The following is a 56,140-nucleotide window of genomic DNA, read 5'->3' as shown; positions in this document are numbered from 1 at the left end:
GTTCTTCAACGGCAAGTTCACGGGCAAGGGATCGGTGCAGGTGACCACCAGCGCGCCGAGCGTCAACGTGTCGTGCAACTTCAATTCCGGCTCCACCTCGAACTCGCTGTCGCTCGACGGGAGCTGCCGCGGCCTCGTCGTGTTCTCCCGCCAGATCGCCGCCCGGCTGAAGGTCGACGGCTCGCGATATTCCGGCACCTATATCGGTTCGCGCACCGGTCCGGCCGGGTTGAGCGGCAGCCGTCGCGGCAATGCCATCAACCTCACCATCCGCTGGGCCAAGGAGGTGAATGGCGACCGCAAGGCGCAACTCACGGTCCAAAAGATCGGAAGCAGGGGAATGCGTCTGACAGTGACGGACTTCGATCCGGCCAAGAAGCGCAACGTGGTCACCAGCCGGATCGATCTCAATCGCGTCTAGGGGCGGGAAACTAGATCCGTTCCCATGGGTGGCGGATCTCGGGTTCTTCCTCCTCGCCGGGACGGGTCGGCCTGCCGCGATGGCCCTTGCCGAAGGTGTAGCCCGTTTCCACCGCCTTGCGGCCGAACTTGTCGCGCAGCGTATCCACCGCGCCTTCCGCCAGGGCCCGTTTGCGGGCCTGCACGTCGACCAGGTCGGGCGGATCGGCCTTGCCGTCGTCGGAGAGATCGCTCACGCCTATGCCGAGCAGACGGTATTTCGTTCCGTCCGCTTCCTTGCGCAGCAGTTCAAGGCCGGTCTGGAAAATGCGGTCGGCGAGCCGGGTGGGGTCGCCGAGCTGGCGATTGCGAGTGCGGATCCTGAAATCCTGAGATTTCAGTTTCAGCACCACCGTTCGGCCGGCGATGCCCGCCTTCTTCAACCGCGCCGAAACCTTTTCCGACAGAGCCCGCAGGATGGGCACGAGATCGTCCAGGCCGGCGAGATCGGTGTCGAAGGTCGTTTCCGCCGACACGCTCTTGGTGTCGCGCTCGGGATCGACGCGGCGGTCGTCCTGGCCGCGCGACAGGCGATAGAGCCGGTCGCCCATGACGCCGTAGCGGCGCATCAGTTCGGCGCGCTCCATCTTCTGCAGTTGCGCGATCATGCGGATGCCGTCGCGTTCCAGAGCGGCCGCGAAGGCGTTCCCGACGCCCCAGATCAATGTCACCGGCTGCTCCGCCAGGAAGCCGACGGCCTCCTGTTCGCCGATCACCGAAAATCCGCGCGGCTTGCGGAAGTCGGACGCCACCTTGGCCAGGAACTTGCAATAGGAAAGCCCGGCCGAAACGCTGATGCCGATTTCCTTTTCGATGGACTGCGCGAAACGGGCCAGCACGAGCGCCGGGGGCAAGCCATGCAGCTTCTCGGTGCCGGCGAGGTCGAGGAACGCCTCGTCGATGGAAAGCGGCTCGACCAAGGGGGTGAGCCCCTGCATCATGGAGCGGACCTGCCGCCCGACCTGGACATATTTTTCCATATCCGGCTTGATCACCACCGCCTCCGGACAGGCGGCGAGCGCCTTGAACATCGGCATGGCCGAACGCACGCCATGGATGCGGGCGATGTAGCAGGCCGTGGAGACGACGCCGCGCTTGCCGCCGCCGACGATCACCGGCTTGTCCTTCAGCGCCGGATTGTCGCGCTTTTCGATCGCCGCATAGAAAGCGTCGCAATCGATATGGGCAATGTGCAGCCGGTAAAGCTCGGGATGCTGGACCAGCCGCGGACTGCCGCACCGCTCGCAACGCCGCCCCAAGCCGCCTTGACGGGTCAGGCAGTCCCGGCAGAAACCGTGTTCGGGATCGTTGACAGCTAGGCCCATGGATGCGAACATAAAGAGAACAAGCGCAATGGTACGTCAGGAAGGTTGCCGCGGCAAGGCAGCCGCCCGGGGAGGACATCGATATGAACATCCTGCCGGTGACTGCCGATCTATGGGATGATTTCGAGGATCTTTTCGGCAAGCAGGGCGCTTGCTACGGCTGCTGGTGCACGCATTTCCGACTGCCGCCGGCGGTGCGCCGCGAGAACGACCGCGAGCGCAACAAGGACCACATCCGCAGCAGGATCGAGACGGGGCCGCCGCCGGGCCTGCTGGCATTCGAGGACGGCAAGGCCGTCGGGTGGATGCAGGTGGGGCCGCGCGCCGACGTGCCCGAATGGAACAATCAGGGCAGGGGGTCCGCACCTCTCGATACAGCGGATGCCGCCGATCCGGCTGTCTGGGCGGTTTCGTGCTTCTTCATCCGCAGCAAGGCGCGCGGCAAGGGATTGACGCACCGTCTCCTGGCGGCGGGAATCGATTTTGCCCGCTCGAGCGGCGCCCGCCTGCTGGAAGCCTGTCCCATGGACCTGTCGCGCGATTCGCGCTCGATCGGCCTTTTCGTCGGCTCGTCGCGCGTTTTCGAGAGGGCGGGGTTCGAGCGAATGATCGAACGCAAGGCCGGCAGGCCGCTGATGCGGCTTGTGCTTTGAGGCGGCCTGCGTCCGTCCGCCGTCTCTTTGACATCCGATCGCTCCCGATTGGCCGTGCGCCGGCCGGGCGTTGGCGCATATCGAGGTGGACAACCTGCCGACATCGCGTTGCGATTGCCGTTCCGATTTCCTAGGAGACACGCACCGCGCTCGGTGCCGGTAATGATGGGGCAAATCGGAGATATTCAATGAGTCGCTTGTTGTCGGCAGTCCTGCTCATGTCGCTTGCCTCTCCGGCCCTTGCCCAGACTGTGGACGAGAAGGGAGCGGCGGAACTCAGCGGAAATTTCGCCCGCTACATCGGCAAGCAGGCCATCGAGCGCAAACTGGTCGCCGTCGTCGCGAAGGGCGACGCCTACGACGTGACCATCGACGTCCAGGCGCTTCTCGGGCTGCTGCCCGAGCAGAAGCTCCTCAAGTCCGATTTCCCGCCCTTCACGGTCAAGGTGAAGCCGCGCGCCGACGGCAACTGGGACGTTTCCGGGGCTTTTCCGTCCCGCGGCGCCTTCGAGGTCAAGGACGAGAACGCCTCGCGGAGCACGCAGTTCGCGATCAAGGACGGCAAGTTCGAAGGCGTCTACGATGCCGGTCTTGCCAGCTTCCTCAGCGCGGCAAGTTCGCTGGCGGGCGCGAGCATGACGACGCGCGACAAGATGCAGGAAGCCGAGATGACCACCGGCGCGGCCACGGCCACGATGAATTCGACCGCAGCGCAGGGCGGCGGCGTCGATTTCAGCGTGAGCCAAAAGATCGCCGACTTCGTGGAAGCTTTGAAGGTGGACGAACCCGAAAGCGGTTTCAAGTTTCCGCTGACTGTCAGGTCGCCCGAACTTGCCGTCGAAGCGAGCGGCAGGGGCCTGCGGTCGAAAGCCTTGCTGGACCTTCTGGCGTTCGGGGTTGCCAATGGCGAGGACGCGCAGGTGAAGGCCAACCAGGCCGAACTGAAAGCGCTGCTGCTCGCCGCCTTGCCCCTGTGGGAGCACCTCGACGGCTCCTACGGTTTCAAGGATCTCGGCGTGGAAAGCCCGTTGGGAACGTTCACGGCGTCGCAGTTTGGCGTGACGGTCGCCGCCGACGGCATCAGCAAGAACGGTGCGATCAACTATACCATCGAGGCAAGGGGGCTGAACGTGCCTGAAGTCCTCGTGCCGGCCTGGAGCAAGCCGCTGGTGCCGACCGAGGTGACGCTCAGCTTCGGTGGCGCCAATATCGATCTCGACAGCATGGCCCGCAAGACCATCGACACGCTGGATCTTGATAAGGAGCCGCCCTTGCCGGAAGGATTCGGCGAGACGCTGGTTGCGGACTTCCTGGCCGAGACGCCGAAACTGGTGATCAGGCACAGCACCATAAAGAGCAGCGACGCGGAAGTCGCCTTTGAGGGCGAGGTCACTTTCCCGGGCGAAAAGCCGGAAATCAACACCACCATCGACATTGCCGGCTACGACAAGATCGTCGAGACCTTGCAGGCCGCCTCGAAGACGATGCCCGAAATGGCGCAATATGTTCCGGCCGCGCTTGCAGTGAAGGGCTTTGCCAAGTCCCTGCCGGACGGCCGCCTGGAATGGGCGGTCAACGGCAAGCCGGACGGCTCGGTCACAGTCAATGGCGTGATGGTGAAGGGTGTCGACCCCGAGCCCGGCGACGGCACCGTTACCGACGAGGACGAAAGCAACGACGAAGACGGGGCCGAGGCCACTCCGCAATAAGGGTAGGGCGGCGTGGCTTGCCGCCGGTAAACTTTCGCGTCTCGGCTACAGGCTCAGCGCTTCGGCGATGCGCGGCGTGGCCTCCTTCCAATCCCAAACGACGTGGAGGTCGTCCGGCAGGGGCGGCAGGAATTCGCGCAACGAATTGTCGGCCATGAGGTGGAAAAGGTGGGCGTCCGCCACCGACTGGCGTACCGAGACGTGGTTCGGCGGCTGGTCGTCCACGAAAGCCACCGGCCTGTTCTTTGCGCCGCGCAGCTTCGCGACCGCCGGTCCCTTGGCCATCTCGGTGGTCAGCAGCGGGTAATGCAGGCCAAGGGCGTCGAGATGCGCCCTGCGGGTGGCGCGGTGGCGGTGGGGCATGGCGGTGAGCATGACGATCTCGGCGTCGCCGCCGAGCCGTTCGAGGGCCTCGGCCGCGCCGTCGGTGATGCCTTGCCATTCCGCCTGCCGATGGAAGAACTCGTCGAGCAGGTTCCATACCTCCGCCTGGTCCACCAGCCTGCCCGTGCCGCGTTCGACGACGTTTCCGGTAAGGCGGAAGGAGACCATAGTGAGATCGAAGCCGCGCTGGTCCAGGAAGCGCGGAAACGGGCGGATGAATTCCAGCAGCACGTCGTCCACGTCGAGCACCAGCAACGGACGGTCGTCCGCGGCAAGCTCCTCGATCTGGCGTGCGGTCTCGGGGTCGTCGCTCATGTGGAACGCTCGTGGTTGTCGTTGCCGTGGGGCAGGGCGCGCAGCGCCTTGCCGACTGCCTCCGGCGGGGTTCCGGTTTCCTGCGAGAAGCGCATGAGGGTCGGCTCATGCGCGAGGATGAATTGCAGCACCCCTGCCAGGAAACCCGGCTCGGCGGCCGCCTGCCGGACCGATGCCGCTTCGATGCCGGTGATTGCGAGGAAGCGGCCGAGCAGTTCGGGGTCGGAGGCTATGAAGCCCAGCGCACCGATCGCCACGGCCTCGGCCTCCCCGCGCATTGACGCTGGATTTGCCATCGCTACCTTCTTGGCTGCGGAACGAGGTTGAGTCGCGTTCCGAAGTAACGGCAAGAGCGGCTTGCGGCAAGCCGCTGGTTTCCCCGGAAACGGAATCCGGCGAAACGTGAGACTTTCAAGCGGCCGGTTTCCGTTTCGTCAATTATCTTGGCGTAGCGTGACAACGGGTTTGGGTGTGCTCTCGTGAGGGCGCAGGCGGCCGCTTCCGCAGGGAAAACGCCGCTGGGACGGGATTCGATGTCGAAGAAGGTCATGATCGTCGAGGACAACGAGCTCAATATGAAGCTCTTCCGCGATCTCATCGAGGCAAGCGGTTACGAGACGGTACGCACCCGCAACGGGCTGGAGGCGCTGGATCTGGCGCGCGCGCACAAGCCCGATCTCATTTTGATGGACATACAGTTGCCCGAGGTTTCGGGCCTCGAAGTGACGAAATGGCTGAAGGAGGATGACGATCTGCATGTCATCCCGGTCATCGCCGTCACCGCCTTCGCCATGAAGGGCGATGAGGAGCGCATCCGGCAAGGAGGCTGCGAGGCCTATATTTCCAAGCCGATCTCGGTGCCCCGTTTCATCGAAACCATCAAATCCTATCTGGGCGACGCCTGAGGTGCGCCCTGTGCAGAGCCGGAGCCGCATGAGATGACCGCCCGAATTCTCGTCGTCGATGATGTTCCGGCCAATGTGAAGCTGCTCGAGGTCCGGCTGCTGGCCGAATATTTCGAGGTGCTGACCGCGACCAACGGGCCGGATGCCATCGAGACCTGCGAGAACGGCAAGGTGGACGTGGTTCTGCTCGACGTGATGATGCCGGACATGGACGGATTCGAGGTGTGCCGGCGGCTGAAGCGCGATCCGGCCACGTCGCATATCCCGGTGGTGATGATCACCGCGCTCGACCAGGTTTCCGATCGCGTGCGCGGGCTGGAGGCCGGCGCGGACGACTTCCTGACCAAGCCGGTCAACGATCTCCAGCTCATGACGCGGGTCAAGAGCCTGGTGCGGCTGAAGATGCTGACCGACGAGTTGCGCCTGCGTGCCTCCACCACGCGCAACATCGGCATAGAGGAGCTTTTGAGCCGCACTTTTGCCGGCGAGGACGCCCAGCCGAAAGTGCTTCTGATCGACGAGCGGAAGCCTTCGTCCGACCGTGTCCGCAAGATGCTCGGCGCCGTCGCCGATCTGGACGTGGTCGCCGACCCGCATGCCGGCTTCTTCCAGGCGGCGGAGCTCGCCTACGAATGCGTGCTGGTGTCGACGGGCTTCTCGGATTTCGATCCGCTGCGGCTGTGCTCGCAACTGCGCTCGCTCGATCGCACCCGCTTCCTGCCGATCATCCTGCTGGCGGAGCAGAACGAGGAAGAGCGCATCATCCGGGGCCTGGAGCTCGGCATCAACGACTATCTCATCCGCCCGGTCGATCAGCAGGAGCTGGTGGCGCGGCTGCGCACCCAGGTGCGGCGCAAGCGCTACAACGACCGCTTGCGCGCCAGCGTGACGCAAACCATCGAAATGGCGGTGACGGACGGCCTGACGGGCCTGCACAACCGCCGCTACCTGGACAGCCATCTGCAAACCTTGTTCGAGCGCGCGGTGGCGCGGCGGCGGCCGCTGTCGGTGATGATCACCGATCTCGACCGCTTCAAGTCCATCAACGACAGCCATGGCCATGACGGCGGCGACGACGTGCTGCGCGAATTCGCCCGGCGCCTGCGCAAGAACGTGCGCGGCATCGACCTGGCCTGCCGCTATGGCGGGGAGGAGTTCGTGGTGGTCATGCCGGATACCGACGGCGAGGTGGCCGAGATGGTGGCCGAGCGCATCCGCGCCCAGATTGCCGGCGTGCCGTTCGCGGTGGGCACCGAAGGCAAGACGGTCGAGGTGACGATCAGCGTCGGCGTTTCCTCGCTGCTCAAGGGACTGGACAGTTCGGAAGCCTTGATGAAGCGGGCCGATCTGGCGCTCTACGAAGCCAAGAACGGCGGCCGCAACCGGGTCGTCGCCAAAGCCGCCTGAAGCATTTGCCGGCCTTTCGGGCGCCAGCTGCGGTTCGCAAGGGATTTACCTTAATCCAAGCGATTCGCGAGCCTTGGTTAAGAAACTGTTGATTTCCATAAGCTCTTGCGCAAATGTGAAATCATGCTTGTTGGACGACCGGACGAGGAAGCAACACCGGCGATCCTGTAAATACCCCATGATGCTCAGGTCCGCCGCATCTCCTGGGTCCGTGGGGTCGGCCGGCCGGCGCTGGCACTTAGTGGCCTCCTCGTACCGCTGCCAGAATGCCGACCGGCCCCCATTGCGCCTTCCATCAACGTGGTATCCCGTCAGCGTATTTGCCGATTGGCAGCATCGCCCTTTCCGGGCCATGATCGGGGCTTATGCAAACGTTCGTCTCGGTGCCGCTGCTCGGGACGGGAGAAAATGGGTGTATTGATTGCGATAGTCGCACTGTTGCTGGCGCTGTGCGCGCTTGCCATGCTTTTCCTGCGGGCCGATCCGCGCCGGCTTGCCGCGCGGTTGGGACGGCCGGCGGCGAAATCGCGAGGCCGCCGCTCGATGGTGCGCACCGCTGCTCTCGAAATGGAGCTCGATCACGACACCGGCAGGCTGGAAGGGCTGGTGCTGGCCGGCCGCGCCGAAGGCAAGATGCTGGGAGCGATGAAGCCGACGGAGCTCGGCCTGCTCTATCAGGAATTGCGCGGCGATCCAGAAACGCGGCAGTTGCTAGAGGCGTATCTTGACAGCCGACTTCCCGTCTGGCGCCGTGACGCTGAGCCGGATGACGGCGAAGGGCTGCGTGTTGCGCCACGTGCGGGCGCCATGACTAAGGAGGAGGCCTACAAGATCCTTGGTCTTGAAACGGGTGCCTCGCCTGCGGATATCCGCCAGGCGCACCGCCGCCTGATGCAGTGCCTGAACCCCGATGTCGGACGCGCGTCCTTCCTGGCGGCGAGGATCGACGAAGCCAAGGACGTTCTGCTCTCCACTCACGACTGATCTCCTTCGACGCGATACTTTACCCGGGAGGTGATTGCGTTCACTGCTGCACGGCGTAGCACTGGATCTTCTTTTTCTTCAGCGCATCGCAAGCCCGCCAGGCGGCAGTCTTGGAACCGAAGCCGCCGAAGCGCGCGCGATAGTAGGTCACGCTTCCTTTCTGGTACGACGAGGTGAAGCCGGTGGCGCTGGCGAGGGCCGCGCGGGCCTGCTCAACCGTCTGGTCAAGGATTGCCTGCGCACCCGCCTGTGTCGGCGCGGACGCAACCTGCACCACCCAGCCGCTCGGCGTATCCGATGACGAAACCGACGCGGTAGCGACCGGATCGACTTTCGGCTGTTCCGCATAAGCAGCCATGGCCGGAGCCTCGGGCTGCGGCGCAGCCTGAGGCGTCGGTGCGGGCGCAGGCGTCATCGCGGCGACCTTGACGGCCGGCCTTGCCGCCGGAACGACGGGCATGGAATCTTCGGCGGAAGCGACTTCTTCATCCTCTGCGGGGCGGCCGTCCGGCGTAGGCACGTCGGTCTTGGGCAGAAGCGTCTTCGACAGGGCAACCGCGGCAGAACCGTTGTCGGCACGACCGACCAGGGGACCGTTGCCGCGCGTGGACGCCTGCGGCAGGTAGGCGTCGATCAGCTTGGCCATCTGGTTGTCGCGGCTGGCGCCCGAGGTGCCCCCCATGACAACGGCGACGAGGCGGCGGTTGCCGTCGGCAACTGACGAGACCAGATTGAAGCCTGACATGCGGGTATAACCGGTCTTGATGCCGTCCACGCCCTTGATGCGGCCGAGCAGCCGGTTATGGCCGTTGATGCGGGTGCGGCCGAACATGAACGAGCGGGTCGAGAAATATCCGTAATATTGCGGAAAGTGCTCCCGCAGCGCGATGCCGAGGACCGCCATGTCGTGCGCGGTGGTGAACTGGCCGGGGTCGGGCAGGCCGTTGGCGTTGCGGAACACGGTGCCCGACATGCCCAGCGAGCGCGCCTTGGCCGTCATCAGCCGGGCGAAATTGCTCTCGGTGCCGCCCAGCAATTCGGCCAGCGCGGTCGAGGAATCGTTGGCCGACTTGGTCACCATGGACAGGATCGCCGTCTCGACGGTTACGGCAGAGCCGGCGCGGACGCCAAGCTTGGTGGGCGCCTGGGCGGCCGCGTGGGCGGAAAAGACGACCGGCGTGGTCTTGTTGATCCTGCCCTTGGTCATCGCCTCGAAGGTCAGGTACAGCGTCATCATCTTGGTCAGGGATGCCGGGTAACGGCGTCCATTGGCGTCTTTCGAATAGAGGACCTTGCCCGTCCTGGCGTCGATCACGATCGCGGCGTATTGCGCCGCCATGGAAGCCGACACGTCCGCTACGGCGAAGGTGACCGCCAGAGCCACTATCATCGCCGCCTTGAAGAAAGAGCCGGATTTGGAAACGATGCCCGACAACGCCTGACGCACTGTTTGTGTCCTTTGGATTTTTCGCCGCATTTAGTGGGGGTGGCAAAGGTCCGATCCCCGACTTTCAGTCCAAGCTAGCGGTGCAGCGTTACCAATCCGTTTATGGTAACCGCCGCGTTCACCATTTTCTTTCGGCTTGAGACAATCTTTATGAAAATGCGGCCTGCCGGGCGGCGAGGAAGAAGATTGACTTCTTGTGCATCGCAACATAAATTTCTGGCATCGCACAATGCAGCGGTTCCAACGTCGAAAGGACGCGCAGATGACCCAGACCTACGAAGATTTCAGCAAGTACGGTAAGGAATTCGCCGACAGCGGCCTCAAGAGCTTCGCCTCGCTTTCCAAGGGCGCGCAGGCCATCGCGGCCGAAGCGGCCGACTACGCCAAGAAGAGCTTCGAGAACGGCAGCACCTTCTTCGAGAAGCTGGCGACCGCCAAATCGTTCGACAGCGCCGTCGAAATCCAGACGGACTATGTGAAGCAATCCTACGAGGCTTTCGTGGCCGAGGCCACCAAGATCAGCGATCTTTATGCCGAGCTCGCCCGCGACGCCTACAAGCCTTTCGAGACGATCATCGCCAGGCAGTAGACCTTTTCGGTCCTGCCGCGACTCGGCATCGCTGAGTCGACGAACAACCCGGCCCGCGCAAGCGGCCGGGTTTTTTCATGCGGTATGCGCATATGTGACCAAAAGCCTGTGCCCCTGCTCAAAATCGCGGAACATTGTCCGACTAGCCATATTGTCAGGCAGGTAGAAGGGCTTAAAATCCCAAATCGAAAACCTACATGTCGGTTCGCAGGGGATTAGACCCAGAGGCAGGACTTCAGTGACGATCAGCCTAACAGCCACGAAGCAAGTGGCGCGAATGCAAAACGGCAACGGCGGCAACGGCACCGGCCGAGGCACCGCCGTCATCACGCGAACCAAGACCAAGACCAAAAGGCCCAGCCTCTACCGGGTTCTGATCCTCAACGACGACTACACTCCGATGGAGTTCGTGGTCCACGTGCTCGAACGGTTCTTCCAGAAGGACCGCGAAGCGGCCACGCGCATCATGCTTCACGTTCACAATCACGGCGTGGGGGAATGCGGGGTCTATACATACGAGGTGGCCGAGACCAAAGTGTCCCAGGTCATGGATTTCGCCCGACAGAACCAGCATCCGCTGCAATGCGTGATGGAAAAGAAGTGAGGTAAGATGCCGGCTTTCTCCCAAGGCCTCGAAAAGGCTCTTCACCAGGCATTGACGCTCGCAAACGAGCGTCATCATGAATACGCAACCCTCGAACACCTCTTGCTCGCCCTGATCGACGACAACGAGGCCGCGGCGGTCATGCGGGCCTGCAACGTCGATCTCGACGAGTTGCGCCAGACCGTCCTCAACTACATCGATACCGAACTCGACAATCTCGTCACCGGATATGACGAGGATTCCAAGCCCACTGCCGGTTTCCAGCGCGTCATTCAGCGCGCCGTCATCCATGTGCAGTCTTCCGGCCGCGAGGAGGTGTCGGGTGCCAACGTGCTCGTGGCGATCTTCGCCGAGCGCGAGAGCCACGCCGCCTATTTCCTGCAGGAACAGCAGATGACGCGCTACGACGCCGTCAACTACATCTCCCACGGCATCGCCAAGCGTCCGGGTTCTTCCGAGAGCCGCGCGCCGCGCGGCGCCGAGGAGGAGCAGGGCGGCGCGGCCGGGGATTCCCAGGAAGACGGCGGCAAGAAGAAGCAGCAGGACGCGCTGACCGCCTACTGCGTGAACCTCAATGCAAAGGCGCGGGCCGGCAAGATCGACCCGCTGATCGGGCGCGAGCCCGAAATCAACCGCACCATCCAGGTGCTGTGCCGCCGCTCCAAGAACAATCCGCTTTATGTGGGCGATCCCGGCGTCGGCAAGACGGCGATCGCCGAGGGCCTCGCCAAGCGCATCGTCGAAGGCGACGTGCCGGAAGTGCTCGAAGACGCAACCATCTTCGCGCTCGACATGGGCACGCTGCTCGCCGGCACCCGTTATCGCGGCGATTTCGAGGAGCGACTGAAGCAGGTCGTCAAGGAACTCGAAGAGTATCCCGGCGCCGTGCTGTTCATAGACGAGATCCATACGGTGATCGGAGCGGGGGCCACGTCCGGCGGGGCCATGGACGCCTCGAACCTGCTGAAGCCGGCGCTTTCCTCCGGCGCTATCCGCTGCATCGGGTCCACGACGTACAAGGAGTTCCGGCAGTTCTTCGAAAAGGATCGCGCGCTGGTGCGGCGCTTCCAGAAGATCGACGTCAACGAGCCGACGGTCGAGGATGCCATCGAGATCATGAAGGGCCTGAAGCCCTATTTCGAGGACTTCCACAAGGTCAAGTACACCAACGACGCCATCAAGGGCGCGGTGGAGCTTTCGGCCCGCTACATCAGCGATCGCAAGCTGCCCGACAAGGCCATCGACGTGATCGACGAGACCGGCGCCTCGCAGATGCTCCTGCCCGAGCAGAAGCGCAAGAAGACGATCGGCATCAAGGAGATCGAGGCGACCATCGCCACCATGGCCCGCATCCCGCCGAAGACCGTCTCGGCCGACGACGAGAAGGTGCTTGCCGGTCTCGACGTGGAGCTGAAGCGTGTCGTCTACGGCCAGGACACGGCGATCTCCGCGCTGGCATCGGCCATAAAGCTGGCACGTGCGGGCCTGCGCGAACCGGAAAAGCCGATCGGCTGCTACCTGTTTTCCGGCCCGACCGGCGTCGGCAAGACCGAAGTCGCAAAGCAGCTCGCCGCCTCGCTCGGCGTGGAGCTGCTGCGCTTCGACATGTCGGAATATATGGAGCGCCACACCGTCTCACGGCTGATCGGCGCGCCTCCCGGCTATGTCGGCTTCGACCAGGGCGGCCTGCTGACCGACGGCGTCGACCAGCACCCGCACTGCGTGCTGCTGCTCGACGAGGTGGAGAAGGCGCATCCGGATCTGTTCAACATCCTGTTGCAGGTGATGGACCACGGCAAGCTGACGGACCACAACGGCAAGCAGATCGACTTCCGCAACGTGATCCTGATCATGACCACCAATGCGGGCGCATCCGACATGCAGCGCGCGGCGATCGGCTTTGGCTCGACCAAGCGCGAAGGCGACGACGTGGAGGCGATCAATCGCCTGTTCACGCCGGAGTTCCGTAATCGTCTCGATGCCATCATCCCGTTCGGCTCGCTGCCGGTGCCGGTGGTGCATCAGGTGGTGCAGAAGTTCGTCATGCAGCTGGAGGCGCAGCTCGCCGATCGCGGCGTGACCTTCGATCTCGCGCCCGAGGCGATCGCCTGGCTGGCCGAGAAGGGTTACGACGAGCGCATGGGCGCACGCCCGCTCGGACGCGTCATCCAGGAGCACATCAAGAAGCCGCTGGCGGACGAAGTGCTGTTCGGCAAGCTCAGGAAGGGCGGCACCGTCCGCATCACCGTCGAGAAGAAGGAGACCGGCGAAACCGGCCTGAAGCTGGAATCGCTGGCCGACGAGGGGCTGGTGAAGCCGCGGAAAGAACCGGAGGAGCGGCAGCCGAAGCCTCGCAAGGCGCAGAAGAAGCCGGCGGCCAAGAAGGCCGCGGCGCAGAAGCCCGCTTCAAGGCCGAAGGACGGAGGCGGCAAGCGCAGCCTCGTGCCGCAACTGCCGCGCAAGGGCTGAACTTTGCCAGGTAACGCATAGGAAAAGGCCCCGCATCGGGGCCTTTTCTGCATCGAGACGCTGGTCAGACGGACGATAGGGCGGACGGTGTCGCGCGGTTGAGAATACGGCCGACGCCAGCCCAGATCGCTACGGCGATGAGGCCACCGCCATAGGCATCCAGGCCATAGTGCCAGCCGAGCACGACGGAACCGACGGTGATTGTCGCCGCGAACAGCCAGGCCATAACGCCGACGAGCCACGATCGGCGGGAAGCATAAATGGCGATCAGCACGGACGTTCCGACGTGGAGGGACGGAAAAGCGGATATGCCGAGGTTGCCGTTGCGGAGTCCTTTGTACCCGCTCCACAGCATGTCCTGCGTGGAGAGCGCCCAGATCGGATAGGATTGGTTCGCATGCGCCAGCGCTTCCATCAGCGGCTGGTAGCGGTCGCCGAGGTTAAGGCGCTGGAAATAGCACGGTCCGGCGGATGAAAAGAGCATGGCGACGAAGAATCCGCCGATCAGCCAGAGCGAAAGCAGGCTGAGCAGGTACTGATGGCGCAGCTTTGTATCCTTGACCGTAATCGAGGCGGCGAAGGTCGTGCCGAGCAGGACGATGAACCACAGATTATAGACGATGTTCAGGGCATAGACGGCGGCAGGGCGTTCGATGAACCACCAGAGCCACTCGTATGGTGCCCGACCGAAATGCAGGGCCAGACCCCAATCGGCCAGTGTGGCGTCCCACGAGAACGGCGCGAAATACGTGATCGCGCCTTTCAGGACGGAGAAGCCTGCTGCAAACGCGACGAAGGCGCCGATTCCGTTGACGGCGTTTGCCCACCGCTCGGCATTCATGAAGAATTCGCCGATGCGTCTTGCGAAATGTCGAAGCGGCGAGCGCGCGCGCTCGACCAGTCCGAGCCACAGGAGATAGATGACGGCTGCGGCGCAACCGCCGATCCAGAAAGCAGACGTGATGTAGAAGCCGAACTCGCCGACGATGCCTATGTCAGGCCTGTTTCCCGTCAATGCGCCGACGCCGGCCGCCAGGGCGAGTGTTCCAAACGCCAACGCGTGGATATAGCGATGGCGCCAGGCGGCCGACTTGAATGCGAGGCCGACATTGCGTGTCCGCCCGCCCAACCACGTCGCAGAGTAGAGTTCAAACGCCTGAACCATGCCGCCTTCTTGCCGTGAGCCGGCGGCATTGTTAGGTGGAACCGTTTTCGATTTCGCTAATGCCTCGCCATTTCAGCGAGGATTGTTGCAACTCCGAAGCGCACATACGGGATAAGTGCTTTATTGCTGATGCAACGCTGCCCGGATCTTCTCGGCGTTGACGGCGAGCACCTCCGGCTTTTCCATCTGGCCGCTATGCGGCTTCAGCGGCACGCCGTCGAAGCGGGGGATGACATGGACATGCAGATGATAGACGGTCTGGCCAGAAGCCGGTTCGTTGAACTGGATGACGGTCACGCCGTCGGCGTTGAAAGCCTTTTTCACGGCATTCGCCACCTTCTGCACGGCGGCAAAGAGCGGTCCGAGCGTTGCCTGGTCGGCGTCCAGCAGGTTGCGGGAAGGGGTCCTGGGCACCACCAGCACGTGTCCGGTTCCCTGCGGCATGACATCCATGAACGCGATCACCGCATCGTCCTCGTAGACCCGTTGCGACGGCAATTCGTCACGCAGGATCTTCGCAAAGATGTTGGTACTGTCGTAGGCCATGATCTGTCTCTCGCCGCTTTGATGCCGGTATTCTATGCGTCCCGGCATATTTGTCCGGCACGCCATTCCAAATCAATGGGTGGTCAAATCAACGGACGGGGAAAGCCGCGATGTTGCGCAACTATATCTACCTGATCGTCGCCATCATGTTCGAAGTGATGGCGACCACCGCGCTGAAGCAGACAGAAGGCTTCAGCCGCCTCGTTCCGTCGCTTGTGACGATGTCGGGCTATGCACTGGCCTTCTATTTCCTGTCGCTGGTGCTGCGCACCATGCCTGTGGGCGTCGTGTATGCGCTCTGGTGCGGCGCCGGAATCATCTTCATCACCGCCATAGGCTGGATCTGGTTCCGCCAGGCGCTTGATCTGCCGGCACTGGCGGGCATGGGGCTCATCCTGGCAGGGGTCGCGGTCATCAACCTGTTTTCCAAGACCCTGGTGCATTGACGCGGCCTATTCGAGGCCGGCAATTTCGCCTTTGCGAAACGGGGTATGCTCTTCCAGATAGGTGCCCATCTGCGCCACTTCGCGCCGCTCGCGCAGCAGGTAGTCCGCTACCGCCCGCCGCAGGCCCGGATGGGCGATGTAGTGCGCGGAATGCATGGTGACCGGCCGATAGCCGCGGGCGAGCTTGTGCTCGCCCTGCGCGCCGGCCTCCACCACCTTCAGCTTGCGTGCGATCGCGAAGTCGATCGCCTGATGATAGCAGACCTCGAAATGCAGGAAGGGGTGGTCCTCGATGCAGCCCCAGTTGCGGCCGTAGAGCGCGTCGGAGCCGATGAAGTTGATGGCTCCGGCGATGTAGCGGCCGTCGCGCCTGGCCATTACCAGCAGGATATCGTCCGCCATGCGTTCGCCGACCAGCGAAAAGAAGCGGCGGTTGAGATAGGGCCGACCCCATTTGCGGCCGCCCGTATCCATGTAGAAGGCGAAAAAATCGTCCCAGACCCGTTCGGTCAGGTCGCTGCCGGTCAGCCAATCCACGGCAATGCCGCCGGCCAGAGCCTCGCGCCGCTCCTTCTTCAGCGCCTTGCGCTTGCGTGACGCCAGCGTGGCGAGGAAGTCGTCATAGGTCGAAAAGCCCTCGTTTAAGAAATGGAACTGCTGGTCGGTACGGTGCAGGTAGCCGGCCGCCTCCAGCGTCTCCACGTCGCCATGGGGCGCAAAGGTCACATGAGCGGAGGAAATCCCGAGCTTGTCGGTCACCACTTTGAGGCCGGCCGCCAGTCCGGCCTTGACGGATGCCTCGTCCTCGCCGCGAGCGACCAGCAGGCGCGGACCAGTGACCGGGGTGAAAGGCACCGCGCATTGCAGCTTGGGATAGTAGTTTCCGCCGGCCCGCTCCAGCGCATCGGCCCAGCCATGGTCGAAGACGTATTCGCCCTGGCTGTGCGATTTGGCGTAACAGGGAATGGCGCCCACAAGCCTGCCGTCGGAGGTTTCGAGGCGGATGTGATTTCCCTGCCAGCCGGTGCGCGGCACGGCACAGCCTGCGTCTTCCAGGGAAGTCAGAAAAGCGTAGGAAAGGAACGGGTTGTAGCCGGATCCGGAACCTTTGCTCGTACCGGTCAGTCCGTTCCATTCGGCCTCGGTGAAGGCTCCGACGCCGGCCGCGATGCGCACGGAGAAATCCGTATGCTGTGCTTGCGTGCTGCCTTCGCCCTGATCCATGCGTCCTTACTTAAGCGCCATATGGCCCCGCACAAGTGCCGCGGTCAGGCGATCGCCGCCGGCCGGGCGAGATCGGGCTCGAAGCCCTCGAACGTCATCTGGTCGGCGTAACGGAAGGTCAGGTCAACCGCCGGCTGGTCGCGCACCGTCCAGGTGATGACCGGCATGGCGAGCTTCTCGCGCACGAAGCCGATGAAGCGGTTCGGCAGGTCGCCGGCCGCGTAGGAAACGAAGGTGATATCGTAGGCCAACATGGCGAAATGGGCCTCGATGTCCCGATTGCTCGTGCCATAGGCGGTTAGCCCGCCCGGTATCCCCGGCGCCAGGCTCGGGAACTGGCGGATCAGCCAATGATCGAAGGACATGATTGCGGCCTTGCCGTCATAGCGCCTCAGCCGCTCGGCGACGGCGGCCACCAGTCCCTCGTCGCGGCCCGGCGTGCCTTTCAACTCGATGACCAGCGGCACGCGTCCGTTCACGAGCGCCAGCAACTCGTCCAGCGTCGGCGCATGGTCGGCCGTGCCGCCGATGCGAAGCGCGGCCATTTCGGCGACGGTGCGCTGCCAGACGAAGCCGTCTTCCCCGGCCAGCCTCTTCAGGTCATGGTCGTGGAAGACGACCGGAACCCCGTCCGAGGTCAAATGGACATCGCATTCGATGGCGTAGCCCCGATCGGCCGCGCGTGCGAAAGCCGACAAGGTGTTTTCCCAGCAAGCCTTGTTGAGGTCGTGCAGGCCGCGATGGGCGACCGGCTGCGCGGTCAGCCAGGATAGATCAGCCATGATCCGCTCACTCGACCTCGATGACGGCGTCGATCTCGACGGCCGCGTTGAGCGGCAGCGCAGCCATGCCGACCGCCGCGCGGGCATGCCTGCCGCGCTCGCCCAGCGCCTCGGCGAGGAGATCGGACGCGCCGTTGGCGACCAGATGCTGCTCGTTGAAATCCGGCGCCGACGCAACGAACACGTTGATCTTCACGATGCGCCGTATCTTCTCGAGGTCACCCAGCGCCGCCTTCGCCTGCGCCAGTATGTTGATGGCGCAAAGCTTCGCGGCCTCCTTGCCGGCCGCGGTATCGACATCGCGGCCGAGCAGGCCCGCGACCGCCAGCTTGCCGTCCTTTAACGGCAACTGGCCGGACGGAAAAAGCAGATTGCCGCTTCTGACAAAGGGAACGTAGTTCGCGGCCGGCGCCGCCGCGACGGGCAAGGTGATGCCGAGATTGCTCAACCGGTTTTCGATTGTTTCGCTCATGGTAATTCCCTATTGCTTGAGGCGGCGCGTCGGCCCGGCCGAAATTGCTATTTTTGCCTCGCTTCCGCCACGACTTTTTTTAAGGTTGCCCATCTTTCCACGCAGCCGGCTGGCGGTTGCTACGTTCGGAGTTCATTCATGCGGGCAGTGCGCCTTCTTTTCAACGCCGCGCTGCTGGCGGTCGTTCCGATGGCGCAGGCCTTCGCCGTGCCGATGCTGCAGCCGCATCGGGCGGTCTACGACCTTTCGCTCGACAAGGCGTCGGACCGTTCCGGCATCACCGGCATCAGCGGCCGTATGGTCTATGAATTCAACGGCTCGCCCTGCGACGGCTATACGGTCAAGTTCCGTTTCGTCACGCAGATCAGCACCAGCGAGAACAGCCGCCTGACCGACCAGCAGACCTCCACCTTCGAGGATGCCCAGGGCAAGACGTTTTCGTTCGTGACCAAATCCTTCGTCGACCAGAACCTCGACAAGGAGGTCAAGGGCATGGCCACGCGTGAGCCGCAGGGCCTCAAGGTGGACCTGGAGAAGCCCAAGAAGAGCACGCTCGAACTGGCAGCCACCCAGTTTCCGACCCAGCACCTGGTCGAACTGATCGACAAGGCCAAGAAAGGCGACACCTTCTACGAGACCAACCTGTTCGACGGTTCGGAGGATGCCGACAAGGTCATGAGCACGACCGTGATCGTCGGCAAGCCTGCCGCCGTGGCAAAGGACGATCCGGAGCTGCCGGTCCTGGCCCGTCTCGGCAAGGACAAATACTGGCCGGTCGACATCGCCTATTTCGACCCCACCGACAAGAGCACCGGGGAAGAGGTGCCGCAATACCGGATTTCGTTCAAGCTGAACGAGAACGGGCTGACCCGCGACCTGGTCATGGACTATGGCGATTTCTCGATGACCGGCAAGCTGGTCAATCTCGCCCTGTTCGACCAGCCGTCGAAGAAGACCTGCAACCAGTAGGCGGGTGCCCGTCGCGCGATGGCGGTTTATGTCGATGCGGCGATCTGGAAGCATGAGGGGCTCTTATGGTGCCACATGCTCGCCGACGACGTGGCGGAACTGCACCGTTTCGCCACGACACGTCTCGGCATCAAGCTGTCCTCCTACCAGGGCCCGCCCAAGACATCGGCGCCGCACTACGACATCACCGGCCTGGAACGCGACCGCGCCGTGCGGCTGGGCGCTGTCGAGTGCAGCCGCGAGGAAATCGTCGCGGTGTTTCGGCGGGTGAAGGTGCCGAACGGGAAGGTGCACCGGCGGGGCTGATTTTTGCGCCGGCGGAGTTACGCTTGCATTTCCGCCTCATCCTCTTTATATGCCGCCGCATTCCACACACGGGCTTGGGTGTCCGGCCGGGAGAAATCCGGCGGAGACCTCCGGTGGCGGTGCAAGGCGAACCTTCCGAAAAGCTCTGGCTTTCGACCCGGTTTTCCCGAAGCCGTCAAACGTCCGTGGAGGCCAACCGGAAAGGAACTTGAGAATGGCTCTGCCTGATTTCAGCATGCGCCAGCTTTTGGAAGCTGGTGTTCACTTCGGCCACCAGACCCATCGCTGGAACCCGAAGATGGCGCCTTACATCTATGGCGCCCGCAACAATGTCCATATCATCGACCTGTCGCAGACGGTGCCGCTGCTGCACCAGGCGCTGAAGCAGATCTCCGACGTCGTTTCCCGCGGCGGCCGCGTGCTGTTCGTCGGCACGAAGCGCCAGGCATCCGACATCGTCGCCGACGCGGCCCAGCGTTCGGCCCAGTACTACGTCAACTCGCGTTGGCTCGGCGGCATGCTGACCAACTGGAAGACGATCTCCAATTCGATCCAGCGCCTGCGCAAGCTCGACGAACTTCTGGCCGGCGAGGCCCAGGGCTTCACCAAGAAGGAGCGCCTGAACCTCGAGCGTGAGCGCGAGAAGCTGGACAAGGCCCTCGGCGGCATCAAGGACATGGGCTCGACGCCTGACCTGATGTTCGTGATCGACACCAACAAGGAAGCGATCGCCATCCTCGAGGCCAAGCGTCTCGGCATTCCGGTCGTCGCCATCGTCGATTCCAACTGCGATCCGGACAAGGTCGATTTCCCGATCCCGGGCAATGACGACGCCGCGCGCGCCATCCAGCTCTACTGCGATCTGGTTGCGAAGGCCGCCATCGACGGCATCGCGCGCCAGCAGGGTGCGCTGGGCGTGGATATCGGCGCTTCGGCCGAGGCTCCGGTCGAGCCGGCGCTCAACGAGGCTTCCGCCAGCGAAGAAGCCGCGGGCGAGCAGCCGCAGGCCTGACGAGAAGGCCGCATGGAGCGGCCTTCATTCGCATGAAATCCCGGCGCGGTAGAGCGCCGTATCGCGGCGCATCGTCGGGTTCGATGATGCGCCTGCGCCGTTAAAAGACAAAGAGGCGACTTATGAGCATTTCAGCAGCACAGGTCAAAGAACTGCGCGACCTGACCGGCGCGGGCATGATGGACTGCAAGGCGGCCCTTGCGGAGACCAATGGCGACATGGAGGCGGCTGTCGACTGGCTGCGCAAGAAGGGCATCGCCAAGGCCGACAAGAAGGCCGGCCGCACCGCGGCCGAGGGGCTGATCGGCGTCGAGCCGGGGCTGCGCGAAGCAGCGGTGGTCGAGGTCAATTCCGAGACCGACTTCGTTGCCCGCAACGCGGCCTTCCAGGAAATCGTGACCGACGTCGCCAAGGTGGCGCTGGCGTTCGGCGACACCGAGGCCGTGGCCAACGCCAAATATCCGGGCTCGGACAAGACCGTGACCGAAACGATCAAGGACGCCGTGGGCACCATCGGCGAGAACCTCGGTTTCCGCCGTTCGGCCAAGCTCACCGTTCCCCAGGGCGCCGTGGCGACCTACATCCACAACTCCGTCGCCGACAATCTCGGCAAGCTCGGCGTGCTGGTGGCCATCGAGACGGCGGGAGACGCCCACAAGGCAAGCGCGTTCGCCCGGCAGGTCGCGATGCATGTCGCGGCGACCAACCCGCTGGCGCTGGACGTCGATGCCGTCGACCCGGCTGCCGTCGAGCGCGAGAAGGCCATCTTCGCGGACCAGGCGCGCCAGTCCGGCAAGCCCGAGAACATCATCGAGAAGATGGTCGAGGGTCGCATGCGCAAGTTCTACGAGGAAGTTGTGCTCATGAAGCAGGCCTTCGTCATCAATCCCGACGTGACCGTCGAGAAGGCGCTGCAGGAGGCCGAGAAGGAAATCGGCGCGCCGGCCAAGATCACCGCCTATCTGCGCTTCGCGCTGGGCGAGGGCATCGAGAAGGAAGAAAGCGATTTCGCCGCGGAAGTCGCGGCCGCCGTGAAAAAGTAACGGCGCTTCAAAAGCTTCCCGACATTTACGACTGGATTATGCAAGGGCGCCGCGTGACATCGCGGTGCCCTTCGTGTATCGGGACCGGGAAAATCAAGAAAATGCGTCGGGGTGACCCGGGCCGATATCTGGCCGGATCGTCCCGCGCTGCGGTTTCGAGGACCATATGAGCGGCAAACCCCTGTACCGGCGTGTCTTGCTGAAAGCGTCGGGCGAGGCGCTGATGGGCGATCAGCATTTCGGCATCGACGTGTCGGTGGTCGACCGCATCGCCGCCGACATAGCCGAGGCGAGGGCGCTCGGCGTCGAAGTGGGCGTCGTCATCGGCGGCGGCAACATTTTTCGCGGCGTGGCCGTGGCCTCCAAGGGCGGAGACCGCGTCACCGGCGACCACATGGGCATGCTCGCCACCGTGATCAATTCGCTCGCCTTGCGCACCTCGCTCGGCAAGATCGGCGTCGACGCCGTCGTGCTGTCCGCCATCGCCATGCCGGAACTGTGCGAGAGCTTCTCGCAGCGCCAGGCCACCGCCTATATAAACGAGGGCAAGGTGGTGATCTTCGCCGGAGGCACCGGCAACCCGTTCTTCACCACCGATTCGGCCGCGGCGCTGCGTGCTGCGGAGATCGGCGCGGATGCGCTGTTCAAGGGCACGCAGGTGGACGGCGTCTATTCGGCCGACCCCAAGAAGGACCCGACGGCGACGCGCTTCGAGCGCATTACCCATGACGAAGTCATAAAGCGCGGCCTGAGCATCATGGATACGGCTGCGATTGCGCTTGCGCGGGAAAACAACATTCCGATAATCGTCTATTCCATCCACGAGAAAGGCGGGTTCGGAGACATATTGAAGGGTGGCGGCCACTACACGGTCGTCACGGACGATTGATCCGCAGGGTTTTCCCTGATGCACAGTGCCTGCCGCGGGCAGGGACGGGAGATGGCAATGAGCAGCAATTACGACGATCTCAAGCGACGCATGGACGGGGCGATTGCAGCCTTCAGACACGACCTGGCGTCGCTGCGCACCGGGCGCGCTTCGAGCAACCTTCTCGACGCCATCCACGTGCAGGCCTACGGCTCCGCCATGCCGATCAACCAGGTGGCGACGATTTCCGTGCCGGAACCCCGCATGATCTCGGTTTCGGTGTGGGACAAGTCCATGGTCGGCGCGGTCGACCGCGCCATCCGCGAGGCGAATCTGGGCTTCAATCCGATCATGGACGGCACCAATCTGCGCATCCCGCTGCCGGAACTGAACGAGCAGCGCCGCAAGGAACTGGTCAAGATTTCCCATACCTATGCCGAAAATGCCCGGGTCGCGGCGCGCCATGTGCGACGGGACGGGATGGACTTCCTTAAGAAGGCCGAAAAGGACGGCGATATCAGCGAGGACGATCAGCGCAAGGAGTCTGACCGCGTCCAGAAGCTGACAGACGAGACGATCGCCACCATCGACAGCCTGCTTTCCGAAAAGGAAGCCGAAATCATGCAGGTTTAAGGACCGCAAAGTCGGCCCGAAAGCGAGACCATGACAACCCCGGGGGCAATGCCCGCGCATGTCGCGATCATCATGGACGGTAACGGGCGCTGGGCCAAGGCGCGCGGCCTGCCGCGCGTGGCCGGGCATCGCGCCGGGGTGGAAGCGTTGCGCGGGACGGTGCGCGCGGCGCCCGATTTCGGAATCTCCTATCTGACCGTCTATGCCTTCTCGTCCGAGAACTGGTCGCGCCCGAAATCCGAAGTCAGCGACCTGATGGGGCTTCTGAAGATATTCATCCGTCGCGACCTCGCGGAACTGCATCGCAACGGCGTGCGCGTGAGGGTGATCGGCGACCGGGAGGGACTTCAGCCCGACATCAAGGGACTGCTGGACGAGGCCGAATCGCTGACGGCGCAAAACGACGTCCTGACGCTGGTCATCGCCTTCAACTATGGCGGTCGTGACGAGATCGCCAGGGCCGCGCGCAAGCTGGCCGAGGCAGCCGTCGACGGCAGGATCGACGTGCGCTCGATCGACGCGGCGGTCTTTGCAGCAAGCCTTGATACGAACGGCATTCCCGATCCCGAACTGGTCATCCGCACCAGCGGGGAACTGCGCCTGTCGAACTTCCTGCCCTGGCAGACCGCCTATAGCGAACTGACTTTCCTGCCCTGCTACTGGCCCGATTTCACGCGCGATCATCTCGCCGAGGCGCTTCGAGACTTCGCCGGCCGCGAGCGGCGCTTCGGGGGCCTTGCCCCGCAAGACATCGCCCTGTGAGCGGCATGAGCAATTTGCAACTCCGTATCCTTTCGGCGCTGGTGCTGGCAGCGGTCGTGCTCGCCCTGGCTTTCGTCGGCGGCTGGCCGTTCCGGCTGCTGTCGGCGCTGATCTCGGCCGCGATATTCTTCGAATGGACGCGGATGACCCGGCCGCATGCCGGGTTCGGCGCCTTTGATCTTTTGACAGACCTGTCGATGGCGATCTTCGTCATCGCGCTCGCGGCAGGGCTTTCGGCGCGGATTTTGCTGATCCTGCTCGCCGTGCTTGTGGCGCTGTGTGCCGTTGCCGCCATTACGCGCGGCGCCGGGCGCTGGGCGGCTTCCGGCATCGCCTACGCTGGACTTTCCGGCTTTTCGCTGGCTTTCCTGCGCGACGGCGACCGTTCCGGCCTGTTGGCGATCCTGTTCCTGTTCGCCGTTGTCTGGGCGACCGACATCCTCGCCTATTTCGTCGGCCGGGCCGTCGGCGGGCCGAGACTGGCGCCTTCCATCTCGCCCGGCAAGACCCGGAGCGGCGCGCTGGGCGGTGCGGTCGGAGGCCTGCTGGCGGGGCTCGCCGTGGTTGTCGCAACCGGTGCCGGCGACGTCGTGCTGCTCGGTTTCGTGGCCCTGTTGCTGTCCGTGGTCGCGCAGGCTGGAGATCTGTTCGAATCCTGGGTCAAGCGGCGCCACGGATGCAAAGATTCCAGCGCCCTGATTCCGGGTCACGGAGGCGTGATGGACCGGGTGGATGGACTTGTCGCCGCGGCGTTGGCCCTATACGTCATCGGCAGTATCACCGCTTCCGTCGAGACGCCCGCCCAAGGGTTGTTTCCGGGCTGAGCGCCGGCTGGGCGGATTGCCGATCTTGCGGCCAATCAGAATGAGGACGTGAGTTGAGCGAAATCCTGAGTGCGGCATTCAGCACCGAAGGCTTCATCCTCGGCACGCTCGTGCCCTTTCTCTTCGTGTTGACCGTGGTCGTCTTCGTCCACGAAATGGGCCACTATCTGGTCGGGCGCCTGTGCGGCATCGGCGTGCAGGCGTTCTCGATCGGCTTCGGACCCGAACTGATCGGCTTCAACGACCGGCGCGGCACGCGCTGGAAGCTCTGCGCCGTTCCGCTCGGCGGTTACGTCAAGTTCGTCGGCGACATGAATGCCACCTCGGCCCAGCCGGGGGCCGACGAACTGGAGACGCTGAGCGAGGAGGAGCGCAAGGTCGCCTTCCACACGCAGCCGGTGTGGAAACGGGCCGCAACGGTGTTCGCCGGCCCGCTCTTCAATTTCCTGCTGACGGTGCTCGTCTTCGCAGTGCTGTTTGCCGCCTACGGCCGCTACGTCGCCGAGCCGATGGTGGCGCAGGTCACGGCAGGCAGCCCGGCGCAGCAGGCCGGCATCCAGCCCGGCGACCGATTCGTCAGCGTGGACGGCGCGAAGGTCGAGACTTTCGCCGATGTACAGCGGCTGGTTTCGGGACGGGCAGGCGACACGATCACCTTCGTCATGCTGCGCGACGGCAAGGACGTCACGGTGAAGGCCGCCCCCCGCTTGATGGAGCAGGAGGACGCGCTCGGCAACAAGGTCAAGGTGGCGGTCATCGGCGTCGTCAACAACCAGGAACTGGGTCAGCCGCGGCACATCACCTACAGCCCGGCGGAAGCGGTGGTCGCCGCCGTCCGGGAAACCGGACAGATCATCGAGCGGACCGGGCAATTCCTGAAGCGTTTCGCCGTCGGCCGCGAGGACAAATGCCAGCTCGGCGGGCCCGTCAAGATCGCGGGCATGGCCGGGCAGGCGGCCAAGATGGGCTTCGAATGGCTCGTGCAGCTGGTTGCGCTGCTGTCGGTCGGAATCGGCTTCCTGAACCTGCTGCCGATTCCGCCGCTGGACGGCGGGCATCTTGCCTTCTATGCCATCGAGGCGGTGATCAGGCGTCCCGTTTCGGAACGGACGATGGAAGCCATCTACAGGACAGGTTTGTTCCTCGTCCTCTGCTTCATGGGGTTCGTGTTCTGGAACGATCTGTTTGGATGCTGAAATCATGAAGAAATTTGGCCCGAGGCCGCTCCCGTCAATGCGCCGTTTACCATGACGGGGGATATGCGTGACGCGAAAGCCACGCTGGATGGGGAAGTAAATTCAAATTAACCAGAAGCCTTGCGTGTAAGGAAAATCCGGTTAATACGGTACGGGAAAAATACCGATAAGTCCGGTTTTCTCGCCGTGGGGACTTCGAGAAAAGGTAACATAGCCCTATGAAGGCAGCATCCAAGTTTCTGAGCGCCGCGTCCGCGGCGGCCCTGTCCGCCGCGCTTGTCGTGCCTGGCGCGCTCGCTGTACAGTTTGTTGCCGTCTCGTCCGCAGAGGCCGCAGTCGTCCGCAGGATCGAAGTGCGCGGCAACCAGCGCGTCGATGCGGACACGATCCGCAACTATATCCAGATCAAGCCCGGCAAGTCGTTCTCCAGTGCGGATATCGATTCCGCCGTGAAGGCGTTGTTCGGCACCGGCATGTTCTCCGACGTGCAGATCAACCAGGTGGGCTCCGCGCTCGTCGTCTCGGTGTCGGAGTACAAGGTCGTCAATCAGGTCCTGTTCCAGGGCAACAAGAAGATCAAGGACGCGCAGCTGTCGATGACGGTGCAGCTGAAGCCGCGCAGTTCCTTCTCGCAGGCGGCCGTCGATGCCGACGTCGAGGCGATCAAGGCCGCCTATCGCCATATCGGCCGCGACGACGCGCAGGTGACGGCCCAGACCATGGATCTGGGCGAGAACCGCGTGAATGTCGTCTACAACATCAACGAAGGCGAGCGCACCAAGATCGCGGCGATCAATTTCGTCGGCAATCACGCCTATTCGAGCCGCAGGCTCGCCGACGTGATCAGCACCAAGCGCTCCAATTTCCTGTCCTTCATCCTGCGCGACGACGTCTATGACGAGGACAAGCTGCGCGCGGACGAGGAGCAGCTCCGGCGCTTCTATTACAATCACGGCTATGCGGACTTCCAGGTCGTGTCGGCCGTCGGCGAACTCGACAACGCCACCAACCAGTACACCATAACCATCACGGTGAACGAAGGTGATCGCTACAAGTTCGGCGATATCAACGTCGACAGCTCGATCCCTGAGATCGACAGCAAGGCGCTCATGTCGGTCGTCGAGACGCAGAAGGGCGACACCTACAACGCCAAGGACGTCGAGGATTCGATCATCGCGCTGACCGAGCGGGTGGCGGGCCAGGGTTATGCCTTCGCCCAGGTGACCCCGCGCGGCGACCGCAATTTCGAAAACCACACGATCAACGTCACCTATACGATCGACCAGGGCGCCAAGGCCTATGTCGAGCGCATCGAGATCCGCGGCAACACGCGCACGCGCGACTATGTCATTCGCCGCGAGTTCGACGTCAGCGAAGGCGACGCATTCAACCAGGTTCTGATCCAGCGCGCCAAGAAGCGCCTGGAGGCCCTTGATTATTTTGAGAAGGTCGATATTTCGACCGCTCCGGGCTCCGAGCCGGACCAGGTTGTCCTGGTGGTCGATGTGGTCGAGAAGTCGACCGGCGAGTTCTCGATCGGTGCCGGTTATTCGACCGGCGGCGAGACGCCCGGCCCGACGATCTCGGGCTCGATCACGGAGCGCAACTTCCTCGGTCGCGGCCAGTTCATCCGGCTTTCGGCGGGCGGCGGCAAGCGTTCGCGCGACTTCGGCCTGTCCTTCACCGAGCCCTATTTCCTCGGCCAGCGCATCGCCGCGGGCTTCGACATCTACCGGTCGTCGCGCCAATACAAGAACGGCTACGACTCGGTGGTCACCGGGGGCACCGTGCGGTTCGGCTTGCCGATCACGCAGAACGTCACCACGCAGCTCGCGTACAACCTGTCTCAGGAAAAGTATGAGTTCGACGACAGCTGCCTTGACGTGAACGGTAATTACGATCCTGCAAAGTGCAGCATTTCGGCGCCCGTTCGGAACGCCATCACTGCTAATCCCGATTGGATAAAGTCGTCGGTCAGCGGCAACGTCATCTACAACACGATCGACGACGTGAAGAACCCGCACTATGGCATCTACGCCAATGCGGGCGTCGAGGTGGCTGGCCTCGGTGGGGATGCCAAGTGGGTGAAGTATACGGCGCGCGCTTCCGTCTATAACACGCTCTGGGAAGAGGGTGATGTCGTCGGGGTGCTGTCGGGTGGCGCGGGCTACATGCAGAGCTACGGCAGCAACGGTCTGCGCCTGTTCGACATGTTCCAGAGCAACGATCGCATGATCCGTGGCTTCGACTACAACGGCATTGGTCCGGCGGCTCCTGCCGGCAATGGCCAGTTCGACCATCTCGGCGGTACGACCTATTTCAATGCCTCCGCCGAGGCGCAGTTCCCGCTTCCGCTCGTTCCGGAAAGCATCGGACTGCGCGGCGCGGTCTTTGCCGATGCGGCAACGCTCTATGGCAATTCAATTCCCGACGCTGTCAATACCGGGATGAATTGGCGTGCGTCGGTCGGCGTCGGCCTGATGTGGGCCTCGCCTTTCGGCCCGCTGCGCATCGACTACGCGAAGCCGGTCAAGAAGGAAGCGACCGACGACGTTCAGGAATTTAATTTCGGCATATCGACCCGCTTCTGATTTGTGGGTATAGCGTCGCTTCCGGGCAGCAATGCCCGGAAGGTGCTATTCAACCCGGCAGGATATTGCTCTGGAATGACCGATCCGGTGTTCTTTGTGCCTTCACGCCGGTATACGGTGGCTGAAGTCGCGAACCTTACCGGTTCGGGCTTGACCAATCCCGCCTATGCCGACGCCATCATCGAAACCATCGCTTCGGCCGGCGACGGCGGCAAGCATGCGCTCGTCTTCGTCGATGGCAAGCGCAACGCGCCTCTGATGTCCACGCTCAAGGCGACGGCTGTTCTGTGCAACGCCGAGATCGCCGACATGGCGCCGGCGGGCATCGCGGTGCTCGTCCACCAGCGCCCGCAGCAGGCCTTCGCCATGATCGGCCGGCTCCTGTTCCCGGCGGCGGCGACCCCGGCGCCCATGACCTCCGAAACGGGTGTTTCGGAGCGTGCCGTGGTCGATCCCTCGGCGCAGATCGAGGCCGGAGCCATCATCGAGGCCGGTGCGGTGGTGGGGCCGGGCGTCGCCATAGGCAGCGGCACGGTCGTAGCGCCAAACGCTGTTGTCGGCCGCGACTGCCAGATCGGCCGCGACAGCTACATCGGACCCGGCGCCAGCCTGCAATATGCGCTGGTGGGCAACCGGGTGGTCATCCACGGCGGCGCACGGATCGGCCAGGACGGCTTCGGGTTCGTTCCCGGCGCCAAGGGGCCGGAACGCATGCCCCAGATCGGCCGGGTCGTCATACAGGACGACGTGGAGATTGGCTCCAACACCACGGTGGATCGCGGCGCCATGGCCGATACGGTCATCGGCGAAAGCACCAAGATCGACAATCTGGTGCAGATCGCGCACAACGTCCGCATCGGCCGCGGCTGCATCATCGCCGGCCATTGCGGCCTTTCCGGTTCGGTCACGCTGGGCGATTTCGTCATGCTGGGCGGCCGCGTCGGGATCGCAGACCACATCACCGTCGGAGACCGGGCGCAGGTGGCGGCTTCGTCCGGCCTGATGTACGACATACCGGCCGGCGAGCGCTGGGCAGGCCTTCCTGCGCAACCGATGCGAGACTTTTTCCGCGAGCTTTCGGCGATCCGAGCCTTCACCAAGCATGGAAGAGGTGACAAGCATGGCTGACGTGGCCGGGACCACGCTCGAGGCGGTCGACATCATGGGGCTGATGAAGCTCCTGCCGCATCGCTATCCCTTCCTGATGATCGACCGCATCATCGACATCGACGGCGACAACTCCGCCATCGGCGTGAAGAACGTCACGATCAACGAGCCGCATTTTCTCGGACATTTCCCGGACCAGCCGGTGATGCCAGGCGTACTCATCGTCGAAGCCATGGCGCAGACGGCGGGAGCCATCTGCATCCGCGCCGCGGGTGCGTCGAAACCTTCGCTGGTGTATTTTCTGACCATCGACGGCGCGAAGTTCCGCAAGCCGGTGGTTCCCGGCGACCAGCTGATGATCCATGTGCGCAAGCTCAGGAAGCGCGGCAACCTGCTCAAATTCGCCTGCGAAGGACTGGTGGACGGCCAGAAGGTGGCGGAGGCTGAGATCCAGGCCATGATGGTAGAAAACGATTGATTTCCAGGTATTCATGACGCGCGAAACCGCCATACACCCTTCGTCCGTGATCGAGCCCGGCGCCCAACTCGGCGCCGGCGTGCGTATCGGCCCGTTCTGCCATGTGGGCGCCGATGCGGTCCTCGGCGATGGCGTCGAGCTCATCAGCCATGTGGCGGTGCGCGGCGCCACCACCATCGGCGCCGGCACCCAGGTCTATCCGATGGCGACCTTGGGTGCGCCACCCCAGAACACCCGTCACAAGGGTGGCCGCACGACGCTGACCATCGGTGCCAACTGCATGATCCGCGAGGGCGTTACCATGCATGTCGGCACCGACACCAGCCGGGGCGCGACGGAAGTGGGCGACAATGGCAATTTCCTTGCCTATGCGCATATCGCGCACGACTGCGTGGTCGGAAAGAACGCCACCTTCGCCAATGGCGCGACATTGGGCGGTCATTGCGAGGTCGGCGACAACGTCAACATCGGTGGGCTGACGGCCGTGCACCAGTTCGTGCGCGTCGGCGACAACGCTTTTCTGGCCGGCTGCTCGGCTATCGTGGGCGACGTCATCCCCTTCGCGGTGGCGTCCGGAAACAGGGCCAAGCTGCGCGGCCTGAACATCATCGGCCTGAAGCGCTCCGGCTTGCCGCGTGCAGAAATCTATCTGCTTCGCCGCGCCTACCGCACCATATTCGATCGCTCGCGCACGGTTGCCGAGAACGTCGAACTGGCTCGCGTCGAATTCTCCGGCTCAGCGGCTGCCATGAAGATCATCGACTTCATCTCGAGCCGCGGCAAACGGCAATATACCGTGCCGCCGCTGAAGGGCGGCGCCGTTGACGATGGCGATGACGAAGACTGAGGACGCACGGCGTCTTCCGCTTCCCGCAGGTGCCCGGGTGGGCATTGTCGCCGGCGGCGGGAATCTTCCCATCGAAGTGGCAAACGCCCTGGCCGGGCAGGGCCGGCCGCCTTTCGTGCTTATCGTGGAGGGCGAGGCGGATCCGGCAGCGGGGCTCGACCGGCATGAACATGTCGTTATGCCGCTGGAACAGATCGGTTCGCTGGTCGGAATTTTGCGGCGCCACGGAGTCACCCATGTGGTGCTGGCCGGCGAGATCAGGCGACGGCCGCGACTGGGGGCAATGCGCATCAGTGCCGGGTTGCTCGCCATTGTTCCACACGTGGTTTCGGCCTTGGCGCGGGGCGACGACGGCCTCTTGAAGATCGTGGTCCGCGCTTTCGAGGCGCGCGGGTTCAAGGTGCTCGGGGCACACGAAATCGTTCCCGAACTGCTGGCGAGCGAGGGCCTGTGGACCCGTGCCGCTCCCGGCAAGGCCGACTGGCGCGACATCGAGGCCGCGCGCAAGGCTGCGCAGGCCATCGGAGCACTCGACATCGGCCAGGGTGCGGTGGCTATCGGCGGCCGTACGATCGCGCTGGAGGGCATCGAGGGCACCGACGGCATGCTGGCGCGGGTGAAGGATCTGCGCGGCCACGGCCGACTTGGGGGGAAAACCGGCGGCGTTCTGGTCAAGTGCTTCAAGCCCGGGCAGGAAATGCGCGCGGACATGCCGGCCATAGGACTGCAGACAATTGAAAACGCGCACGCCGCCGGGCTAGCCGGCGTGGCGGTCGAAGCAGGTTGTTCGCTGGTGATGGATGGCCCGGAAATGATCGCGCTCGCCAATCGTTACGGCCTGTTCGCGCTCGGCCTGCCTGCGAAGGCGATGGAATGAGCGAGGGGCGGCCGCTGAAGATCGCCGTCGTCGCGGGCGAAGAATCCGGCGATCTGCTGGGCGCCGATCTGATCGCCGCGCTAAAGCGCATGACCGGCCGGAATGTGCGCCTCGTCGGCCTGGGCGGCCGGCACCTGGAGGCCCTTGGCCTCGCCAGCCTGTTCAATGCCAGCGAGATCGCCCTGACCGGCGTGAGCGCGGTGTTGCGGGATCTGCCGAGGCTGATGCGCCGGATAGGGCAGACGGCCTCGATGGTCGTGGCCGAGAAGCCCGATTGCCTGATCACCATCGACAGCCCGGATTTCTCGCTTCGCGTGGCCGGGAAGGTTCGCGCGGCTGATCCGACGATTCCCATCGTCCATTATGTCTGCCCGAGCGTGTGGGCGTGGCGGCCGGGCAGGGCGGCGGCGATGCGCCCTTATGTCGACCGCATCCTCTGCATCCTTCCGTTCGAGGTGAAGGAACTGGAGCGACTTGCCGGGCCTCCGGGAACATATGTCGGCCATCGCCTGCGCCACGACGGGAACATCGAGGCCGCGGCCGCCATGCAGGCGGCACCGCGCGACCTGGCGGACGACCGGATCAAGACGTTGCTGCTCCTGCCGGGCTCTAGGGGCGGTGAAGTGCGCCGGCTGATCGAGCCTTTCGGGCGGACCGTCTCCATCTTGCGGGCCAGAGGCCACCGGCTTCGGCTGATCCTGCCCACGGTTCCGCACGTCGCGGATTTCGTGCGCGGAGCCGCGAAGAACTGGGACGAGGCGCCGGAGATATTCACCGATCCGGCAGACAAATGGCGTGCTTTCGGGGAAGCCGACGCGGCGCTGATCGCCTCGGGCACCGTATCCCTGGAACTTGCATTGGCCGGCGTGCCGATGATCGCGACCTACAAGCTCGATCCGGTCGTCCAGACCGCACAGCGCCTCATCACGGTCTGGTCGGCCCTGTTGCCGAACATCATCGCGGATCGTGCCATCGTTCCGGAATTCTACAACGGCTATGTGCGGCCGGAAAATCTCGCCCGGCAGCTGGAGGCGCTGTTTTCGGACAGCGGCATGCGCGCCTGGCAAAAGGCGGGTTTTGCCGAAGTGCGCCGCCGCATGGAAACGGACCGGCCGGCCGGGGACATCGCGGCCGAAGCCGTGCTTTCCCTCCTCAAATGAAAAAGCGCCCGTAAAGGGCGCTTTTCAAAAGCTTTCTTTGCGCTCAACGCTTGGCGATCGGCACGTAGTCGCGTTCGGTCGCGCCGGTATAGAGCTGGCGCGGACGGCCGATCTTCTGGCGCGGATCCTCGATCATTTCCTTCCACTGCGCGATCCAGCCGACAGTGCGGGCGACCGCGAACAGCACCGTGAACATGGTGGTGGGGAAGCCGAGCGCCTTCAGCGTGATGCCGGAATAGAAGTCGATGTTCGGATAGAGCTTCTTCTCGATGAAATAGTCGTCGGTCAGAGCGATCTTTTCCAGTTCCATCGCCACGTCGAGCAGCGGGTCGTCCTTGATGCCGAGTTCGCCGAGGACCTCGTGCGTGGTCTTCTGCATGATCTTGGCGCGGGGATCGTAGTTCTTGTAGACGCGGTGGCCGAAGCCCATCAGCCGGAACGGGTCGTTCTTGTCCTTCGCGCGCGCGATGAATTCCGGGATGTGGTCGACATGGCCGATCTCCGACAGCATGGTCAGTGCCGCCTCGTTGGCGCCGCCATGCGCCGGGCCCCACAGGCAGGCGATGCCGGCGGCGATGCAGGCGAACGGGTTGGCCCCGGAAGAACCGGCAAGACGCACGGTCGAGGTGGAGGCATTCTGCTCGTGGTCCGCGTGCAGGATGAAGATGCGCTCCATCGCCCGCGCCAGCACCGGGTTGACCTTGTATTCCTCGCACGGCACCGCGAAACACATGTGCAGGAAGTTGGCGGCGAAGCCGAGATCGTTCTTCGGATAAACGAAGGGCTGGCCGATGTAATATTTATAGGCCATCGCGGCGATGGTCGGCATCTTGGCGATGAGCCGCATCGAGGCCACCATGCGCTGGTACGGATCCGAGATATCCGTCGAGTCGTGGTAAAAGGCCGAAAGGGCGCCGACCACGCCGCACATCACCGCCATCGGGTGCGCGTCGCGGCGGAATCCGGTGAAGAAGCGCGACATCTGCTCGTGCACCATGGTGTGGCGCTGGATGCGGCGGTCGAAATCGTCCTTCTGCGCCTTGGTCGGCAGTTCGCCATAGAGCAGCAGGTAGCAGACTTCGAGGAAATCGCCGTGTTCGGCCAACTGGTCGATCGGATATCCGCGATGCAGCAGGATACCCTTGTCGCCGTCGATGAAGGTGATCTGCGATTCGCAGCTTGCGGTGGAAGTGAAGCCGGGATCGTAGGTGAAGACGTCGGCGGTGCTATAGAGCGAACTGATGTCTACGACGTCGGGACCAAGAGTGCCACTTCGCACCTTGTACTCGTGAGTTTTGCCGCCCAATTCCAGTTTCGCAGTCTGTTCGGTCATCGCAAACTCCTTGTCGTTTCTTCTTGCCCGCCAGGCAAATCAATCCTGCTACGCAAATGCCGGAGATTTTTCGGAATTCAGCAACACTTCCCAACGGGAGGCTTGGCTCGATTGGTCCAATGCCAATGTTGCACCGCAAAAAACCCTCTTTCAATGCCAATCTTGTTGGTCCAGCTTTCCTAATCGATTTGGTCTTCGATACGGGCGAGGCTTTCTTTGCGGCCCAAGACGGCCAATACGTCGAACACGCCGGGCGACGTGCTGCGGCCCGTCAATGCCGCGCGCAGCGGCTGCGCGACCTTGCCCAGCTTCAGCCCGGTATTCTCGGCGTAAACCCGAACCGCTGCTTCCGTGCTGGCCGCAGACCATTCCTCAAGCGCCTTGAACGGCGCAAGAATGCCCTTGAGAACCGCCCTGGCGTCGGCATCGAGAATGGCCGTGGCCTTTTCGTCGAGATGGAGCGGCCGTTCCGCAACGATGAAGGTCGCACTGTCGGCAAGTTCGACAAGGGTCTTGGCTCGCTCCTTCAAGCCGGGCATGGCCTGCAGAAGCTGCGCCCTGGTGCGCTCGTCAAGCCTGGCCGCCAGCGGCTCCGCTCCGGGCAGATAGGGCAGCGTCTGCAGCAGGATCTTCAAGAGCGCGGAATCGTCCATGCTGCGCATATGGATGCCGTTCAGCGCCTCCAGCTTCTGGAAATCGAAGCGGGCAGCGCCCTTGTTGACATCGACGATGTCGAACCAGGCGATCATGTCGGCGATGGACATCACCTCGTCGTCGCCATGGCTCCAGCCGAGCCGGGCGAGATAGTTCAGCAGCGCTTGCGGCAGATAGCCCATCGCGCGATAGGCCTCGACGCCCAAGGCGCCATGGCGCTTGGAAAGCTTGGCGCCGTCCGCGCCGTGGATCAGCGGGATGTGCGCCATCTGCGGCACCTGCCAACCCATGGCGTCGTAGATCACGGTCTGGCGGGCCGCATTGGTGAGGTGGTCGTCGCCCCTGATGATGTGGGTGACCCCCATGTCATGATCGTCGACGACGACCGCATGCATATAGGTGGGGTTGCCGTCGGAACGCAGGATGATGAAATCGTCCAGGTCCTTGTTGGGGAACCGCACCTCACCCTGCACCAGATCACGCACCACCGTCTCGCCATCGGAAGGGGCCTTGATGCGGATGGCGCCCGGAACGCCTTTCGGGGCTTCGGAAGGCGCGCGGTCTCGCCAATGGCCGTCATAGCGCGGCGGGCGGCCCTCGGCGCGCGCCTTTTCGCGCATGGCCTCCAACTCGGCCGGGGTCTCGTAGGCGTAGTAGGCCTTTCCGAGGCGCACAAGCTCCTCCGCAACCTCGCGGTGGCGCTGCGCGCGCTCGAACTGGGAAACCGGCTCGCCGTCCCAGGTCAGCCCCAGCCAGGACAGGCCGTCGAGAATCGCGGCCGTCGCCGCCTCGGTCGAGCGCTCGCGGTCCGTGTCCTCGATGCGCAGAAGCATCGTGCCGCCGGTGTGCTTGGCATAGAGCCAGTTGAACAGCGCCGTGCGCGCGCCGCCGATATGCAGGAAGCCGGTGGGCGAGGGGGCAAAACGGGTGACGACCTTGTCGGACATGGGACTTCCGTGGGCGGGCCCTGGAACGCGGGCGATGCAGGCTTTCGTGGTTCGCGCGTTCATGTAGCATAGGAGGTCAGGGGCGCAAGGGGCAGGTCGTGGCTGGATGGGGCCGGGACACGAGCGAGGGCAAAAACGCGACGGTCGGCGTCAGCGAGCGCGATCTCTTTATCGATAAACAGTCGATTTCACCGACGATTTTTCTGCCGCCCAGACATCCGCCCGAGACGACGGCAGAAGATGGAGGCACTCCTTCCATTCCCGACCGGGCACATGGGCGCCGGTCCGGCTCTTGGCGCCGGCTCGGATTCCTGTCCGGGCTCCGGCTCTCCATCGAGACCCTTGCCGGGCGGGCGGCCGAGGCCGCCGTGCTGGAACTCGACCGTGGGGCGGCTTTTCTGCTCGTTCCCGTGTTTCTGGGGGTCGGCGTAGCCTGGTATTTCTCGCTCTCGCAGGAGCCCGGCTTCCTGCAGCCCATCGCGACATCGCTCGTATTGGCGGCGATCGTTTTCGCCACGCGCGCCCGGCCGCGCACAAGGCTCCTGGCGATGGCTGGGCTGATGTGCGCTCTGGGGTTTCTCGCCGCCAAGTTCGAGACCTGGCGGGCCGGCACCGCAATGCTGGGGTCCGAAGTTTCGACCCGCATAACCGGCCAGGTCGTCTCGATCGACCAGATGGCAAACGGGCGCATACGCCTGACCCTCGACGTGGCCGAAACGGCCCGGCCAAAGCTGCGCTACCGGCCCGAACGCGTGCGGCTTACCGCGCGCAAGGTGCCCGAAGGATTGAAGGCCGGGGCGGTCGTTGCCGGCTATGCGCGCCTGCTGCCTCCAACCGGTCCCGTGCGGCCCGGCGGCTATGATTTCTCCTTCCAGAGTTATTTCGAAGGCATCGGCGCCACGGGATTTTTTCTTACCGATCCCAAGCTGGTCTCGGCCTCGCCCGTGGCGGCGGCGAGCCTCTCGCTGTCCATAGAGAACGCGCGCGATGCCATTGCCGACCGGATTCGGCGCAGCATTGGCGGTCCGGAGGGTGAGATCGCGGCGGCGCTGATCGTAGGCGTGCGCGCCGGCATCCCCGAGGAGATCAACGAGGCGATGCGGCGCACGGGCATCTACCACATCATCTCGATCTCCGGTCTGCATATGGCGCTCGTGGCCGGCACCATCATGGGGTTGCTGCGCGGCGCGTTCGCATTGTTTCCGGATTTTTCCGCACGGCATCCGGTCAAGAAATATGCCGCCGCCACTGCCTTGCTGTGCACCGCGGCCTATCTGCTGATTTCCGGCCTCGTGGTCGCCGCCGAGCGCAGCTTCATCATGTTGGCGGTCATGCTGTGCGCGGTTCTCTTCGACCGGGCCGCCCTTACCATGCGCAATCTTGCCATATCCGCGCTGGTCGTGATCGCGTTCTCGCCGCATGAAGTGGTCGGCCCCAGCTTCCAGATGTCGTTTGCGGCAACCGCCGCGCTGGTAGGCGCTTTTGCCGGCTGGACGGATTATAGGGCACGGAAGGGCCGATCGGCTCATATGCCGGTGACCGATCGCTCCCTTCCAGCCGCGGCAGTCGGCTGGCTGGGAAAAGGACTGGTGGCCGCTTCGGCGACCACCATCGTCGCCGGTCTCGCCACGACGCTTTATGCCGCCTGGCATTTTCAACGGATTTCGCCGCTCAGCCTGTTTGCCAACCTGGCCGTCATGCCGGTCGTATCGCTGGCCGTCATGCCGTTCGCGGTGTTCAGCGCGCTGGCGATGCCCTTCGGCGCGGACTGGCCCTTCCTCTATGTGATGGGGAAGGGGCTGACGGCCATGATCGCCATCTCGAACTGGCTGTCGGAGCATTCGCCGGTCGACGGAATAGGGCTGATCTCCTTGCAATCCGTCCTGCTGGTTACGGTCGCGCTGGTGATCGCCACCATGGCGACGACATGGTGGCGGCTGGCCGCCTTGCCTTTCGCGATCGCCGGTATCCTGACGTTGCGCGCGGTAGAGGTTCCGGATGTGCTGGTGGCCGAAGACGCGCGCCTCGTCGCGGTGCCGATCGGAGGCTCCGAGCTTGCAGTCAACCGGCCACGTCCCAGCGCCTTCGCGATGGATAATTGGCGCCGCGCCATGGATGCCGAAAACCTGGTTCTGCCGGAACGGTTGAAGGGCCCGGACCTGCGGTATACAGGCATCGATGCCAGTGAACTGCCGCCCGGCAGCCCGTTCCTGTGCGGCGCTGGACTGTGCGTGGCGCGCCATCCGAACGGAGCGATCGTCGCGCATGCGTCGACCCTTACCGCGGCGCGGTCCGCATGCGGCTTTGCGGCGCTCATCGTCATCGAGGACGCGACGGCAGCCGATCCCTGCAACGACCCGCTGATCGCCGTCGTCACGAAGCGGGATCTGGCCCGTTCCGGCAGCGCCGCTGTCCGCTTCAATCCGGCTTCGGCAACCGCGCAAGCGGAAATCCGCTTCGCCATCGAAGACGACTACCGTCCCTGGCATGTCCAGCGCCGGTTCTCCCGCGATGCAAGGGGATTGCCGCCATACCAACCGAAATCCGGAAAGCAGCGGTCGCCCAAGTCTTCTTCGCCGACGCCGTCGGCCTCACCACCGTCCGACGACGAAGCCAACGAGCCACAGGCGCGCTATCAATAGCGCCGGATCAGCCCGACGAGTCGCCCCTGCACCTTGACGCGATCCGGCCCGAAGATGCGCGTCTCGTAAGCGGGATTGGCCGCTTCCAGCGCGATCGAGGCGCCTTTCCGGCGGAAGCGCTTCAATGTCGCTTCCTCCTCGTCAATCAGCGCCACGACGATTTCGCCGGGGCTGGCGGTGTTGGCGTTGCGGATGATGACCGTATCGCCGTCGAAGATGCCGGCCTCGATCATGGAATCGCCCTTGACCATGAGGGCGTAGTGCTCGCCGCCGCTGATCATGTCCGGCGGCACCGAGATCGAGTGCGTCTTGTGCTGGATCGCGTCGATCGGGACACCGGCTGCGATACGGCCCATCACGGGCACGGAAATGGCGGGCGCGGCGTCGTCGTCATTGCTCGCAGCCGGGGCGCGGGGCGTTTCCTTGACCGGCCGGCCCAAACTGCCCTGGATGACGCTGGGCGAGAACTTTCGCGCCGCATTGAGGCCGGGAGCGATCGAGTCGGGCAGGCGCAGCACTTCCAGAGCCCGCGCCCGATTGGGGAGGCGGCGGATGAACCCGCGCTCCTCCAGCGCCGTGATCAGCCGGTGAATGCCGGATTTGGAAGCAAGATCAAGCGCCTCCTTCATCTCGTCGAAGGAGGGGGGGATGCCGCTTTCCTTCAACCGCTCGTGGATGAAAAGGAGAAGCTCATGTTGCTTGCGCGTCAGCATTGTTGCCCCCGAGGGATCGGAATCAGAAAAACAAACCCGGAACAAACACTATCTGTTCCAGTTGTGTTCCGCAACCGTTTAAAGTTCTGTGAACGCGTTGACGATTTGTTCAGCGCAGCATCAGCACGGTGCAGGTGTCGCCAACCTGCGCGGCTGGCGCGAATGGTGCCCGCACGATCAGCCCATCGGCATCCGCCAGCGTCTTGAGCATGGACGAATCCTGCACGCCAAAGGGTGTCGCAACCGTCCGCCCGGCGTCTTCCTTCAGCACCACCGCACGAACGTAATCCTCGCGCCGGTCGTTGGCAGGCATGGCGATGCCGAGCGTGGCTTCACGCATCACCTGCTGGAATGGCCGTCCGCCGAGGCCAGCGAGCAGGGGCTTCAGGAAAAGCTGCGAACAGACGATGCTCGCTACCGGATTTCCCGGCAAGCCGATGCAGCGGACGCCTTGCAGCCTGCCGAACATCAGCGGCTTGCCCGGGCGCATGGCGATGCGCCAGAAATCGAGCTTCATGCCCTCGGAGGTCAGCACGTCGTTGACCAGATCGTGGTCGCCGACCGAAGCACCGCCCAAAGTGACCAGCACGTCTGCCCTGGCGGCGACGGCTTTCCTGATGAGCGCCGCGATGGCTTCCCGGTTGTCGGAGGCGATGCCGAGATCGAGAACGTCTGCGCCCACCGAGCGCGCCGCCGCGACTACGCCGAAAGCGTTCGACGCGATGATCTTGCCCGGACCGAGATCGCTGCCGGGCGGCAAGAGCTCGTCGCCAGTCGCGATGATCGCGACCAGCGGCCTGCGCACCACGTCGAGGCGCGGATGGTTGGCCGAAGCGGCAAGGGACAGCGCCGCTGCATCGAGGATGCGGCCTTTCTTCAACAATATCTCGCCTTCGGAGAAGTCGAGGCCGGTAAACCGGATATGACGACCCGGTGCAGAGCCTTCCAGCACCTGGATCAGGCCTTCTCCGAGGTCGCGGACATTCTCCTGGATGACGATGGCGTCCGCGCCGGCGGGCAATGGCGCCCCGGTGAAGATGCGAACCGCTTCGCCGCTGCCGACATGGCCTTGAAAAGGGTGGCCCGCGGCGGCAGTGCCGACAACGGCGAGCCGGGCCGGCACGGTGGCGACATCGTCCGCGCGCAACGCATAGCCGTCCATGGCGGAGGCGTCGAAGGGAGGCTGGGTGCGCAGAGCGGCCAGCGGGCCGGCCAGCACGCGCTCAAAGGCTTCGGAGAGCGCGACGCTTTCAGCCGGAAGCGGTTCGACGCCATCCAGCAGCCTCGCCAGCGCCTCGGAAACCGGAACCAGCGCCATCAATCGCCTGCCTTGTAGTCGCCCGATTTACCGCCGGTCTTTTCGACCAGCCGGATGCCGGAAATCGACATGGCCCGATCCACGGCCTTCGCCATGTCGTAGATGGTCAGGCAGGCTACGGAAGCGGCCGTCAAAGCCTCCATCTCCACACCCGTCTTGCCGGTTACGCGTGCGAGGGCCGTGACCTTGAGGCCCGGGAGGGCATGTTCCGGCTCGATGTCGACCGAAACCTTGGTCAGAAGCAGGGGGTGACAGAGCGGGATCAGCTCATGCGTTTTCTTGGCGGCCATGATGCCGGCGATGCGGGCCGTGCCCAGCACATCGCCTTTCTTGGCGTTGCCCTCGAGGATCGTCCGCAGTGTTTCGGGACGCATCGAGACGAAGCCTTCAGCCACGGCGGTGCGGACGGTTTCGGCCTTCTCCCCCACATCGACCATATGCGCCTCGCCCGATGCGCCGATATGGGTGAGGGATGTGCCGGAAGACATGATCAGGCGCTCTCCGCCGCCGCATCCAGCCCCAGCAGGCGCCGCGTGGCGGCAGCGACGTCGTCCTGCCGCATCAGGCTTTCGCCGACGAGGAAGGTGCCTATGCCGTATTTGTCAAGACGCTGGCAGTCGTCATGGGTGAAGATGCCGCTTTCGCCGACAAGCAGCCTGTCAGCCGGGATCATTGGCGCCAGACGTTCGGATGTTTCGAGGCTGGTTTCGAAGCTGCGTAGGTTGCGATTGTTGATGCCGATCAGGCGGGAGCCAAGCTTCAGCGCCCGCTCGGTCTCCGCCTCGTCATGCACTTCGATGAGAGCATCCATGCCAAGCGCGAAGGCGGTTTCCTCGAGCTCCCTGGCCAAGGCATCGTCAACGCTCGCCATGATGATGAGAATGGCGTCGGCCCCCCAGGTGCGGGCCTCGTAGACCTGATAGGGATCGAACAGGAAGTCCTTGCGCAAGGCGGGCAACGTCACCGCATTGCGCGCCGCGACGAGGAATTCAGGCGCGCCCTGGAACGACGGCGCATCGGTCAGAACCGAAAGACAGGCCGCGCCGCCCTGCTGGTAGGCTTTCGCCAAGACAGGCGGGTCGAAATCGGTGCGGATAAGGCCCTTGGACGGGCTTGCCTTCTTGATTTCGGCGATCAGCGCGAACTGGCCGGCGGCGCGCTTCGTCTCCAAGGCCCGCAGGAAGCCGCGCGGCTTGTCTGCGTCCCTTGCCCGCGCCTGGAGGTCGGAGAGCGGCATGCGAGCCTTGGCAGCGGCGATCTCGTCGCGCTTATAGGCTTCGATCTTTTTCAGGATGTCGGTCATGACGCTATCTGTTCGAGACCGTTACAAGGGTTTCGAGCACCTTGCGCGCCGCACCTCCGTCTATGGCTTGCGCTGCGCTCGCCATGCCGTCCTCGATGCGCTGGGCCTTGCCCGCCACAACCAGGCCCGCGCCGGCGTTCATCAGAACCGTATCGCGATAGGCGCCGGGCGCTCCGTCAAGCAAGTCGCGCAAGGCCTTGGCGTTATACTCGGAATCGGCGCCGCGCAGTTCCTCGCGCGTGCGGCGTTTCAAGCCTACGGCCTCCGGCGTCAGCGTGAAGGTGCGAACCTCGCCGCCGACCAGTTCGGCCACGTGCGTCTCGCCGGTGGTGGTGATTTCGTCATAACCGTCGCCGTGGACGATCCATGCGTGTTCGGTCCCCAGCGCCTGGAGCGTTTCGGCCACCGGGACCACCCACTCGGGCGAAAAGACGCCGACCAGCTGGCGGCCGACACCTGCGGGATTGGTGAGGGGCCCGAGCAGGTTGAAGATCGTGCGGGTTCCCAGTTCCACGCGGATTGGGCCGACATGCTTCATCGCCGGATGGTGGGACGGCGCGAACATGAAGCCGATGCCGGCTTCCTTGATGCAGCGGCCGATCGCCTCCGGCGGAAGCTCGATGTTGACGCCGAGCCGGGTCAGGACATCGGCCGTGCCGGTTTGCGAGGACAGGCCGCGATTGCCGTGCTTGGCGACCGGCACGCCACAGGCCGCGATGACGAAGGCCGAGGCGGTGGAGATGTTGAAGCTGTGCGAACCGTCCCCGCCTGTGCCGACAATGTCGATGGCGCCGGAGGGAGCCTCGACGCGCAGCATCTTGGAGCGCATGGTGGCGACCGCGCCCGAAATCTCGCCCACGGTCTCGCCGCGCACGCGCAGAGCCATCAGGAAGCCGCCGATCTGGCCGGGCGTGGCGTCGCCCGACATGATGATGTCGAAGGCCTCGCGCGCCTCTTCGAAGGACAGCGGGGTGCCCGCCGCCGCCTTGGCGATGTAGGTCTTCAGCGCGCTCATTGGTTCATCGCCTGGGCGAGGGCCGTCTGGTCCACACGCACGTCGTACTGCGACTGCAACTTGGCGACGAGCTCATCCAGCAGGTCGTCGGAGATACCCGAGGCAAAGGACTTCTGCAGGTCCGGCGCCACCGAGCCCGCATCGGCGCCCGCCGGTTCGATGACCTGCGCGACCTTGAACAGGATCTTGGCCTCGCCGGTGGGCGCAGAGACCAGGCCGACGCCGGCTTCGGGGACCTCGAACATGGCTGCCGCGCCTTCCTTGCCGAAATCGACGTCGTCAGCCTCGCGTTTCAGGCCGCGCTTGGTCTGCTTCTCCAGCTTCAGTTCGGCGGCGACGGTATCCAGCGTGGCTCCGTCCTTGACGCGCTTTTCAAGCTCGTTGGCCTTGGCGAGAAGCCGCTTTTCGGTCTCCTCCTTCGTCCAGTCGGCGACCACCTTCTGCCGTACTTCGTCGAGTTTACGGTCGTGCGCGGGCGTGACGCCGTTGACCTCATAGAACACATAGCCGTTGTCGGGCGTATTCAGGCCGTCGTTTTCGATGCCTGTCTCTGCGTCGAAGACAGAGCGGATCAGGACGGCGGAATCGGGCAGGCCCGCTACGACCGTGCCGTCCGGCTTCTGCCCGGTACGGTCGATGGCATCGATGGTCACGACCTTGAGCTTAAGCTTGTCGGCGGCTTCCTGCATCGTCGAGCCGCCTGCGCGGGCGTCCTCGTAGGAATCGTGGACATCGAGAAGCACGCGGTTGGCCTCGGAGAGGGCGAGGTCCTTGCGGATCTGGTCCGAAACCTCGGCAAGCGGCTTGACGACCTGCGGGTTGATCGCGGTGACGCGCAGAAGAACCGGGCCGAACGTGCCCTGCACCACCGGGCTGACCTCGTTCACATTGAGCGAGAAGGCGGCATCGGCCACCGCCTTGTCGGCGATCTTGTCCTTGGCGAGCGTGCCAAGCTGCGTATCGGCCTCGGTCTTGCCCTCGGCGGTGATCAGCTTGTCGAAGGTGGCGCCGGCCTTCAGCGAATCGAAGGCGGCCTTTGCCGCTTCGGGGGATTTGAACACGAGCTGCTCGATGGCGCGCGTCTCGGGCGTGGTATAGCGCGACGTGTTCTTCTCGTAGTCTTCCTTGACCTGCGTTTCGCTTATGGCGCTGGGATCCGAGATATCCTGCGGCTCCAGCCGGACGTAGGAGAACTTGCGGTATTCAGGGGCCGCGTAGCGCTTCTTGTTGGCTTCGAAATAGGCCGAGAGCACGCTGTCGGACGGCGCGTCGATCGGCTCGACGAGAGATTTCGGCAATATGAGATAGTCGATGGTGCGATCCTCGCCGCGATAGAGCGCGACCGCCTTGAGGAAGGTGTCTGGCGCCTTGAGGCCGTCCGAAACGGCCTCGACGATCTGCTGTCGCACCGCCACCTGCGCGCGATTCTTGAGATAGTCTTCCGGCCGCATCCCGACCTGGCGCAGGACATAGTCAAACATGCGCCTGTCGAACTGGCCATCGGCACCCTTGAAGGCCGGGTCCTCGCGCGTCAGCTCCGCAAGGCGCTCCTTGGAGAGGCCGAGACCGAGCTTGCGCGCCTGCTCGTCCAGCACCGCGCCCGAAACCAGTCCGGCCAGAACCTGATTCTGGACACCGAAGGCCTTTGCCTGCTCGCTCGTCAGCCGTTGTCCGAACTGCTGCGACAGCGCATTCATCTGACGGTCGTAGGCCAACCGGTATTCGGTGACCGAAACCGAGGTGCCGCCGGCGGTCAGAACGGAATGGTGGCCGGCGATCGTTCCCATCAGCCGGCCGGAAATTCCCCACACGGCGAAGCTTATCACCAGGAGGAAGAGCAGCGCCTTCGCCACCCAGGTTCCAGCCGCGTTTCTTAAGGTACCGAGCATAGTCACGTCCGTTTTGCCTGAAGCAAGGGCAATAGCCTCCTTCAAAGCCAGTGTCGATTGCTTTGTGGGCCGATTTTGGTAGTGAAGCCAGTGTTCGCAACGGTCAATCCGCCACGTTGGAGGTCGATACGCATGACACCGGGAATTCGCCCGCTCGTCGCAGGCAACTGGAAAATGAACGGCACCAGTGCCTCGCTCAACGAACTGAGATCGATCGGCAACGGCTTCATGAGCGGGCTCGACGCGGAAACCGATGCGCTCGTGTGCGTGCCGGCGACATTGCTCACGCGTGCGGCGGAAATCCTTTCACGCACACCGGTGCGGGCAGGGGGCGAGGATTGCCACGCCGATGAAAGCGGCGCCCATACGGGCGATATCTCGGCCGAAATGCTCAAGGACGCCGGCGCGAGCTACGTCATCGTCGGGCACTCGGAGCGGCGCACAGACCATTGCGAGGACGACGCCGCCGTCCAGGCCAAGGCATTGGCCGCGTGGCGGGCCGGGCTGACGGCGATCGTCTGCGTCGGAGAGACGAAGGCGGAACGCGAAGCCGGGGCCACGCTGGACGTATTGTCACGGCAGATCGCGGGCTCGGTGCCCTCCAGCGCGACGGCAGCCAATACGGTCGTGGCATATGAACCGGTCTGGGCGATCGGCACGGGGCTTACGCCGACCGCGGCAGACGTAGCGGAAGCGCATCGCCATATACGCGAACGGTTGACGGAGAAGCTCGGCGGCGACGCGGGCGCCAGGATGCGCCTTCTGTACGGCGGTTCGGTCAAGCCCTCCAATGCCGTCGAGCTCCTGTCGGTCGACAATGTCGACGGCGCTCTGGTGGGGGGCGCCAGCCTCAAGGCTGCCGATTTCCTGGGGATTGCGGAGGCCTATCGCTCGATCTGAGGCGATGATCCTTTTGCAAATCGGCGCGTGCTTCCCATATTCGGGGCGCGGGCTTGGAAATGCCGCCAAAGCATTGTATTGAGCCGCCTCCGAATGACCGGCGCCGGCACGGCCGCGCCAGCCTTTGCCAGGATAGATAATGGAAACCGTACTCATCGTCGTGCATCTCATGGTCGTGCTTGCGCTGGTCGGCGTCGTGTTGATGCAGCGCTCGGAAGGCGGCGGCCTCGGCATCGGCGGCGGTTCCGGCTTCATGACGGCGCGAGGCGCCGCGAACGCGCTGACGCGGGCGACCGCAATTCTGGCGGCGGCGTTCTTTGCGACATCCCTGGTGCTGTCCATCGTCGCGCGCTACGGCGAGAAGCCGATCGATATCCTCGACCGGGCGCCGGCCAGCGGACAGACGACGACGGGCAAGGGCGTGCTCGACCAGCTTCCCGGCACCGTCAATCCCGCCACCGGCAACAAGGCTCCCGCGGGCGGTGGCGAGACCCCGGCGCCTGCCGCGCCGGCCTCGGGCGCAAATGCGCCGGCCGAGCAAGCGCCGCAGCCCGCCGGTCAGGCGACCCAGCCGGCCGGTCAGGCGACTCAGCCCGCGCAGCCTCAGGTTCCGAACCAGTAAGCGGGGACACGCGTCCCGCGACTGTTGTCGTTTGAACACAGTCGCGGCAAATGGTGCGTGGAAGGCGGGTTTCAAAGCCGCTCGGCGAAGCGAGTTGCTTGAGGCTTTCGGGCTCAATCGATTATAGCTGGCCTACGACATCCGGGCGCTTGAACAAGGCGCCTGGCCATGCCGTGGGCAACACGCATTCTGATCGGAATTTCGCCATGCAGCTTCGTAGCTTCATCCTGGCCGGCCTTTGCGCCGCGCTATCCCTTGGTGCGCCCGCTTATGCGGCCATGCCGGTTACCCAGACACCTGAAGGTGCGGGAACAAACGTCGTTCAGGTGGCGGCCAAGAGCCCTGCCGTTGAGCTGAGGCAGCTCAAGCGCAAGAAGAAACCGACTTCCGAGGATCTCGCCCGCATCAAGGAATTGGAGAAACAGGTCGAAGCGGAGCGCGCGGCGGCTTACGCCAAGATGATCGAGGCCAAGAAGGCGGCGATGCGCGAGGCGGCCAAGGCGCGCGCGCAGGCCGAGCGCGAGGCGTTCCTCGCCAAGCGCAACCGCAAACCTGCTCCCGAGGCGGTGCAGGAGAAAACCGTCGTTTCCGCCCGCAAGCCCGCCGTCCCGGTGAAGCCGGTCGAGCAGGAAGAAGCCATACCGGCCGAGGCGATGAACGTCGCGCTGACCGGCAACAATGGCGAGCTACGCTCCGGAACCGTCGAAAGCAGGACGTCGGGGGGCGGCCTGTTCGGGGGCCTGTTCGGCGGCACGAGCACGTCCTCGATCGCCTATCTGCCGGAAACCCGCGCGCTCGATTCGGCGCTGCGCAAGAAGGACGAGAAGCGGCCCTTCAAGGTGAAGCCGGAATTCGTGCCGCAGGACGTGCCGTTCTCGGGCTACGAACCCGGCACCATCGTCATCAACACCCAGGAGCGCCGGCTCTACCTGGTGGAGACGCCCTTCACCGCCCGCCGTTATGCGATCGCCGTCGGCAAGGAGGGATTGCAGTTCAAGGGCGAGACCACCGTGGGCGACAAGCAGGAATGGCCGCGCTGGATCCCGACCAAGGAGATGCAGGAGCGCGAGCCGAAGCATTACGGCCGGTACAAGGACGGCATGCCCGGCGGCGGCGAGAATCCGCTTGGCGCGCGCGCCATCTATCTTTATCAGGGCAAGAAGGACACGCATCTGCGTATCCACGGCACAATCGCGCCCCAGACGATCGGAACCAGCGCCTCCAACGGCTGCTTCCGCATGATCAACGAGCACGTGATGGATCTCTACAATCGCGTCTCGCCGGGGACCAAGGTCGTCATTCTCTGACGCACCGAAGATTACTGGCGGAAGGGCCGGCTCGGACCGGCCCTTTTGTTTTGTCCGTTCCGGACACATCACCTTGCCTGGAAAAACCCTCGCGGCGGTTTTTCCGCTGGCGGAATCAGTCAGGCCGCGTTATGCGATAGTTCCCATGGCGCGATATGTATTCATCACCGGCGGCGTGGTCTCTTCACTTGGAAAAGGCATTGCCGCAGCGGCCCTCGGGGCCCTGTTGCAGGCGCGCGGCTACCGCGCGCGCATCAAGAAGCTGGACCCCTATCTGAACGTCGATCCCGGCACCATGTCGCCTTATCAACACGGCGAGGTGTTCGTAACCGACGATGGCGCGGAGACCGACCTCGATCTCGGCCATTACGAGCGCTTCACCGGGCGCTCCGCCAACCGCCACGACAACATCACCACCGGCCGCATCTACAAGAACATCATCGAGAAGGAACGGCGGGGCGACTATCTCGGCGCTACCGTGCAGGTGATCCCGCACGTGACCGACGAGATCAAGAATTTCGTCCTCGACGGCAATGACGACTACGATTTCGTGCTGTGCGAGATCGGCGGCACGGTCGGCGACATCGAGGCGATGCCGTTCCTCGAGGCGATCCGCCAGCTCGGCAACGACCTGCCGCGCAACAACGCCGTCTACGTCCACCTGACGCTGATGCCCTATATCCCCGCGGCCGGGGAACTGAAGACCAAGCCGACCCAGCACTCGGTGAAGGAACTGCGTTCGATCGGCATCGCGCCCGACATCCTGCTGGTGCGGGCCGACCGCGCCATCCCGAAGGAAGAGCGGCGCAAGCTGTCGCTGTTCTGCAATGTGCGTGAAAGCGCGGTGATCCAGGCGCTGGACGTCGGCCATATCTACGACGTGCCGATGGCCTATCACAAGGAAGGGCTGGATTCGGAAGTGCTGGCCGCCTTCGGCATCGATCCGGCGCCGAAGCCGCGCATGGAACCGTGGCAGGGGGTTTCGCAGCTCATCCACAATCCGGAAGGCGAGGTCACCATCGCCGTCGTCGGCAAGTATACCGGCCTCAAGGACGCCTATAAGTCGTTGATCGAGGCGCTGTCCCACGGCGGCATCGCCAATCGCGTCAAGGTGAAACTCGACTGGATCGAATCCGAGGTCTTCGAGAAGGAGGACCCCGCGCCGTTCCTCGAGAAGGTGCATGGCATCCTGGTGCCGGGCGGCTTCGGCGAGCGCGGATCGGAAGGCAAGATCCTGGCGGCCAAGTTCGCCCGCGAGCGCAAGGTGCCTTATTTCGGCATCTGTTTCGGCATGCAGATGGCCTGCATAGAGGCCGCCCGTTCGCTGGCCGGTGTCGCGAACGCCTCCTCCACCGAATTCGGCCCGACCAAGGAACCGGTCGTCGGCCTGATGACGGAATGGCTAAAGGGCAACATGCTGGAGAAGCGCCAGGCTGCGGGCGATCTCGGCGGGACCATGCGGCTCGGCGCCTATGAAGCGCGGCTGGCGCCGGATTCGAAGATCGCCGAGATCTATGGCGGCACCGACATTTCCGAACGCCACCGGCATCGCTACGAAGTCAACATCGACTACAAGGAGCGGCTGGAGCAATGCGGGCTTGTCTTTGCCGGCATGTCGCCCGACGGCGTGCTGCCGGAAACCGTCGAATATCCCGATCATCCGTGGTTCATCGGCGTGCAATATCACCCCGAATTGAAGAGCCGGCCGCTCGATCCGCACCCGCTTTTCGCGTCGTTCATCGAGGCGGCGATAGCGCAGAGCCGGCTGGTCTGACGGGCAGGCGCAAGCAGGCAGCTTGAATCGGAGTTGCGGTGGCGACCTATGTGGCCTTGCTCTACAGCGTCGTCCTGACGCCGCAGCGCCGTGTGGTGATGGCCGATCTCAGGCAGATGGCCGGGCAACTGGGGCTGACGCAGGTTCGTACTTTGGCCGCCACGGGCAATCTGGTCTTCGAGGCGCCGGAGACGGCAACAGCGGAGCTGGAAGGCCGTCTTGAGGCAGCGTTCGAAGAAAAGTTCGGCTGCCATGTCGACATCGTCGTCCGGACTTCGGAAGCATGGTCGCGGCTGGCTGCCTGCAATCCTTTTCCCGACGAGGCCTCAGCGACCCCGGATCAGGTTGCGGTGCGCGTCATGCGGCATCCGGTTCCGGCCGGTGCTGAAGGCCGTCTGGGCGAGGCGGCCGCCGCGGACGAAAAATTCCGGATCGTCGGAGGGGATATCTGGATCGTCTTTTCGCGCGCGAGGCCCAATTCGCGCCTGCTGGCGGCTTCAAACCACAGGCGGTTCGGCGTCGGCACGTCCCGCAACTGGAATACGGTGCGAAATCTGGCGCAGATGCTGGAGTGAAGAGGGCGGCCGGAGCCGCCCTCGGTGCTCTGTCAGGCCTTGGCGGCCCGCGCACCGGCGCCCAGCGCGGCCGAGCGCAGCATGTAATAGATGGCGCCTGCTATCGCCACGCCGAAGAACCAGCCATAGACGCCCCACCAGGCCGGCAGCCAATTGGTGAAGTTCGGCAGGATGGACGAGAATACGGCGCCGATGGCGGCGGCAATGAAAGCGTTGACGTGCCAGCCGTTCTGGAACCGGAATTCGCCGTCCTCCCTGTAGAGGCCGACCACGTCCAGTTCGCCTTTGCGGATCAGATAGTAGTCCACCATCATGATGCCGAAGATTGGTCCCATCGTTGCGCCGATCACGTTCACGAAGGACGCGGCCGAACCTTCCCAAGGCGCGAAGGGATAGAGCACGAGCGCGATGAGCGCCGCGATGTAGCCGCCTTTCTTGAAGTCGATCCGGCGCGGGAACACGTTCGAGAAATCGAACGCGGGCGATACGAAATTCGCCACCACGTTGATGCCCAGCGTCGCCACCGCGAAGGTCAGCGCGGCCAGAGCGGCCAGGAACCAGGAATCGAACTTCGCCGAAATCTGGTCAGGGTGGAGCAGGACTTCGCCATAGACGTCATAGGCGGCGATGGTGGTCACGCCGGCGACCAGCGAAAAGAGAATGAGGTTGATCGGCAAACCCCAGAGATTCCCTTTGCGCAGGGCGGCCTTGTCGGGTGCATAGCGCGCGAAATCGCAGAAATTCAGATAGAGCGCCGAGAAATAGGTCACCCAGATCGCGGCGACTGCGGCCAGAGACCCGAATGAGCCCGGTGTTCCGGGAACTCCGGCGTCCTTGGTCTTGTCCAGCAGCACGTCCATGGGAATGTCGCTGCTGAACCGGAACGAACCGGCCTTGACGCACAGGTAGACCGCCAGGATCAGCATCATCACCCAGACGGCGGGGCCGGCCCAATCCTGGAAGCGGCGCACCGTTTCCATGCCCTTGGTGATGATGAGAAGCTGCAGCGCCCACATGATCACGAAGCAGATCACTTCCAGCGTCGAATGGCCCAGCATGTGGCTGTTGGCGTGGAAGTCTGCAAAGGCCGGCAGCCGGATGAGCAGCGCGACGATCGCGCCGGAAGCTGCGGCGGTCTGCGCTCCGTACCAGAAGCAGGCGACGATGGCGCGCACCAGCGCCGGAATGTTCGCGCCCCATATGCCGAAGGACGCGCGGGCGAGCACCGGATAGGGCACGCCGGTCTTCACGCCGGCATAGCCGATCAGGTTCATCAGGAAGAAAATGATCAGCGAGCCGACGCCGATCGCAATGATGAAATTCAGGAACCCGCCGCAAAACAGGAAAAGGCTCGCGGCGAGATAGTAGCCCCACAGGCTGTGGACGTCGGACGTCCACACGTTGAAGATCGAGAACGGTCCCCAATTGCGTTCCGCGGCCGGGGCGAGATCGTGGTTGTACAGGTCAGGTGATGCGCCTGGTATCGTGCCAGTCGTTGCCATCTAGGTTCCCCTTTATTCGCGCGACTCCTCAATACGCGCGAACCTAAGGGTACGCTTCACCTTAAGTGAGGGAAACTGCAATATTAAGTGGGTTTCAGCTTAAAGATATTCAATGCAAACAGGGCTTTTGACTGGCCGTGACGGCTTGCTGTCCGAGTCGGAACGGAAAGGTGAGGCCACGGGCAACTTGAACCTGCGGTGTCGTTGGTGCAGAGGGAAACCCCATGACGTCACATCCCATCGACCATCTGGTTTTTCCCACGCGCGACCTGGAGACGGCCCGGGCGAGGCTGGGCGCGCTCGGCTTCACCGTGGCGCCAAAAGGCACGCATCCCTTCGGCACCGTCAATTGCTGCGTCTATCTGAGGGACAACACCTTCCTCGAGCCTCTGGCCATCGGCGATGCGGCGGCCACGGCCAAAGCCGCCGAGACCGGCAATATGTTCGTTTCCCGCGACCGGGCTTTCCGGGAGCGCAACGGGGATGAAGGTTTCTCCGCCGTGGTGCTGGGCACGGACGATGCGGATGCCGACCATGCACGCTATCTGGCGGCAGGTGTTTCCGCCGGGCAGAGGCTCGATTTCTCGCGCCCGTTTGTCGATGCCGCCGGCCGGCAGGACATCGCCTCCTTCCGGCTCGCTTTCGCTGCCACGCCTGACATGGCGGATGCCTTTTTGTTTTCGTGCGAGCGCGTCAATGCGTCGAAGGTGGACCGCACCGCGCTGGAGGCTCACGCGAATGGCGTGAAGGGGATCAGAGAGGTCATTGGTGTCAGCGACGAGGCGCAAGACAAGCTCCGGCTGCTGGCCGCCATTGCCGACACCCCGCCGGCCGAGGCCGGCGGACATCGCCTGGTCCTGCCCAATACAAATATATCGCTGACCGACCCGGCCGGCTTCGAAGGCCGGTTCGGGCTTGGCGTGGAACCGTCTAGGTTGCGTTTCGCAGCCGTTGTATTTACGGCATCCGACCTTGGGGCATTGGCCGGGCGCCTTGCGTCGGCGGAAGTCGAGCACCATTTCCAGGCCCGCAGCCTTGTCGTGCCGCCCGCGCCGGGGCAGGGCGCCGCCTTCATTTTCGAGGAAGATCGATGAACAAGCCGAACTCCACCGTTGCCGCTGGTAATGTCCGCTTCGGCAATTCCGCGCCCCTGGCCGTGATCGCCGGCCCATGCCAGCTCGAATCGCGCCAACATGCCTTCGACATGGCCGGCGCGTTGAAGGAAATGACGGAGAAGCTCGGTATCGGGCTGGTGTACAAGAGCAGCTACGACAAAGCCAATCGGACCTCGCTGTCGGGCAGGCGCGGCGCGGGACTGGAAGCCGCGCTTCCGGTTTTCCATGATCTGCGCAAGGAATTCGGCCTGCCCATCCTGACCGACGTGCATACGGAGGAACAGTGCGGCGCCGTCGCGCCGCATGTCGATGTGCTGCAGATTCCGGCCTTTCTTTCCCGGCAGACGGATCTGCTGGTGGCCGCGGCGAGGACCGGCAAGGCCGTCAACGTCAAGAAGGGCCAGTTCCTGGCGCCCTGGGATATGAAGAACGTGGTCGCCAAGGTCGTGGATTCCGGCAATCCGAACGTACTGGTGACGGAACGCGGTGTCTCCTTCGGCTACAACACGCTGGTGTCCGACATGCGCGCGCTGCCGATCATGGCCGAGATGGGCGCGCCGGTGATCTTCGATGCGACCCATTCGGTGCAGCAGCCCGGCGGGCAGGGCGGCTCGTCCGGCGGCGAGCGCCGCTTCGTGGAGACGCTGGCGCGGGCTGCCGTCGCCGTGGGGGTCGCCGGGGTTTTCATCGAAACCCACCAGGACCCCGACAACGCTCCTTCGGACGGTCCCAACATGGTGCCGCTGAGGAACATGCCCGCGCTGCTCGAGCAGCTCATGGCCTTCGACAGCATCGCGAAGGGCTGAAGCGTCGCGGCGCTTGTCGCCGCGCGGCCGCGGACGTAGCTTGCTCCCGAGGGGCGTTTTGAGGGAGGAGAGCATGTCCGTTGCCCGCGTCACGGAGATCACCGCTTCATCCGACAAGAGCTTCAAGGATGCGATCGAAAAAGGCGTCGAGCGCGCGTCCAAGACGCTCAAGAATGTCGAGGGAGCCTGGATTCAGGAGCAGAAGGTGGTGGTGGAAAACGGTAAAATCACCGCTTACCGGGTCAACATGAAGGTGACCTTCATCCTGCAGGATTGAGACCGCGTCATAGCCGGTTCCTGTGCTTTCCCAGCCTGCCGGTCCTGCATGCCGACCGGCAGGCGAAATGCCGGCCGGGCATACAATCCGTCGTTATATTTGCTTCGCCGCATTGCGTTTTGGCGAGCATTGGCTAAGACGACGGCATCAAAAACGACCGCACCGGGGACCCTTCAATGACAGCTATCATCGAGATTGCAGCCCGTGAAATTCTGGACAGCCGCGGCAATCCGACCGTCGAGGTCGATGTCGTGCTGGAAGACGGTTCCATGGGCCGCGCAGCCGTTCCCTCCGGTGCTTCCACCGGCGCGCATGAGGCGGTCGAATTGCGCGACGGCGGCGCCCGCTATCTCGGCAAGGGTGTCGAGCGCGCCGTAGAGGCGGTCAACGGCGAGATTTTCGAGGCGATCGGCGGAATGGAAGCCGAGGACCAGATGCATATCGACCAGACCATGATCGAACTGGACGGCACGCCGAACAAGAGCCGTCTGGGCGCCAACGCCATCCTGGGCGTTTCGCTCGCGGTCGCCAAGGCGGCGGCCGAAACGTCCGGACTGCCGCTCTACCGCTATGTCGGCGGCACGGCGGCCCATGTGCTGCCGGTGCCGATGATGAACATCATCAACGGCGGAGCCCATGCCGACAATCCGATCGATTTCCAGGAATTCATGATCATGCCGGTCGGCGCCTCCAGCCTGCGCGAGGCCGTGCGCTGGGGTTCCGAAATATTTCACACCCTCAAGAAGCGCCTGAAGGATGCCGGCCACAACACCAATGTCGGCGACGAAGGCGGCTTCGCGCCCAACCTGAAGAGCGCGCATGCTGCGCTCGACTTCGTCATGCAGTCCATCGAGAAGGCCGGCTATACGCCGGGCGAGCAGGTCGCTCTGGCGCTGGACTGCGCCGCGACGGAGTTCTTCAAGGACGGCAACTACGTCTATGAAGGCGAGAAGAAGACCCGCGATCCCAAGGCGCAGGCCAAGTATCTCGCCAAGCTCGCCGCCGACTATCCGATCATCTCGATCGAGGACGGCATGGCGGAGGACGACTGGGAAGGCTGGAAGATCCTGACCGACCTGTGCGGTTCGAAGGTGCAACTTGTCGGCGACGACCTGTTCGTGACCAATTCGGCGCGCCTGCGCGACGGCATCCGCATGGGCGTGGCCAATTCCATCCTGGTCAAGGTCAACCAGATCGGCTCGCTGTCGGAGACGCTGGATGCGGTCGAGACCGCGCACAAGGCCGGGTACACGGCGGTGATGTCGCATCGTTCCGGCGAGACCGAGGACAGCACCATCGCCGACCTGGCGGTCGCCACCAATTGCGGGCAGATCAAGACGGGTTCGCTGGCGCGTTCGGACCGGCTGGCCAAATACAACCAGCTCATCCGCATCGAGGAGGAACTCGGCAGGCAGGCAAGCTATGCCGGCGCCTCGATCCTGAGAGGCTGAGGCCTCGCTGGAGATGGTTTGGAAGAGGGCGGGATTCCCCGCCCTTTTTCTTTTGGAGGCGCCGAACCGCTCTGCCGTAACCGTCCATTAAGCACAATCGGGCGAGAAAAAGGGACGGATTAGGATTCGGTCATGTGGACACGCCAGCACAAGCAAAGAAAAACCGGTCGGCTCATCGTTCCGACGCTATGTGCGGTTTTCCTCGCCTATTTCGGCTTTCACGCCTATCACGGCGAATACGGCATCTATTCCAAATACCGGCTGCAGGCGCAGACCGTCGAGCTAGAGAAACAGGTTGCCGCCATCAAGGCGCAGCGTGTCGAGCTGGAGCAGCGCGCGCGGCTGCTGTATGATGGCTCGATGGAGAAGGACATGCTGGACGAGCAGGCGCGGCGTTCGCTCAATCTTTCCCTTGCCGACGAGGTCATCGTCATGCAGCCCCGGAAAGCCGATTAACCAGATACGGGTTAATCGTCTTATTCCATAATGATTTTAATCGCTTAAGTGCATGTCAGCCATGCGTTTTTCCGCATGGCGAAACGCTCCTTGGCGTGGTAGCTTTGCAAAATCCGATGGGAGGGAATTCATCCCTCCAAATGTCCGCAAAGAGACGCCAACAGGGAGTGTTGCATGGCAACCGCCGCGAGGAAAGCGCCTGCCAAATCCAGATCCGACGGCAAGTCGTCGGCGCCGGCAGCCCCGAAGCCAGCCGAATTCACCAAGGAGCAGGAGCTGGATGCCTATCGGCATATGCTGTTGATCCGACGCTTCGAGGAGAAGGCCGGCCAGCTTTACGGCATGGGTTTCATCGGCGGCTTCTGCCACCTCTATATCGGGCAGGAAGCGGTCGTCACGGGCATGAAGATGGCGCTGAGGGAGGGTGACCAGATGATCACCGCCTATCGCGACCATGGGCACATGCTGGCCATGGACATGTCGCCGCGCGGCGTGATGGCGGAATTGACCGGCCGCCGCGGGGGCTACTCCAAGGGCAAGGGCGGCTCCATGCACATGTTCTCCAAGGAGAAGCAGTTCTACGGCGGCCACGGCATCGTCGGTGCGCAGGTGCCGCTCGGCACGGGGCTGGCTTTCGCCAATCGCTATCGCGACAACAAGAACGTGTCGCTGACCTATTTCGGCGACGGCGCCGCCAACCAGGGGCAGGTCTACGAAAGCTTCAACATGGCTTCGCTGTGGAAGCTGCCGGTGATCTACATCATCGAGAACAACCGCTACGCCATGGGCACTTCGGTGACACGCTCCTCGGCCGAGACCGATTTCTCGCATCGCGGTGCGTCCTTCAAGATTCCAGGCATCCAGGTCGACGGCATGGACGTGCGCGCGGTGAAGTCCGCGGCAGACATGGCCACCGAATGGTGCCGTTCGGGCAACGGGCCGATCATCCTTGAGATGCAGACCTACCGCTATCGCGGCCACTC

Annotated in this window: 55 protein-coding genes (2 of these 55 only partly in view); 37 read left to right on the top strand and 18 right to left on the bottom strand. The window is 63.8% G+C overall.

The window, feature by feature from the left end; genetic code table 11:
• Window positions 1-421: the 3' portion of a hypothetical protein gene (locus QU595_RS27765; RefSeq protein ID WP_315928118.1), read on the top strand. 86 nt of this gene lie to the left of the window's left edge; the window shows 421 of its 507 coding nt (coding positions 87-507); its start codon lies off the left edge, out of view; the stop codon is at window positions 419-421.
• A 10-nt stretch (window positions 422-431) separates the two neighbouring features.
• Here QU595_RS27765 and QU595_RS27760 read toward each other — a convergent pair whose 3' ends face one another.
• Entirely contained in the window at window positions 432-1,796 is a 1,365-nt protein-coding gene (locus QU595_RS27760) for a DNA polymerase IV (RefSeq protein ID WP_315928116.1), read from the bottom strand.
• Between the two features lie 71 nt (window positions 1,797-1,867).
• On the opposite strand from QU595_RS27760, the gene QU595_RS27755 reads away from it, so the two are divergent.
• Together QU595_RS27755 and QU595_RS27750 are read left to right on the top strand one after the other, a co-directional pair.
• Entirely contained in the window at window positions 1,868-2,437 is a 570-nt protein-coding gene (locus QU595_RS27755; protein WP_410000585.1) for an N-acetyltransferase family protein, read from the top strand.
• A gap of 188 nt (window positions 2,438-2,625) precedes the next feature.
• On the top strand, window positions 2,626-4,146 hold the full coding sequence (locus QU595_RS27750) for a hypothetical protein (RefSeq protein WP_315928114.1): 1,521 nt from the start codon (window positions 2,626-2,628) through the stop codon (window positions 4,144-4,146).
• Between the two features lie 45 nt (window positions 4,147-4,191).
• Here QU595_RS27750 and QU595_RS27745 read toward each other — a convergent pair whose 3' ends face one another.
• Complete coding sequence (locus QU595_RS27745) at window positions 4,192-4,845, bottom strand: hypothetical protein (protein ID WP_315928112.1); 654 nt, start codon at window positions 4,843-4,845, stop codon at window positions 4,192-4,194.
• Complete coding sequence (locus QU595_RS27740) at window positions 4,842-5,141, bottom strand: DUF3572 domain-containing protein (RefSeq protein ID WP_315928110.1); 300 nt, start codon at window positions 5,139-5,141, stop codon at window positions 4,842-4,844. The genes QU595_RS27745 and QU595_RS27740 overlap by 4 nt, the downstream gene beginning before the upstream one ends.
• A gap of 237 nt (window positions 5,142-5,378) precedes the next feature.
• Between QU595_RS27740 and QU595_RS27735 the strand changes: the two genes are divergently transcribed.
• From QU595_RS27735 to QU595_RS27725, 3 genes are all read left to right on the top strand, one after another.
• Complete coding sequence (locus QU595_RS27735) at window positions 5,379-5,750, top strand: response regulator (protein ID WP_315928108.1); 372 nt, start codon at window positions 5,379-5,381, stop codon at window positions 5,748-5,750.
• Window positions 5,751-5,783: 33 nt separating this feature from the next.
• Window positions 5,784-7,157 (top strand): PleD family two-component system response regulator, encoded by a 1,374-nt coding sequence (locus QU595_RS27730; RefSeq protein ID WP_315928106.1) that lies wholly within the window; start codon window positions 5,784-5,786, stop codon window positions 7,155-7,157.
• Window positions 7,158-7,565: 408 nt separating this feature from the next.
• Window positions 7,566-8,141, top strand: a complete 576-nt coding sequence (locus tag QU595_RS27725; protein WP_315928104.1) for a molecular chaperone DnaJ — start codon at window positions 7,566-7,568, stop codon at window positions 8,139-8,141.
• A gap of 40 nt (window positions 8,142-8,181) precedes the next feature.
• Here QU595_RS27725 and QU595_RS27720 read toward each other — a convergent pair whose 3' ends face one another.
• Window positions 8,182-9,588: a D-alanyl-D-alanine carboxypeptidase gene (locus tag QU595_RS27720; protein WP_315928102.1), complete on the bottom strand. Its 1,407-nt coding sequence runs from the start codon at window positions 9,586-9,588 to the stop codon at window positions 8,182-8,184.
• Between the two features lie 262 nt (window positions 9,589-9,850).
• Here QU595_RS27720 and QU595_RS27715 point away from each other — a divergent pair, with 262 nt between their 5' ends.
• The 3 genes from QU595_RS27715 (at window position 9,851) to clpA (ending at window position 13,250) form a co-directional block, all read left to right on the top strand.
• The gene (locus tag QU595_RS27715; protein WP_315928100.1) at window positions 9,851-10,177 is read left to right on the top strand and encodes a phasin family protein; all 327 of its coding nucleotides are present in this window, start codon (window positions 9,851-9,853) and stop codon (window positions 10,175-10,177) included.
• A 277-nt stretch (window positions 10,178-10,454) separates the two neighbouring features.
• On the top strand, window positions 10,455-10,781 hold the full coding sequence (clpS, locus tag QU595_RS27710; protein ID WP_315928098.1) for an ATP-dependent Clp protease adapter ClpS: 327 nt from the start codon (window positions 10,455-10,457) through the stop codon (window positions 10,779-10,781).
• A gap of 6 nt (window positions 10,782-10,787) precedes the next feature.
• Window positions 10,788-13,250 carry an ATP-dependent Clp protease ATP-binding subunit ClpA gene (clpA, locus tag QU595_RS27705; protein WP_315928096.1) on the top strand — a complete coding sequence of 821 codons (2,463 nt, stop codon included), beginning with the start codon at window positions 10,788-10,790 and terminating at the stop codon, window positions 13,248-13,250.
• 64 nt (window positions 13,251-13,314) lie between these two features.
• Here the strand turns inward: clpA and QU595_RS27700 are convergent, their stop codons facing one another.
• Together QU595_RS27700 and QU595_RS27695 are read right to left on the bottom strand one after the other, a co-directional pair.
• A complete protein-coding gene (locus tag QU595_RS27700; RefSeq protein ID WP_315928094.1) occupies window positions 13,315-14,415 on the bottom strand; it encodes a phosphatase PAP2 family protein in 1,101 nt (366 codons plus the stop codon).
• A 120-nt stretch (window positions 14,416-14,535) separates the two neighbouring features.
• Entirely contained in the window at window positions 14,536-14,961 is a 426-nt protein-coding gene (locus tag QU595_RS27695; RefSeq protein ID WP_315928091.1) for an HIT family protein, read from the bottom strand.
• Window positions 14,962-15,074: 113 nt separating this feature from the next.
• Between QU595_RS27695 and QU595_RS27690 the strand changes: the two genes are divergently transcribed.
• Window positions 15,075-15,407: a DMT family transporter gene (locus QU595_RS27690; protein WP_410000587.1), complete on the top strand. Its 333-nt coding sequence runs from the start codon at window positions 15,075-15,077 to the stop codon at window positions 15,405-15,407.
• Between the two features lie 6 nt (window positions 15,408-15,413).
• Here QU595_RS27690 and QU595_RS27685 read toward each other — a convergent pair whose 3' ends face one another.
• From QU595_RS27685 to QU595_RS27675, 3 genes are read right to left on the bottom strand one after another with little or no spacing between them, the layout of a single operon-like run.
• Window positions 15,414-16,631 carry a GNAT family N-acetyltransferase gene (locus QU595_RS27685; protein ID WP_315928087.1) on the bottom strand — a complete coding sequence of 406 codons (1,218 nt, stop codon included), beginning with the start codon at window positions 16,629-16,631 and terminating at the stop codon, window positions 15,414-15,416.
• A 44-nt stretch (window positions 16,632-16,675) separates the two neighbouring features.
• Entirely contained in the window at window positions 16,676-17,413 is a 738-nt protein-coding gene (locus QU595_RS27680) for a glycerophosphodiester phosphodiesterase (RefSeq protein ID WP_315928085.1), read from the bottom strand.
• A 7-nt stretch (window positions 17,414-17,420) separates the two neighbouring features.
• On the bottom strand, window positions 17,421-17,885 hold the full coding sequence (locus QU595_RS27675; RefSeq protein WP_315928083.1) for a RidA family protein: 465 nt from the start codon (window positions 17,883-17,885) through the stop codon (window positions 17,421-17,423).
• A 138-nt stretch (window positions 17,886-18,023) separates the two neighbouring features.
• On the opposite strand from QU595_RS27675, the gene QU595_RS27670 reads away from it, so the two are divergent.
• The 15 genes from QU595_RS27670 (at window position 18,024) to lpxB (ending at window position 32,558) form a co-directional block, all read left to right on the top strand.
• A complete protein-coding gene (locus tag QU595_RS27670; RefSeq protein WP_315928081.1) occupies window positions 18,024-18,854 on the top strand; it encodes a cell envelope integrity EipB family protein in 831 nt (276 codons plus the stop codon).
• 18 nt (window positions 18,855-18,872) lie between these two features.
• A complete protein-coding gene (locus QU595_RS27665; protein WP_315928079.1) occupies window positions 18,873-19,160 on the top strand; it encodes a DUF4031 domain-containing protein in 288 nt (95 codons plus the stop codon).
• Window positions 19,161-19,374: 214 nt separating this feature from the next.
• The gene (rpsB, locus tag QU595_RS27660) at window positions 19,375-20,172 is read left to right on the top strand and encodes a 30S ribosomal protein S2 (RefSeq protein ID WP_315928077.1); all 798 of its coding nucleotides are present in this window, start codon (window positions 19,375-19,377) and stop codon (window positions 20,170-20,172) included.
• A 122-nt stretch (window positions 20,173-20,294) separates the two neighbouring features.
• Window positions 20,295-21,215, top strand: coding sequence for a translation elongation factor Ts (gene tsf / locus QU595_RS27655; RefSeq protein ID WP_315928075.1), 921 nt, complete (start codon window positions 20,295-20,297; stop codon window positions 21,213-21,215).
• Window positions 21,216-21,381: 166 nt separating this feature from the next.
• Window positions 21,382-22,104, top strand: a complete 723-nt coding sequence (gene pyrH / locus QU595_RS27650; protein ID WP_315928073.1) for a UMP kinase — start codon at window positions 21,382-21,384, stop codon at window positions 22,102-22,104.
• Window positions 22,105-22,161: 57 nt separating this feature from the next.
• On the top strand, window positions 22,162-22,716 hold the full coding sequence (gene frr / locus QU595_RS27645) for a ribosome recycling factor (RefSeq protein ID WP_315928071.1): 555 nt from the start codon (window positions 22,162-22,164) through the stop codon (window positions 22,714-22,716).
• 30 nt (window positions 22,717-22,746) lie between these two features.
• Window positions 22,747-23,478, top strand: a complete 732-nt coding sequence (locus QU595_RS27640; protein WP_315928069.1) for an isoprenyl transferase — start codon at window positions 22,747-22,749, stop codon at window positions 23,476-23,478.
• A gap of 5 nt (window positions 23,479-23,483) precedes the next feature.
• Complete coding sequence (locus QU595_RS27635; RefSeq protein WP_315928067.1) at window positions 23,484-24,302, top strand: phosphatidate cytidylyltransferase; 819 nt, start codon at window positions 23,484-23,486, stop codon at window positions 24,300-24,302.
• A 53-nt stretch (window positions 24,303-24,355) separates the two neighbouring features.
• The gene (rseP, locus tag QU595_RS27630) at window positions 24,356-25,498 is read left to right on the top strand and encodes an RIP metalloprotease RseP (protein WP_315928065.1); all 1,143 of its coding nucleotides are present in this window, start codon (window positions 24,356-24,358) and stop codon (window positions 25,496-25,498) included.
• A 218-nt stretch (window positions 25,499-25,716) separates the two neighbouring features.
• Complete coding sequence (gene bamA / locus QU595_RS27625) at window positions 25,717-28,089, top strand: outer membrane protein assembly factor BamA (protein WP_315928063.1); 2,373 nt, start codon at window positions 25,717-25,719, stop codon at window positions 28,087-28,089.
• A 75-nt stretch (window positions 28,090-28,164) separates the two neighbouring features.
• Window positions 28,165-29,217 carry a UDP-3-O-(3-hydroxymyristoyl)glucosamine N-acyltransferase gene (lpxD, locus tag QU595_RS27620; RefSeq protein ID WP_315928061.1) on the top strand — a complete coding sequence of 351 codons (1,053 nt, stop codon included), beginning with the start codon at window positions 28,165-28,167 and terminating at the stop codon, window positions 29,215-29,217.
• The gene (gene fabZ, locus QU595_RS27615; RefSeq protein ID WP_315928059.1) at window positions 29,210-29,674 is read left to right on the top strand and encodes a 3-hydroxyacyl-ACP dehydratase FabZ; all 465 of its coding nucleotides are present in this window, start codon (window positions 29,210-29,212) and stop codon (window positions 29,672-29,674) included. The genes lpxD and fabZ overlap by 8 nt, the downstream gene beginning before the upstream one ends.
• Before the next feature lie 13 nt (window positions 29,675-29,687).
• On the top strand, window positions 29,688-30,521 hold the full coding sequence (lpxA, locus tag QU595_RS27610; protein WP_315928057.1) for an acyl-ACP--UDP-N-acetylglucosamine O-acyltransferase: 834 nt from the start codon (window positions 29,688-29,690) through the stop codon (window positions 30,519-30,521).
• A complete protein-coding gene (locus QU595_RS27605; RefSeq protein WP_315928055.1) occupies window positions 30,508-31,398 on the top strand; it encodes an LpxI family protein in 891 nt (296 codons plus the stop codon). Before lpxA ends, QU595_RS27605 begins: the two co-directional genes overlap by 14 nt.
• Complete coding sequence (lpxB, locus tag QU595_RS27600; RefSeq protein ID WP_315928053.1) at window positions 31,395-32,558, top strand: lipid-A-disaccharide synthase; 1,164 nt, start codon at window positions 31,395-31,397, stop codon at window positions 32,556-32,558. Before QU595_RS27605 ends, lpxB begins: the two co-directional genes overlap by 4 nt.
• 43 nt (window positions 32,559-32,601) lie before the next feature.
• Here lpxB and gltA read toward each other — a convergent pair whose 3' ends face one another.
• The gene (gene gltA / locus QU595_RS27595; protein ID WP_315928051.1) at window positions 32,602-33,891 is read right to left on the bottom strand and encodes a citrate synthase; all 1,290 of its coding nucleotides are present in this window, start codon (window positions 33,889-33,891) and stop codon (window positions 32,602-32,604) included.
• 179 nt (window positions 33,892-34,070) lie between these two features.
• A complete protein-coding gene (gene gltX / locus QU595_RS27590) occupies window positions 34,071-35,492 on the bottom strand; it encodes a glutamate--tRNA ligase (RefSeq protein WP_315928049.1) in 1,422 nt (473 codons plus the stop codon).
• A gap of 98 nt (window positions 35,493-35,590) precedes the next feature.
• Between gltX and QU595_RS27585 the strand changes: the two genes are divergently transcribed.
• Window positions 35,591-38,134: a ComEC/Rec2 family competence protein gene (locus QU595_RS27585; RefSeq protein ID WP_315928047.1), complete on the top strand. Its 2,544-nt coding sequence runs from the start codon at window positions 35,591-35,593 to the stop codon at window positions 38,132-38,134.
• Here QU595_RS27585 and lexA read toward each other — a convergent pair.
• From lexA to QU595_RS27555, 6 genes are all read right to left on the bottom strand, one after another.
• The gene (gene lexA, locus QU595_RS27580) at window positions 38,128-38,847 is read right to left on the bottom strand and encodes a transcriptional repressor LexA (protein ID WP_315928045.1); all 720 of its coding nucleotides are present in this window, start codon (window positions 38,845-38,847) and stop codon (window positions 38,128-38,130) included. The two genes, QU595_RS27585 and lexA, sit on opposite strands and share 7 nt — an antisense overlap.
• A 109-nt stretch (window positions 38,848-38,956) precedes the next feature.
• Window positions 38,957-40,165, bottom strand: a complete 1,209-nt coding sequence (gene glp / locus QU595_RS27575) for a gephyrin-like molybdotransferase Glp (RefSeq protein WP_315928043.1) — start codon at window positions 40,163-40,165, stop codon at window positions 38,957-38,959.
• The gene (gene moaC, locus QU595_RS27570; RefSeq protein ID WP_315928041.1) at window positions 40,165-40,653 is read right to left on the bottom strand and encodes a cyclic pyranopterin monophosphate synthase MoaC; all 489 of its coding nucleotides are present in this window, start codon (window positions 40,651-40,653) and stop codon (window positions 40,165-40,167) included. Before moaC ends, glp begins: the two co-directional genes overlap by 1 nt.
• A gap of 2 nt (window positions 40,654-40,655) precedes the next feature.
• Window positions 40,656-41,468 carry an indole-3-glycerol phosphate synthase TrpC gene (gene trpC / locus QU595_RS27565; protein ID WP_315928039.1) on the bottom strand — a complete coding sequence of 271 codons (813 nt, stop codon included), beginning with the start codon at window positions 41,466-41,468 and terminating at the stop codon, window positions 40,656-40,658.
• 4 nt (window positions 41,469-41,472) lie between these two features.
• A complete protein-coding gene (gene trpD / locus QU595_RS27560) occupies window positions 41,473-42,483 on the bottom strand; it encodes an anthranilate phosphoribosyltransferase (protein WP_315928038.1) in 1,011 nt (336 codons plus the stop codon).
• Window positions 42,480-44,372 (bottom strand): peptidylprolyl isomerase, encoded by a 1,893-nt coding sequence (locus QU595_RS27555; RefSeq protein WP_315928036.1) that lies wholly within the window; start codon window positions 44,370-44,372, stop codon window positions 42,480-42,482. The genes trpD and QU595_RS27555 overlap by 4 nt, the downstream gene beginning before the upstream one ends.
• Window positions 44,373-44,504: 132 nt before the next feature.
• Between QU595_RS27555 and tpiA the strand changes: the two genes are divergently transcribed.
• From tpiA to QU595_RS27530, 5 genes are all read left to right on the top strand, one after another.
• Window positions 44,505-45,272: a triose-phosphate isomerase gene (gene tpiA / locus QU595_RS27550; protein ID WP_315928034.1), complete on the top strand. Its 768-nt coding sequence runs from the start codon at window positions 44,505-44,507 to the stop codon at window positions 45,270-45,272.
• Window positions 45,273-45,411: 139 nt separating this feature from the next.
• The gene (secG, locus tag QU595_RS27545; RefSeq protein WP_315928033.1) at window positions 45,412-45,894 is read left to right on the top strand and encodes a preprotein translocase subunit SecG; all 483 of its coding nucleotides are present in this window, start codon (window positions 45,412-45,414) and stop codon (window positions 45,892-45,894) included.
• 206 nt (window positions 45,895-46,100) lie between these two features.
• Window positions 46,101-47,201: a L,D-transpeptidase gene (locus QU595_RS27540; protein WP_315928031.1), complete on the top strand. Its 1,101-nt coding sequence runs from the start codon at window positions 46,101-46,103 to the stop codon at window positions 47,199-47,201.
• Window positions 47,202-47,346: 145 nt separating this feature from the next.
• On the top strand, window positions 47,347-48,975 hold the full coding sequence (locus QU595_RS27535; RefSeq protein ID WP_315928029.1) for a CTP synthase: 1,629 nt from the start codon (window positions 47,347-47,349) through the stop codon (window positions 48,973-48,975).
• 38 nt (window positions 48,976-49,013) lie between these two features.
• A complete protein-coding gene (locus QU595_RS27530) occupies window positions 49,014-49,550 on the top strand; it encodes a DUF1697 domain-containing protein (protein ID WP_315928027.1) in 537 nt (178 codons plus the stop codon).
• A gap of 32 nt (window positions 49,551-49,582) precedes the next feature.
• On the opposite strand, the gene QU595_RS27525 is transcribed toward QU595_RS27530, so the two are convergent.
• Window positions 49,583-51,052 carry an NCS1 family nucleobase:cation symporter-1 gene (locus tag QU595_RS27525; RefSeq protein WP_315928025.1) on the bottom strand — a complete coding sequence of 490 codons (1,470 nt, stop codon included), beginning with the start codon at window positions 51,050-51,052 and terminating at the stop codon, window positions 49,583-49,585.
• A 224-nt stretch (window positions 51,053-51,276) separates the two neighbouring features.
• On the opposite strand from QU595_RS27525, the gene QU595_RS27520 reads away from it, so the two are divergent.
• The 6 genes from QU595_RS27520 to pdhA all read left to right on the top strand — a co-directional run.
• Window positions 51,277-52,146, top strand: coding sequence for a VOC family protein (locus QU595_RS27520; protein ID WP_315928023.1), 870 nt, complete (start codon window positions 51,277-51,279; stop codon window positions 52,144-52,146).
• Window positions 52,143-52,973 (top strand): 3-deoxy-8-phosphooctulonate synthase, encoded by an 831-nt coding sequence (gene kdsA, locus QU595_RS27515; RefSeq protein ID WP_315928021.1) that lies wholly within the window; start codon window positions 52,143-52,145, stop codon window positions 52,971-52,973. Before QU595_RS27520 ends, kdsA begins: the two co-directional genes overlap by 4 nt.
• Window positions 52,974-53,046: 73 nt before the next feature.
• Window positions 53,047-53,250, top strand: a complete 204-nt coding sequence (locus tag QU595_RS27510; protein ID WP_315928019.1) for a dodecin family protein — start codon at window positions 53,047-53,049, stop codon at window positions 53,248-53,250.
• A gap of 176 nt (window positions 53,251-53,426) precedes the next feature.
• Entirely contained in the window at window positions 53,427-54,701 is a 1,275-nt protein-coding gene (eno, locus tag QU595_RS27505; protein WP_315928017.1) for a phosphopyruvate hydratase, read from the top strand.
• A gap of 132 nt (window positions 54,702-54,833) precedes the next feature.
• Window positions 54,834-55,157, top strand: coding sequence for a septum formation initiator family protein (locus QU595_RS27500; RefSeq protein WP_315928015.1), 324 nt, complete (start codon window positions 54,834-54,836; stop codon window positions 55,155-55,157).
• 174 nt (window positions 55,158-55,331) lie between these two features.
• Window positions 55,332-56,140, top strand: the 5' portion of a protein-coding gene (pdhA, locus tag QU595_RS27495) for a pyruvate dehydrogenase (acetyl-transferring) E1 component subunit alpha (protein WP_315928013.1). It continues 232 nt past the right edge of the window; 809 of the gene's 1,041 nt are visible here — the first part of the coding sequence; it begins with the start codon at window positions 55,332-55,334; its stop codon lies beyond the right edge, outside the window.

The sequence above is a fragment of the Mesorhizobium sp. SP-1A genome, from assembly GCF_032460275.1.
In the GTDB taxonomy this organism is placed as follows: Bacteria; Pseudomonadota; Alphaproteobacteria; order Rhizobiales; family Rhizobiaceae; genus Mesorhizobium.
Note: the sequence above shows the minus strand (reverse complement) of the source record. Positions and strands in the feature narration are given on the sequence as shown.

Excerpts from the sequence above, each read along its gene's own strand:
- QU595_RS27755 (WP_410000585.1), top strand. The coding sequence starts at position 1,868 with ATGAACATCCTGCCGGTGACTGCCGATCTATGGGATGATTTCGAGGAT.
- QU595_RS27520 (WP_315928023.1), top strand. The coding sequence starts at position 51,277 with ATGACGTCACATCCCATCGACCATCTGGTTTTTCCCACGCGCGACCTG.
- glp (WP_315928043.1), bottom strand. The coding sequence starts at position 40,165 with ATGGCGCTGGTTCCGGTTTCCGAGGCGCTGGCGAGGCTGCTGGATGGC.
- kdsA (WP_315928021.1), top strand. The coding sequence starts at position 52,143 with ATGAACAAGCCGAACTCCACCGTTGCCGCTGGTAATGTCCGCTTCGGC.
- QU595_RS27670 (WP_315928081.1), top strand. The coding sequence starts at position 18,024 with ATGCGGGCAGTGCGCCTTCTTTTCAACGCCGCGCTGCTGGCGGTCGTT.
- QU595_RS27525 (WP_315928025.1), bottom strand. The coding sequence starts at position 51,052 with ATGGCAACGACTGGCACGATACCAGGCGCATCACCTGACCTGTACAAC.
- eno (WP_315928017.1), top strand. The coding sequence starts at position 53,427 with ATGACAGCTATCATCGAGATTGCAGCCCGTGAAATTCTGGACAGCCGC.
- QU595_RS27675 (WP_315928083.1), bottom strand. The coding sequence starts at position 17,885 with ATGAGCGAAACAATCGAAAACCGGTTGAGCAATCTCGGCATCACCTTG.
- QU595_RS27540 (WP_315928031.1), top strand. The coding sequence starts at position 46,101 with ATGCAGCTTCGTAGCTTCATCCTGGCCGGCCTTTGCGCCGCGCTATCC.
- frr (WP_315928071.1), top strand. The coding sequence starts at position 22,162 with ATGAGCAGCAATTACGACGATCTCAAGCGACGCATGGACGGGGCGATT.
- QU595_RS27760 (WP_315928116.1), bottom strand. The coding sequence starts at position 1,796 with ATGTTCGCATCCATGGGCCTAGCTGTCAACGATCCCGAACACGGTTTC.
- bamA (WP_315928063.1), top strand. The coding sequence starts at position 25,717 with ATGAAGGCAGCATCCAAGTTTCTGAGCGCCGCGTCCGCGGCGGCCCTG.
- QU595_RS27715 (WP_315928100.1), top strand. The coding sequence starts at position 9,851 with ATGACCCAGACCTACGAAGATTTCAGCAAGTACGGTAAGGAATTCGCC.
- gltA (WP_315928051.1), bottom strand. The coding sequence starts at position 33,891 with ATGACCGAACAGACTGCGAAACTGGAATTGGGCGGCAAAACTCACGAG.
- QU595_RS27535 (WP_315928029.1), top strand. The coding sequence starts at position 47,347 with ATGGCGCGATATGTATTCATCACCGGCGGCGTGGTCTCTTCACTTGGA.
- pyrH (WP_315928073.1), top strand. The coding sequence starts at position 21,382 with ATGAGCGGCAAACCCCTGTACCGGCGTGTCTTGCTGAAAGCGTCGGGC.
- moaC (WP_315928041.1), bottom strand. The coding sequence starts at position 40,653 with ATGTCTTCCGGCACATCCCTCACCCATATCGGCGCATCGGGCGAGGCG.
- tsf (WP_315928075.1), top strand. The coding sequence starts at position 20,295 with ATGAGCATTTCAGCAGCACAGGTCAAAGAACTGCGCGACCTGACCGGC.
- secG (WP_315928033.1), top strand. The coding sequence starts at position 45,412 with ATGGAAACCGTACTCATCGTCGTGCATCTCATGGTCGTGCTTGCGCTG.
- QU595_RS27605 (WP_315928055.1), top strand. The coding sequence starts at position 30,508 with ATGACGAAGACTGAGGACGCACGGCGTCTTCCGCTTCCCGCAGGTGCC.
- lexA (WP_315928045.1), bottom strand. The coding sequence starts at position 38,847 with ATGCTGACGCGCAAGCAACATGAGCTTCTCCTTTTCATCCACGAGCGG.
- trpC (WP_315928039.1), bottom strand. The coding sequence starts at position 41,468 with ATGACCGACATCCTGAAAAAGATCGAAGCCTATAAGCGCGACGAGATC.
- QU595_RS27500 (WP_315928015.1), top strand. The coding sequence starts at position 54,834 with ATGTGGACACGCCAGCACAAGCAAAGAAAAACCGGTCGGCTCATCGTT.
- trpD (WP_315928038.1), bottom strand. The coding sequence starts at position 42,483 with ATGAGCGCGCTGAAGACCTACATCGCCAAGGCGGCGGCGGGCACCCCG.
- QU595_RS27700 (WP_315928094.1), bottom strand. The coding sequence starts at position 14,415 with ATGGTTCAGGCGTTTGAACTCTACTCTGCGACGTGGTTGGGCGGGCGG.
- tpiA (WP_315928034.1), top strand. The coding sequence starts at position 44,505 with ATGACACCGGGAATTCGCCCGCTCGTCGCAGGCAACTGGAAAATGAAC.
- QU595_RS27730 (WP_315928106.1), top strand. The coding sequence starts at position 5,784 with ATGACCGCCCGAATTCTCGTCGTCGATGATGTTCCGGCCAATGTGAAG.
- QU595_RS27685 (WP_315928087.1), bottom strand. The coding sequence starts at position 16,631 with ATGGATCAGGGCGAAGGCAGCACGCAAGCACAGCATACGGATTTCTCC.
- QU595_RS27640 (WP_315928069.1), top strand. The coding sequence starts at position 22,747 with ATGACAACCCCGGGGGCAATGCCCGCGCATGTCGCGATCATCATGGAC.
- rpsB (WP_315928077.1), top strand. The coding sequence starts at position 19,375 with ATGGCTCTGCCTGATTTCAGCATGCGCCAGCTTTTGGAAGCTGGTGTT.
- QU595_RS27680 (WP_315928085.1), bottom strand. The coding sequence starts at position 17,413 with ATGGCTGATCTATCCTGGCTGACCGCGCAGCCGGTCGCCCATCGCGGC.
- lpxB (WP_315928053.1), top strand. The coding sequence starts at position 31,395 with ATGAGCGAGGGGCGGCCGCTGAAGATCGCCGTCGTCGCGGGCGAAGAA.
- QU595_RS27735 (WP_315928108.1), top strand. The coding sequence starts at position 5,379 with ATGTCGAAGAAGGTCATGATCGTCGAGGACAACGAGCTCAATATGAAG.
- fabZ (WP_315928059.1), top strand. The coding sequence starts at position 29,210 with ATGGCTGACGTGGCCGGGACCACGCTCGAGGCGGTCGACATCATGGGG.
- clpS (WP_315928098.1), top strand. The coding sequence starts at position 10,455 with ATGCAAAACGGCAACGGCGGCAACGGCACCGGCCGAGGCACCGCCGTC.
- QU595_RS27725 (WP_315928104.1), top strand. The coding sequence starts at position 7,566 with ATGGGTGTATTGATTGCGATAGTCGCACTGTTGCTGGCGCTGTGCGCG.
- QU595_RS27665 (WP_315928079.1), top strand. The coding sequence starts at position 18,873 with ATGGCGGTTTATGTCGATGCGGCGATCTGGAAGCATGAGGGGCTCTTA.
- QU595_RS27635 (WP_315928067.1), top strand. The coding sequence starts at position 23,484 with ATGAGCAATTTGCAACTCCGTATCCTTTCGGCGCTGGTGCTGGCAGCG.
- QU595_RS27510 (WP_315928019.1), top strand. The coding sequence starts at position 53,047 with ATGTCCGTTGCCCGCGTCACGGAGATCACCGCTTCATCCGACAAGAGC.
- QU595_RS27750 (WP_315928114.1), top strand. The coding sequence starts at position 2,626 with ATGAGTCGCTTGTTGTCGGCAGTCCTGCTCATGTCGCTTGCCTCTCCG.
- gltX (WP_315928049.1), bottom strand. The coding sequence starts at position 35,492 with ATGTCCGACAAGGTCGTCACCCGTTTTGCCCCCTCGCCCACCGGCTTC.
- QU595_RS27740 (WP_315928110.1), bottom strand. The coding sequence starts at position 5,141 with ATGGCAAATCCAGCGTCAATGCGCGGGGAGGCCGAGGCCGTGGCGATC.
- QU595_RS27745 (WP_315928112.1), bottom strand. The coding sequence starts at position 4,845 with ATGAGCGACGACCCCGAGACCGCACGCCAGATCGAGGAGCTTGCCGCG.
- lpxD (WP_315928061.1), top strand. The coding sequence starts at position 28,165 with ATGACCGATCCGGTGTTCTTTGTGCCTTCACGCCGGTATACGGTGGCT.
- QU595_RS27555 (WP_315928036.1), bottom strand. The coding sequence starts at position 44,372 with ATGCTCGGTACCTTAAGAAACGCGGCTGGAACCTGGGTGGCGAAGGCG.
- QU595_RS27695 (WP_315928091.1), bottom strand. The coding sequence starts at position 14,961 with ATGGCCTACGACAGTACCAACATCTTTGCGAAGATCCTGCGTGACGAA.
- clpA (WP_315928096.1), top strand. The coding sequence starts at position 10,788 with ATGCCGGCTTTCTCCCAAGGCCTCGAAAAGGCTCTTCACCAGGCATTG.
- lpxA (WP_315928057.1), top strand. The coding sequence starts at position 29,688 with ATGACGCGCGAAACCGCCATACACCCTTCGTCCGTGATCGAGCCCGGC.